Origin of the sequence: Paraburkholderia sp. JHI869 (assembly GCF_038900775.1) — a bacterium.
Classification (GTDB): Bacteria; Pseudomonadota; Gammaproteobacteria; order Burkholderiales; family Burkholderiaceae; genus Paraburkholderia.
Window position 1 is genome coordinate 57190 of the sequence record NZ_JAYMSC010000007.1, and the last position, 57671, is coordinate 114860.

Consider the following 57671-nt stretch of genomic DNA (forward strand, 5'->3'; position numbering starts at 1 on the left):
TTACAGGTAATCCGTTCATGTCTACACAAACCGTTCAACCGAACGCCACGCCCGTCGTGACCGAGCTGCGCGTCGTGCCCGTGGCGGGCCGCGACAGCATGCTGCTGAACCTCTCCGGCGCGCACGGTCCGTTCTTCACGCGCAATATCGTGCTGCTGCGCGACAGCGCGGGCCACACCGGCATCGGCGAAGTGCCGGGCGGCGAGGCGATCCGCAAGACGCTCGAAGATGCGCGCGCGTTCGTGGTCGGCCAGTCCATCGGCAATATGCAGTCGGTGCTCAACACCGTGCGCAAGCAGTTCGCCGACCGCGACTCGGGCGGCCGCGGCCTGCAAACGTTCGACCTGCGCACGACGATTCATGCGGTCACGGCGCTCGAAGCCGCACTGCTCGACCTGCTCGGCCAGCATCTGAACGTGCCCGTCGCTGCGCTTCTGGGCGAAGGCCAGCAGCGCAGCGAAGTGGAGATGCTCGGCTATCTGTTCTTCATTGGCGACCGCAACAAGACCGATCTCGCGTACGCGAGCGGCGCCGATGGCCGCGACGACTGGGAACGCCTGCGCAGCGAAGAGGCGATGACGCCGGAGGCGGTCGTGCGTCTGGCCGAAGCCGCCAAAGCGCGCTACGGCTTCAACGACTTCAAGCTCAAGGGCGGCGTGCTGGCGGGCGACGCGGAAATGGAAGCCGTCACGGCGCTGGCCGAGCGCTTCCCGGAAGCACGCGTGACGCTCGACCCGAACGGCGCGTGGTCGCTCGCAGAAGCCATCCGCCTGTGCCGCGACAAGCACGACGTGCTCGCCTACGCGGAAGACCCGTGCGGCGCGGAAAACGGCTACTCGGGCCGCGAAGTGATGGCGGAATTCCGCCGCGCCACGGGCCTGCCCACGGCCACCAACATGATCGCAACCGACTGGCGCCAGATGGGCCACGCCATTCAGCTGCAATCGGTGGACATTCCGCTTGCCGACCCGCACTTCTGGACCATGCAGGGCTCGGTGCGCGTGGCGCAGATGTGCAACGACTGGGGCCTCACGTGGGGCTCGCACTCGAACAACCACTTCGACATTTCGCTCGCGATGTTCACGCACGCGGCCGCCGCAGCGCCCGGCAAGATCACCGCTATCGACACGCACTGGATCTGGCAGGACGGCCAGCGCCTCACGCGCGACCCGCTGCAGATCGTCGGTGGCAAGGTGCAGGTGCCGCAGAAACCCGGCCTCGGCATCGAGATCGATATGGACGAGCTGGAAAAGGCCCACGCGCTCTACCAGGAGCACGGCCTCGGCGCGCGCGACGACGCAATCGCCATGCAATACCTCATTCCCAACTGGAAATTCGACAACAAGCGTCCGTGCCTCGTGCGCTGATCGCCGTCTTCGACTGAACACCTTTACTGACTTCGCAACAGGATCAAGACCATGACCACGCCGCAAGAACTCAAGCAAATCGTCTCCGAAGGCCTGCTTTCGTTCCCCGTCACCGACTTCGACGCGCAAGGCAACTTCCGCGCGAGCACCTACGCCGAGCGCCTCGAATGGCTGGCCCCGTATGGCGCGAGCGCGCTGTTCGCGGCGGGCGGCACGGGCGAATTCTTCTCGCTCACGAAGAGCGAATACTCGCAGGTCATCAAGACCGCCACCGAAACCTGCAAGGGCAAGGTGCCGATTCTCGCGGGCGCGGGCGGCGCCACGCGCGTGGCCATCGAGTACGCACAGGAGGCCGAGCGCAACGGCGCGCAGGGCATTCTGCTGATGCCGCACTACCTCACGGAAGCGTCACAGGAAGGCATTGCGGCGCACGTGGAGCAGGTTTGCAAGGCCGTGCCGAAGATGGGCGTGATCGTCTATAACCGTGCGAATTCGAAGCTCAACGCCGACATGCTCGAGCAACTCGCGGACCGTTGCGAGAACCTCATCGGCTTCAAGGACGGCGTGGGCGAGATCGAGGCGATGGTGACGATTCGCCGCCGTCTGGGCGACCGCTTCTCGTACCTGGGCGGCCTGCCCACGGCCGAAGTCTACGCAGCCGCGTACAAGGCGCTGGGCGTGCCGGTGTATTCGTCGGCGGTATTCAACTTCATCCCGAAGACGGCCATGCAGTTCTACCGCGCGATTGCCGCCGACGATCACGCCACCGTTGGCAAGCTCATCGACGAATTCTTCCTGCCGTACCTCGCCATCCGCAACCGCCGTGCGGGCTACGCGGTGAGCATCGTGAAGGCGGGCGCGAAACTCGTGGGCCGCGACGCGGGCCCGGTGCGCGCGCCGCTCACCGACCTCACGGAAGAGGAAGTCGCACAACTCGACGTGCTGATCAAGAAGCTCGGCGCGCAGTAACGCTTCAGGTGTTCACGCCATGCCCGCGCGAGCCTGCGCGCGGCGAGGCTTGCGACAGGGCCCTTGCGGCCCTGTTTGCTTTTGATGGGCGCGAGCCGTTGGTCAGGCGTTGTCGCCGAACAAGTCCAGATTGGAACGTTCGCGCTTTTTGCCTTCGTTGCCTTCGGTCGTGCGTGCGCGGCGCGCGGCCTTCTCGCGGCGCGGCTTGCCGAACACCTCGTCGGGTGTGAAGCCGAATTCGGCGATTGCCGCGCGCACGCTGGCCAGCGCCTCGTGCGCCGCTTCGGCGCGCGCCGCTTCGATGCGCTCATCGAGCTCGCGTTTTTGGGCGAGCAATTCGCGGTAGGTAGCCATCGATAATTCTTGTCGAGTGAAAACGAGCCGCTGATTCTACGCGCTGTGCGGGCTTCGCGTGGGGTTTACACCGCACAAGCGGCGTCAAAGATAGGCCGCGAGAAGCGCGACCACGACGGCCGATAGCCCCATCAGCAACGCCGCGAGCCACAGCGACCCGCGCGCGGGCGCGCGCACCGAGGCGGGCAGGCGCTTTTTGCCGCTCAGCATCGGGCCGACGAGATTGTGGCCTTTCACGAGCGCATAGACGGCAATCGCGCACACGTGCAGCACGACCGCCGCCGCGAGCAGATCCCAGCCCCACGCGTGCAGTCCGGCTATCGCATTGGCGATTTTTGCGGGCACGATTTCGCTGAGCGGGCCTTCGTCGGCGATGTCGTTATAGTCGTAGAGGCCGGTGAGCGTTTCGATCAGCAGCAGTGCGAGCAGCAGCAGAACCATCCAGCCGCCCGCTGCGTTGTGGCCCACCTGCACGTCGGGCTCGCGCCGCAACAGGTGGCGCAGATGCTCGATCGCCTTGCGCGGCGAGGCGACAAAGCGCGAGAAGCGCGCGGTCTCACTGCCGAAGCAGCCCCACAGGATGCGAAACAGCACGAGCGCGAGCAGCGTCTCGCCGAGGCGCACGTGCATCTGCATCCAGTTCATGCGCTGCGTGACGTAAGCGGCCGCCACGAGCACAACGGTCAGCCAGTGGAACAGGCGCGTCGGCAGGTCCCAGACGGGCACGCGCCGCTCAGGGTGCTTCGTGCGGTCGCGAGTTGCGGGTGTCGTCGAGTTCATGTGGCGGGGCAGGCGGGCGTGGCGCTCAAGGGCATCATAGGTCAGGATCGCTCGCGCGCCATGTGTCGCTCCGCACATGCCGCCGAGGCTACGTGGCATCGCGCGCCGACTTCGGCCATACTTGCCGCTGCCTTACATCCCTTGCAAGCCGATCCCCCAGATGGAAAAGAACCGACTCGAAGCATTCAGCGATGGCGTGCTCGCCATCATCATCACCATCATGGTGCTGGAACTTAAGGTGCCGCACGGCGAAGATCTCGCCGCGCTCGCGCCGCTCTGGCCGGTTTATCTGAGCTATGTCCTGAGTTTCATCTACGTGGGTATCTACTGGAACAACCATCACCACATGCTGCAAGTGGCGCGCCGCGTGAACGGCTCGGTGCTGTGGGCGAACCTGCATTTGCTGTTCTGGCTTTCGCTGCTGCCGTTCACCACGGGCTGGATGGGCGAGAACGAATTCGGCCGCTGGCCGACCGCGCTTTACGGCGTCAACCTGCTGCTCTGCGCGCTCGCCTACGTCGTGCTGCAATTCACGCTCGTGCGCTATCACGGCACGCAGAGTCCGCTTGCCGTTGCGCTGGGCAACAACGTAAAGGGCAAGATTTCGCCGACGCTCTATTTCGCGGGGTTTGCGCTCGCGGCGCTCGACTATCCGCGCATTGGCGCGTTCTTCTACTTCATCGTCGCGCTGCTGTGGCTCGTGCCCGATCAACGCATGGAACGGCTCGCCCAGGCCGCGGGCGAAAAGAAAGAAGAGTAAACAGCACAGGGGCCGGCGCGCGCGCGGCCGGCCCCGTTGTCCATCACATCGTCATCAGCCTGCCAGGTGCTTGCGCTTGGCGAGTTCCTGAGCCTTGGCGTAGTCGGCCTGGATCACGGGCAGACCTTCCGTAGCGGCCTTCTTGAGCCCCGCATTGCGGCCCGAGGCGATTTCCGCCTGGAACGCCGAGAGCGTTTTCTGCTGGCCAGCCAGCGCGACTTGCTCGATATACGTCTTGTCGAAATCCGCGCCGCGCAGATTGTTGATGCTGCTGAGCACCGCCGCGTCGGGATCGTTGCGCGGCACATCCACGCCACGCGGGCTCGCCGCGCGCATCGAATCGGAAAGCTTCGAATAGTCGGCCACCAGTTTTTCCGCGAAGGCCTTCACTTCGCGGTCGGTCGAGCGCGAGTCGGCAATACGCGCGGCATCGCGCTGCGTGGCGACGGTTTGCGTGCCGTCCTTGATGAAGGCCTGGTCGGCTTCGTGAAGCCGGCCGGGTTCGGCCGAAGTCGAGGCAGAAGCCGCGGCCGTCGTGGCGGGCGCGGGGGTCTGCGCATGGGCGCTCAGCGTAACGGCGCAAAGGCTGGCGGCCGAAGCCGCGATGAGCGAGGCAAGCGAGAGGCGAGTCATGTGAACTCCTATCTGCGTAGTTGGTATCGATAAGCGCGCAAGGCCGTGCGTGGTTTGCGTGCAGCGTTGCGCGCGACCGTCGTGGCGTGGAGAGCCTTGCTGCTCAACGGTCTGAAGGATTCTATGAACTCGATCGCCGTTCAGGTGAAACGATTGCTTCGCTTGTGTAACGGTTGGTAAGAGAGCATGCGAGAGCCATAACGATCCGCGTATTCACATCGACGTCATGCGTTTATGCCAATACGGCGTTTTCCATTCGCGCCAACCGGCGCACAATGTCCCTCGCGCGCTCGTTGCTTCCACAGCGAAAAGTCCCACGATCTGGGCACGAACGCGCTTTGAGTCCCACGAGCGAACGCACAAGCGCACGCAAAAAAAACGTAGGCCAACGAGGAGGAGACAGGATGGACGACAAACTGGTTGCAACCGCATCCACCACGACATCTACCGCCGCAACGACCGCCGCGAATTTTCGCTGGCGCGTGCTGATCTGGCTGCTGTTCGGCGGCATCATCAACTACCTCGATCGCGCGAATCTCGCGATCGCCGCGCCCGGCATGATTCACGACCTCGGCCTCACGCGCACGCAAATCGGCCTGCTTGGCACCGTGTTCGCCTGGACCTACGCCGTGATGCAGTTGCCCGCGGGCTGGATCATCGACCGCTTCGGCGCGAAGCGCGCCTATGCAGTGGGCATGATCTGGTGGAGCGTGGCGACGTGGCTCACCGGCGTAGTCGGCTCGATCTCGGGCCTCATCGTCATGCGCGTGCTGCTCGCCGTGGGCGAGGCGCCGTGCTGGCCCACCTCCGCGAAGATCACGGCGGCGTGGTTTCCCGCCAAGGAACGCGGCTTCGCCACCGGCATCTGGGATTCGTCGTCGAAGTGGGGGCCCGCGCTCGCGCCCGCCGTGCTGGTCGCGTTGATGATCGCGTTCGGCTGGCGCTCGCTCTTTCACGTGACGGGCGCCATCGGCATCGTCTTTGCCGTGCTGTTCCTCTTTCTCTATCGCAACCCCGCGCAGAGCAAGCGGCTCACGCGCGAGGAGTTCGCCTATATCGAAGCGGGCGGCGGCGGCCACGAGCGTTCGCTCACCACCGCGCCCATTCGCTGGCGCGCGCTGTTCGCCGAGCGCAGCGTGTGGGGCATGATCTTCGGCTACTTTTGCGCGATCTGGCTGTGGAATATCTTCCTTGTGTTCCTGCCGCTCTATCTGCTCGACCGGTTTCATATTTCGTTCGCACAACTGGGCATATACGCGAGCATTCCGTGGTTCGGCGGCGCGGCGGGCGAGATCGCCGCTGGCTGGATCGCGAAGAAGCTCGTGGATCGTCATGTGGCTTCACCCATGGTGGCCAAGCGCATGCTGATCGTGGTGGGCGCGATTGGCGCGGGCGTGTGCGCGGCGGCGCTGCCGTTCGCGGGCACGATAGGCGCGAGCGTTACGCTGATGACGCTGGGGCTGGCATTCATCGCCGCCACCATCGGCAACGCATGGGCGCTCGCCGCCGACATTGCCCCGTCTTCGATGGTCGCTTCCGTGAGCGCGATCCAGAATTTCGGCGGCTATTTCGGCGGGGCGTTCTCGCCGGTCGTGGCGGGTTTTATCGTCGACCGCACGGGATCGTATTCGCTGGCGTTCATCATGGGCGGTGCGATTGCGGGTTGCGCAGCGCTGTTCTACTGGTTCATGGTGCGCAGTACGGTGGGCCAGCCTGCGGATGTAGCTTGAGGAGACGAACGTGAACGCCTACGAAAGTTTCCCCTGGCGCGCGCTATACGACACCGGCGTCGAAGCGAATCCTCAGCAAGACTATACGAACGGACTCGACATGTTTGCCGCGGCGCTCGCCCACGCGCCGCACGAAAGCGCGCTGCTTTACTTCGACGGCAGGCTCGACTGGCAGGCGCTCGACGCATGGAGCGACCGCATCGCCTGCGTCCTGCTGGACGAAGGCGTGCAATGCGGCGACCGTGTGGCGCTTTATCTGCAGAACGTGCCGCAGTTCGTGATGGCATTGCTCGGCATATGGAAGGCGGGCGCCGTGATGGTGCCGGTCAATCCCATGAACCGGGCGCGCGAACTCAAACTGCTGCTCGACGATTCGCAAACGCGCGTGCTGATTTGCGACGCCACGCTCGAAAGTCAAGTCGTTCGCGAAGTGATGGCGAGCATCGAAGCCGAGGGCAAAACCGCACCGCGCGTACTCACTACCCACGCGCGTGCGCTCCAGACACGCGACGATCCGCGCGTATTCGGCACACAGCGCGAGGAAAACCGTGCAGGCGAGGGCGCCCGCGATCTGTTGCACGCAGCGCAGGCGGTGCAGCAAGGGCGCAAGCCGCCGCCGATCGCGCTGGCGGCGAATGATCCCGCCATGCTCGTCTATACCTCGGGCACGAGCGGCCGCCCGAAAGGCGCGATCTGCACGCACGGCAATTTCGCGTTCAACTCGCAAACGTACCGCGATTTCTGCGGCCTGCGCGAAGGCGGCCCGATACTCGGTGTGGCGCCGCTCTTTCACATTACCGGCCTGGTTGGCCATATCGGCGCGGCGTGGATTGCGCGCGCGCCGCTCATCCTCACGCACCGCTTCGATCCGGCCGCGACGCTCGACGCCATCGAGGAACACCGCGCGGAGTTCACGATAGGCGCGATCACAGTGTTCATCGCGCTGCTCCATCACGCCGATGCGACCCGCGAGAAATTCGCGACGCTCACGAAGATCTATTCGGGCGGCGCGCCGATTGCGCCCAGCGTGGTGGAGGCGTTTCGCGCGAAGTTCGGTCATGTGATCCACGGCGCGTATGGGCTTACCGAAACGAACTCGCCCACGCATATGGTGCCGCTCGCCAGGATGGCGCCCGTCGATCCGAACAGTGGCGCGCTGGCCATGGGCGTGCCGGTTCCAGGCGCCGAAGCGGCGATCGTCGACGATGACGGGCACATGCTCGCTGCCGGTGAAACGGGCGAGATCGTCTGCCGCGGGCCGATGGTCGTGCCCGGCTACTGGAACAATCCCGCAGAGACGGCCAACGCGTTTCGCGGCGGCTGGTTCCATACCGGCGACGTCGGCTTCATGGACGAAGCGGGCTGGTTCTATCTCGTCGATCGCAAGAAGGACATGATCAACGCGGCCGGCTACAAGGTCTGGCCTCGCGAGGTGGAAGACGTGCTTTACGGGCATCCCGCCGTGCGCGAAGCGGCCGTGGTGGGCGTGCCCGATGCGTATCGCGGCGAGACCGTGAAAGCCGTAGTGAGCCTGCGTGCGGGGGCAGTGACCGACGCAGCGGAACTGATCGCGTTCTGCAAGGCGCGCATGGCGGCGTACAAATACCCGCGCATCGTCGAGTTCCGCGACGAATTGCCGAAGACAGCGACGGGGAAGATATTGCGGCGGGAATTAAGGTAACAGTCGCACCAATGGTTGTGCGCGCAACATGCGCCCCGAGCCTCGGGGCGCATGTAACGGCTTGGGCCTTATAGCACCTGTGCGCGCAGCGCCTTCGCGGCGGCGACCATGTTGGTCAGTGCCGGAATCACCTCGGCCCACTGACGCGTCTTCAGACCGCAATCAGGGTTGACCCACAAACGCTCGGCCGGAACACGCTCGGCGGCCTTCTGCATCAGTTGCACAATATGCGCTTCGGTCGGGATGTTCGGCGAGTGAATGTCGTACACGCCCGGCCCGATTTCGTTCGGATACTTGAAGTTGTCGAACGCGTCGAGCAGCTCCATGTCCGAGCGAGACGTTTCGATCGTAATCACATCCGCATCCATATCGGCGATCGACGCGATGATGTCGTTGAACTCCGAATAGCACATGTGCGTGTGAATTTGCGTGTCGTCTTCCACGCCGTTCGCCGTGATGCGGAACGACTCCACCGCCCAGCGCAGGTATTCGCCCCACTGCGCGCGGCGCAGCGGCAGACCTTCGCGCAGCGCAGCCTCGTCGATCTGGATCACGCCCACGCCGGCCTTCTCCAGGTCGAGCACTTCTTGGCGGATGGCGAGCGCAAGCTGGTAGCAGGAGACCGAACGCGGCTGGTCGTCACGCACGAAAGACCAGTTGAGGATCGTCACCGGGCCCGTGAGCATGCCCTTCATGGGCTTGATCGTGAGCGACTGCGCGTAGGTGGTCCACTCGACCGTCATCGCCTTCGGGCGGCTGATGTCGCCGAACAGGATGGGCGGCTTGACGCAGCGCGAGCCGTACGACTGCACCCAGCCGAACTGGCTGAACGCGTAGCCGTCGAGGTGTTCGCCGAAGTATTCGACCATGTCGTTGCGCTCCGCTTCGCCGTGCACGAGCACGTCGAGGCCCAGTTGCTCCTGCTCGCGCACGCTGCGCTCGATCTCGGCGCGCATGGCGGCCCGGTAACTCGCGGTGTCGAGCGCACCGCTCTTGAACTGGCTGCGCGCCTGGCGGATCTCCGCCGTTTGCGGGAACGAGCCGATCGTGGTGGTCGGGAACGCGGGCAACTTCAGGCGCTCAGCCTGCTTCGCGGCGCGCTCGGCGTAAGCGTGCTGGCGATTGCCAAGCTGCGCGTCGATGCGAGCGATTGCGGCCTTCACCAGCGGGTCGTTCACACGCGGCGACTGACGTCGCGCTTGAACGGCTGCCGCGTTCGCGGCGAGTTCGCCGGGGACCTTGTCACGGCCAGCGTTCAGGGCCGTGGCGAGCACCTTCACTTCGTCGAGCTTTTGCAGCGCGAATGCGAGCCACGAACGGATTTCCGGGTCGAGCTTCGCTTCGCTCGCGAGATCCACCGGCACGTGCAGCAGCGAGCACGAAGGCGCGATCCAGAGGCGTTCGCCCAGTTGCTTCGCGAGCGGCTCGAGCCATTCGAGCGCCGCGTTCAGGTCCGTCTTCCAGATGTTGCGGCCGTTGATCGCGCCAACCGAAAGCACGCTATGCGCAGGCATTTTATGTGCGGCCAGTGCGACCTCCGCACGGGCGTTGATCGCATCGAGATGCAGACCGTCGACGGGCAGCGAACACGCGAGGTCGAGATTATCCTGTAGTTCTCCGAAGTAGGTGGCCAGCAGCAGCTTGACGCTGCGCAGCTCGAAGCCTTCATATGCCGTCGAGAACGCGGCGCGCCATGCGGGATCGAGTTCGGTCACGAGAATCGGCTCGTCGATCTGCACCCACTCGACGTCCATCACGCGGAAGTAGTCGAGCAGCGCGCGGTACACGGGCATGATGCGCGGCAGCAGCGCGAGCTTGTCCGAGTTGTCCTTGGCCTTGCCGAGCCACAGGTACGTGAGCGGCCCGATGATCACCGGCTTGGCCTTCACGCCCAGTTCGCGCGCTTCACGCAGCTGTTCGGAAAGGCGCGACGTGTCGAGGTTGAACTGCGTATCGGCGGTGAATTCGGGGACGATGTAGTGATAGTTCGTGTCGAACCACTTCGTCATTTCGCCGGCCGCGACGCCGCCGCAGCAAGCGGCGTGTTCTTCGGCGCCTGCGGTCGAGCGGCCACGCGCCACGCGGAAGTAGTTGTCGAGCTTGTCGCCGTGGAAGCCCTGCACGCGCTCGGGCAGGTTGCCGAGCGTGAAGCTCATGTCGAGCACCTGGTCGTAGAACGCGAAGTCGCCGGCGGGCACAAGGTCGAGACCCCGCTGGTTCTCCCAGTGGCGTGCGCGCAGTTGCACGCCGAGCGCCTTCAGTTCGTCGCGTGAGGATTCGCCCTTCCAGTAGCGTTCCAGGCCGAATTTGAGTTCACGCTTCGCGCCGATGCGCGGAAAGCCGAGGTTGTGCGTGGTGACCATGTGCGTTTGCCGTCCGAAATGAAAATGCTGAAAACGATCCAGAGTGGCAGCGATGATAGAGGTATCGGACGATGAAAAAAAATGGCATTATTTCATCCATCCATTAGTTTTCTTCATCTGTCGCCAGATCGGCGCGGGATGCTCCGGTTTTTCCTTTCTTATGCTCGAACGCGTTCATCTTGTCATCGTCCGCGAAGTCGCCCGCCAGGGCTCGCTTACCGCAGCGGCGGAGTCGCTTTTCCTCACGCAATCGGCGTTGAGCCATACGGTCAAGAAAATCGAACAGCAACTCGGCACCCAGATCTGGGACCGCGAGGGCCGCAGCTTGCGTCTCACGCAGGCCGGGCAGTACCTGCTTTCTTTGGCTGAACGGCTCTTGCCCCAGTTCGAACTCGCGGAAGAGCGCATGAAGCAATATGCGGCTGGCGAGCGCGGCACGCTGCGCATCGGTATGGAATGCGCACCGTGCTATCAGTGGCTGCTCAAGGTGGTGTCGCCGTATCTGGCGCGCTGGCCCGACGTCGACGTGGACGTGAAGCAGCGCTTTCAGTTTGGCGGTATCGGCGCGTTGATCGGCTATGACATCGACGTGCTGGTGACGCCCGATCCGCTCATCCGGCCCGGACTGCGTTTCGATCCGGTGTTCGACTACGAACAGGTGCTGGTGGTTGCGGAAGACCATCGGCTTGCGAACGTGCGCTATGTGAAGCCTGAGCAGCTCATCGACGAAACGCTCATCACGTATCCCGTGGATACCGACCGGCTCGATATCTACAACCAGTTTCTGCGGCCCGCGAACATCACGCCGCGCCGCCACAAGACGATCGAGACGACGGACATCATGCTGCAGATGGTCGCGAGCCATCGCGGAGTGGCCGCGTTGCCGCGATGGCTCGCGGAAGAATACGCAGACCGCATGCCACTCGCGATCGTGAAGCTCGGCAAGCAGGGCATAGCGAAGCAAATTTTTCTCGGCACACGGGAAGGCGACGCCGTGGTCGATTACCTGAAATCCTTCGTTGAGTTCGCGCGCGACCCTGCGTGGCAAACGCCGCGCGTACGAGGCTGAGGCGGCGCGGCATGGATTACATTTAGAAAATGAAAGGAACGCGGACGAAGTTCGTATATTGATCGTTCAATTAACTTAAAGCCGCTGTGCATCGGCCATCGCTGGAATCGCTTGTCGCTTCTGCGCAATTGCTCGTCGCAATTGCTACGTTAGTCCGCTTTTTGCCGGACAACTATGTGTCATGAGACTTCATGACCCCGCGACGCAGTTCGATTCCTGAGGAGATGACGATGTGCCGATTCCCCCTGCTTAAGACCGGCGCGCTCGCGTGCGCTGCGATTCTCTGTGCCAACGCCTATGCGGCCGATCCCGCCACGTGCAAGGACGTGCGCTTCGCCGACGTGGGCTGGACCGATATCGCGGCGACCACGGGTGTCGCATCGACGATCCTCGGCGCCCTCGGCTACACGCCGACGAAAACGATCGCCTCGGTGCCGATCACGTTCGCAGGGCTCAAGAGCAAGCAGATCGACGTGTTCCTCGGCTACTGGTCGCCGACCATGGACCCGATCATCGAACCTTTCACGAAGTCGGGCTCGATCAAGGTCCTTTCGACGCCGAATCTCACCGGCGCGAAATACACGCTCGCCGTTCCCGATTACGTCTACCAGGGCGGCCTGAAATCGTTCCAGGACATTGCGAAATTCGCGGACAAGCTGCAAGGGCGCATTTACGGCATCGAACCCGGCAATGATGGCAACGCGCTGATCCAGAAGATGATCGGCGCGAACCAGTACGGCCTCGGCAAATTCAAGCTCGTCGAATCGAGCGAGGCGGGGATGCTCGTGCAGGTCAACCGCGCCGTGCGCGAAAAGCAATGGATCGTGTTCCTCGGTTGGGAGCCGCATCCGATGAACGTGCAGATGAAGATCGACTACCTCTCAGGCGGCGACGCGGTGTTCGGACCCGACTACGGCGCGGCACGCGTGCTGACCGCGGAACCGCCGGACTATGCGGCGCGCTGCCCGAACGTGGCGAAGTTCGTCTCCAACCTGCAGTTCACGACCGCCATCGAGAACCATTTGATGGTGCCGATCGCCAACAAGGAAGACCCCAACAAGGCCGCCGCCGACTGGCTGCGCGGCAACCCGCAGGTGCTCGACAACTGGCTCGCGGGCGTGACCACGCTGGACGGCAAGCCGGGCCTGCCAGCCGTGCGCGCGTCGCTTGGCGTGCACTGACGCGCCTCTCGTCCGCGGTGAAAGCCGCGGACATCCCTGCGGTACATCCCTATTTGCGCGGCAATTTTGGTCGATTAGCGTTCAAAAGAGGAGGAGGCAGATGGAGCAAGCGGGAATCGGTACACGCGGCGTAGAGGAGAGCGCCGCGCGAGACAGTCATGGCCATGCGCTGCAACGTGGCCTCACATGGAAAGATGCGTTCTGGGTGACGAGCGGCGTGCCCGCGGGCGTGCTGTTCACGATCGGCGGCGTTTGCGCGACCATCGGCCAGCCGGCGTGGGCCATCTGGATCGCGTCGATCACGATGGGCCTCGTGCAAAGCGCCACATACGCCGAGATTTCAGGGCTCTTTCCGCACAAGTCGGGCGGTGCTTCGGTGTACGGAGCAATTGGCTGGGTGCGCTACAGCAAGATGATCGCGCCGGTTTCCGTGTGGTGTAACTGGCTCGCCTGGTCGCCCATGCTGGCGCTGGGTTGCGGACTTGCAGCGAATTACGCGCTAGCCACGCTGTTTGCGCCGGACGCGGCCATCCTTCAGTGGCACTGGACGCTCGCCAACCTGGACTTCATCAAGCCGGGCCTCACGCTGCGCATCAACGCCACGTTCCTGATTGCAGCAGCCTTTCTGCTCATCACATTCCGGCTTCAGCATAGCGGCGCTTCGAAGGCCGCGAAGACGCAGAAGATTCTCGGCATCGCGTCACTCACGCCGCTTTTGATCGTCGGGCTCGTGCCGTTCGTTACCGGCGATGTTCCCGCGAAGCATCTTTTTCCGCTGCTGCCTCTAGGGCATGACGCGCACGGCAATCTCACTGCGGCGGTCTTCGGCTCATGGAATGGGCAGGGCGTGGTCATGGCGCTGGGCGCGATGTTCATGGCCGGATGGGCTTCGTACGGCTTCGAAACGGCGGTCTGCTATACGCGCGAGTTTCGCGACCCACGGCGCGATACGGCGAGGGCGATATTCTGGTCGGGCGCGCTTTGTCTCGTCGTGATGACGCTCGTTCCGCTCGCGTTTCAGGGCACGCTCGGCACGGCGATGATGCTCGATCCGCGCATTGGCGACGGCACGGGCGTCGGCACCGCGATGGCCGCGATGGTGGGCGGCGGCGCGTGGGTGGGCAACGCCGTGGTGGTGATGCTGATGCTCTCCATTCTGCTCATCGTGATGACGTCGATGATGGGCTCGTCGCGTACGCTCTATCAGGCTTCGGTGGACGGTTGGCTGCCGCGCTACCTCTCACGCGTGAACGAGCATGGCGCGCCAACGGCGGCGATGTGGACCGATCTCGGCTTCAACCTCGTGCTGCTCGCGATGTCGGACTATATGACGGTGCTGTCGATTTCGAACGTCTGTTATATGTTGTTCGTTTTCCTTAACTTACAGTCGGGGTGGATTCATCGGATGGACCGTGGCGCGTGGGCGCGTCCTTTCCGGTGCCCGACATGGCTGCTCGCGCTGGGTGCGCTGTGCGGCTATGCGAACCTGGTGTTCGTGGGCGCTGGCGCGAATCTGCAAGGCGAGGGCACGCTACGCGATGGCCTTATTGCCATGCTGCTGATCGTGCCGGTGTTTGCTTTCCGCCATTATTGGCAGGATCGCGGGCGGTTTCCGGCGGGCAGTGCGCTCGATATGGAAGTGAGCGTGCCCGTGCGCAGCCGGTGGTTGAGTCTCGCGCCTTATGGTGCGCTCGTGGTTGCAGCGCTGACGATCGCGGTTTCGCATTGGCTGGCTGCTTCGGTCTGAGTTGGCTTCAGTGTTGGCGGCATCATGCGGCTTGGCCGCTTGATGCCGTTTTTTTTTGCGGCCTTGAGCGCGCCCAAAGAAAAAAGCCGGAGTCGGCGCGCTGTCCTCGCGCGCCGACTCCGGCCATTGAGCGCTTCTTAAAGCGTCACGCTGTGCGAGCGTTCCTTCTCCGCACGTGATGCGGCATCCGCCACAGAGAACCCCGCCCCCCTCGCCGGCGCCCCGTTCGCCACAAAATACGGCGCATTCGATCGCGCCAGCGCCTCACGCCCGCGAATCCGGTCCGCGATCTTCTCCGCCATCATGATCGTCGGTGCATTGAGGTTGCCGGTGGTGATGAGCGGCATGATCGACGCATCCACCACGCGCAGCCCGTCGAGTCCGTGCACGCGACCTTCGCCATCCACCACGGCCATGTCGTCGTAACCCATCGCACACGAACACGACGGGTGGTAGGCGGTTTCCGCGCGGTTGCGCACGAAATCATCGATCTCCGAATCGCTCTTTAGTGCCGCACCGGGGTTCAACTCGCGTCCGCGAAACCGATCGAGCGCGGGCTGCGCAATGATTTCGCGCGTAATGCGAATCGCGTCACGGAACTCGCGCCAGTCGAGCGCTTCGGCCATATAGTTGAAGAGAATCGACGGATGCTGGCGCGGATCGCGCGAGCGCAGTTTCACGCGCCCGCGGCTCGGCGAGCGCATCGAGCCTACGTGTGCCTGGAAGCCGTGCATCTTGATCGCATTGCTGCCGTTGTAATTGATCGCAACGGGCAGAAAGTGATACTGAAGGTTCGGCCAAGGATCGTCGTCGCGCGTGCGGATGAAGCCGCCCGCCTCGAAATGATTGCTCGCGCCAATGCCGGTGCCGCGCAGCATCCATTCAACGCCAATAGCAGGTTGGTTACGCATGAGGAGCGCAGGGTAGAGCGAAACCGGTTCCGTGCACTCATACTGCATGTACATTTCCAGGTGGTCCTGAAGATTTTGCCCCACGCCGGGCAGATCGAACACAACAGGAATGTCCAGCTCACGCAGCCATGCACCGGGGCCAACGCCCGAGCGCTGCAGAATCTGCGGCGAGGCGATCGCGCCCGCGCACAGCAGCACTTCGCGGCGCGCGTAACGTGTCACGCGCGCGGGCCCATCGAGAAAGACAACACCGCACGCGCGCTTGCCGCTGAACAGAATGCGGTCGGTCACGGCGTGCGTGACGATATCGATGTTCGGCCGATGCTTTGCCTGATCCAGATAGCCACGCGCGGTGCTCGCGCGCCGGCCTTTGGCGGTCACGGTGCGGTCCATCGGCCCGAAGCCTTCCTGGCGGTAGCCGTTGAGGTCGTCGGTGCGCGGGTAGCCTGCCTGCACGCCCGCCTCGATCATCGCCTCGAAGAGCGGATTCACACCCGGCTTGCTCGTCGTCACGTGCACGGGACCTTCGCCGCCGTGATAGTCGTTCGCGCCGATATCGCGCGTTTCGGCCTTGCGGAAATAGGGCAGGCAGTCCAGATAGCTCCAGTTTTCCAGCCCTTTGCGTTCGGCCCAGCCGTCGTAATCGAGCGCATTGCCACGGATATAGCACATGCCGTTGATGAGCGACGATCCGCCCAGCCCCTTGCCGCGCCCGCACTCCATGCGCCGGTTGTTCATATGCGGCTCGGGATCGGTTTCGTAGGCCCAGTTGTAGCGGCGGCCCTGCAACGGATAAGCGAGCGCCGCCGGCATCTGCGTGCGGAAATCGAAACGGTAGTCGGGGCCGCCGGCTTCGAGCAGCAGCACTGTTGCGTCCCGATCTTCGGTGAGACGCGTGGCAAGCACGTTGCCCGCCGATCCTGCGCCGATGATGATGTAGTCGTACTCTTGCGCTGCCATGCAGGACTCCCTCAGAAAACGGGCTGATACGGTCCCAGTTCCACCTGGACGGATTTGATGCGCGTGTAGTGCTCGAGCGTGGTGATGCCGTTTTCGCGGCCCACGCCCGATTGCTTGTAGCCGCCCACGGGCATTTCGGCGGGCGACTCGCCCCACGTGTTGATCCAGCAGATACCGGCCTCGAGCCGATGAATCACGCGGTGCGCACGCGAGAGGCTTTCGGTCACGACACCGGCGGCCAGGCCGTAAAGCGATTCGTTGGCACGTGCGATGACTTCGGTTTCGTTGGCGAAGGCGAGAATGCTCATCACCGGCCCGAAGATTTCTTCCTGCACGATGCGCATGTCGTCGCGGCAACCGGAGAACACCGTCGGCTCCACGTACTGGCCGCGCGCGAAATCGCCTTGCGTGAGGCGTGCTCCGCCCGCGATCAGCCGCGCGCCTTCGCGCTTGCCGCTCTCGATATAGCCGAGCACCTTGTCGAGTTGCGCGGCGCTCGCAAGCGGTCCGAAGTTGGTGGCGGGGTCGGCGGGATTACCCACGCGGATGCGCTTCACGCGTTCGAGCACGCGCGCTTCGAATGCGGCAATCACCGATTGATGGACAAATACGCGCGTGGCGTTGGTGCACACCTGGCCCGCGCTGAAGAAGTTGGCGGTCACGGCGATATCGGCGGCGCGATCGAGGTCGGCGTCTTCGAAGACGATGAGCGGCGACTTGCCGCCCAGTTCCATCGTGACTTCCTTGAGCGTGGAGCCGCCCGCGGCCGCCATGACCTTCTTGCCGGTTTCGACGCCGCCCGTAAACGAAATCTTCTCGATGCCCGGATGCACGCTCAGCATCGCGCCAACACGTCCGTCGCCGTGCACCACGTTGAATACGCCGGGCGGCACGCCGGCCTCGATATAGATCTCAGCGAGTTTCGAGGCGGATAGCGGGGTAATTTCGCTCGGCTTGAAGATCATCGCGTTGCCGGCGGCAAGCGCGGGCGCCGACTTCCAGCAGGCAATCTGCAGCGGGTAGTTCCATGCACCAATGCCCGCCGTCACACCCAGCGGTTCGCGCCGCGTGTAGACGAACGAGCTCTCGCGCAGCGGAATCTGCTGGCCTTCGAGTGCGGGCGCGAGGCCCGCGTAGTACTCGATCACGTCGGCGCCGGTGACGACGTCCACGCTGCGCGTTTCGGCGATGGGCTTGCCTGTGTCGCGGGTTTCGAGGGCCGCGAGTTCGTCGTTGCGCTCGCGCAGCAGTTCGACCGCGCGCCGCAACACACGCGAGCGCTGCATGGCCGTCATGGCCGCCCAGACGCGTTGGCCCGCTCGCGCCGATTGCACGGCGCGGTCGATATCGGCGGCGCTCGCGTGCTGCACGGTGGCGAGCCGCGTGCAGGTGGCGGGATCGTAGGTGTCGAACGTCTCGCCGCTGGTGGCGTCGCTGTAGGCGCCGTCGATGAAGAGGCGTTGCAGGGGAAAGAGGGACATCGATTGGCTCCGAACCGGGTTATTTGGCCGACTTGCCGGAGCGCGGCTTGGCGCGCGCTTCGAGCAGCAGGTCGATGTAGTCGTTGGCCACGCGCAGCGCGGCCTTCGTGTCGAATGGTTCGCCCGTGAGCGCGCCGCGCAGCCAGAGGCCGTCGATCAATGCGGCGAGTCCGCTTGCGGCGCGCCGGGCGGTTGCGCCCGGCAACACCTTTTCGAATTCCGCGCAAAGGTTCGAATGGAGCCGCCGCGTGTTGACGCGCTGCAGCCGGCGCAGCGCGGGCTGATGCATGCTCTCGGTCCAAAACGCGAGCCACGTCTTCATGACGGGCGAGTTCACCTGCGAAACGTCGAAATTTGCCGCGACGATGGCGCGCAACCGCGCGCGCGGATCGTCTTTCGCTGCGAGACGACGCCGCACCGTGGCTTCCCAGAGGTCGTGCAGCACGTGGCGCATGGTGGCTTCGAGCAGGCCGTCCTTGCCGCCGAAATAGTGACTGACGATGCCAGTGGAGATCTTCGCGTGCTGCGCGACGGTGGCGAGCGTCGTGCCCGAGAGCCCCGACTGGTCGATCGATTGCAGGGTGGCGTCGATGAGTTGCGCGCGACGCACGTCGCGCATTCCGATCTTGGGCATGGCAATTCCGGGCGATTCGGGGAGGTTTCCACTCTAGGTATTTTTTATTGAATGTTCAATCAATAAAAACGTAGAAATGGCGGGATCGGCGCATTTTACAAAGTCCGCGTCGGATTACCGATGATCGCGCTTCCGGAACCGCTCGCGAGGCCCGCCAGATAACGGTTTGCGCCTGTTTTGCAGGGGTTTTCCTGCTGCTGGCGTGTCGCGTTAGCGCCAGCGCGTGTCGTGTCTGCGCAAGTCGGCTGAGATTTGGACTTGTACGTTTTGATCCACCGCGCAAGGTGCAATGCCTTTGCGGCGCGGCCCGACAACCTGTATCGCCAGACAAGAGAGACCCGACATCATGAGAAAACTGAAAGCGGTGGCACTGAGCGGCATCGCGGTGGCAGTGAGCGCTGTCTCGAACGCAAGCCATGCCCAAAGCAGCGTCACGTTGTACGGGATCATCGACGCGGGCGTGACGTACGTGAGCAATGCGGGCGGCTCGCATCAAACGAAATTCGACGACGGCATTGCGCAGGCGAACCGCTGGGGCCTCAAGGGCACGGAGGATCTCGGCGGCGGGTTGAAGGCCGTGTTTCAACTGGAAAGCGGCTTTCACCTGGGCAACGGACAGATCGCCAACGGCGGCTCGCTTTTCGGCCGTGTCGCTTATGTCGGACTCCAGAACGATTGGGGAGCGCTCACGTTCGGCAATCAGGCCGACATGACACAGGAGTTCGTCTACCTCTACAACGTCACGGCGTGGGCGAGCGGCTACGCGATCAACCAGGGCGACTTCGACCGCATGAACGGCGACCATCTGCCGAACTCCGTGAAGTTCATGTCGAACACGTTCGGCGGATTCCAGTTCGGCGGCATGTACTCGTTCAGCAACACGCCGGGCGACTTTCACACCGGCAGCGCCTGGAGCGTGGGCGCGCAGTACCAGAACGGCCCGTTCGCGATGGGCACTGCCTATACCCAGCTAAACAACCCTTCGGGCATCTACGCCTTCGACCCGTACAACATGATCGGCGTGCGCACGTTCTTCGGCAGACCAACCGTAAGCGTCGATCCGGCCACCGGCGCGGTCAGCTCGCTCTACTCGGAAACACCGTTCCCCGTGGACAAGCAGGCCACCTTCGGCGCCGGCGCGAGCTACGCCATCGGCAACGTCACGCTCATGGGCGCTTTCACGTACACGCAGATCAAGGCATTCGGCGCAAGCGAGCACATGCAGGTGGGCGAAGGCGGCGCGAACTGGCAGGTCACCCCTGCGCTCAGCGTGGCGGGCGGTTACCAGTACACCCACTTCGACGGCCATCACTGGAATCAGCTTTCGGCGGGGATGCATTACCTGCTTTCGAAGCGCACGGACGTGTACATCTCGGGCGACTGGCTCAAAGCCTCGCAGGGTGTGGACGCCGTGATCGGCTATAGCTTCACGCCGTCTTCCACCACCACCCAGGCAGACGTGCGCATTGGCTTGCGTCATCAGTTTTAAGCGGTCATGCGGGTGTTTCTTCGCCGCAAAACATCGGGAAAACCCGCAGTAAAACCCAGGCGTTACGTCCGCGCGAGTCGCCGGAAGCCCCGGCTGGCGAGGCCGTCCAACAGCGATGGCGTTTTTATTCTATCGGCTGCCACGGCCTCTTTGGTCTACTTGCATCCAAGCTCATCCATGCGCTGAAGCGCGAAGGGAAGTCAGATGAACGTCAGCGTTTTCGACCTGTTCAAGATCGGAATCGGTCCGTCCAGCTCGCATACGGTCGGCCCGATGGTCGCCGCGTGCCGCTTCGCGTCCCATATCGAGGACGCCAATCTGCTGGCCTTTGTGCGTCGCGTCAAAGTCGAGCTGTACGGCTCGCTCGGCGCGACGGGCAAGGGCCACGGTACCGACAAGGCCGTGCTGCTCGGCCTCGAAGGCAACTTGCCCGACTCGGTCGATCCCGACGAGATCGAGCCGCGCCTCGCCGCCATTCGCCGCGAAAAGACGCTCGTGCTGCTCGGCAAGCAGTCGGTCCGCTTCGACGAAAAGGAATGCATCGGCTTCTTCCGCAAGACGATGGGCGGCGCGAACACGCTGCACTCGAACGGCATGCGTTTTCAGGCTTTCGATGAAAACGGGCAGTTGCTCGTTGAGAAAGAGTACTACTCGGTGGGCGGCGGTTTTGTCGTGAACCGCGACGGCGACCGTGTGAATGGCGTGCGCAGCGGGCGCGAGGTGCCGTATCCGTTCCGCACCGGCGACGACCTGCTGCGCGTGTGCAAGGAAAGCGGGCTCTCGATCGCCGAAGTCACGCTTGCGAACGAATGCGCGGCGCGTGCTCCCGAAGACGTGCGCGAAGGGCTGCTCGTGATCTGGCGCGCGATGGCCGCCTGCGTGGAGCGCGGCTGCAAGATGCACGGCGAATTGCCCGGCCCCATGCAGGTGAAGCGCCGCGCCGCCGATCTCTCGGTGCATCTGCGTTCGCGCTCGGAAGAGTCGCTGCGCGATCCGCTTTCCATGCTCGACTGGGTCAATCTCTACGCGATGGCCGTGAACGAGGAGAACGCAGCGGGCGGCCGCGTCGTCACGGCGCCCACGAATGGCGCGGCGGGCGTGATTCCCGCCGTGCTGCACTACTACGTGAAATTCGTTGCGGGCGCAAACGAAGACGGCATCGCCAACTTCCTGCTCACGGCGGCGGCCATCGGCATCATCTACAAGGAAACGGCGTCGATTTCGGGCGCAGAAGTGGGCTGCCAGGGCGAAGTGGGCGTGGCCTGCTCGATGGCCGCTGCGGCACTTGCGGCCGTGATGGGCGGCACGCCGGGCCAGGTCGAGAACGCCGCCGAAATCGGCATGGAGCACAACCTCGGCATGACCTGCGACCCCGTGGGCGGCCTCGTGCAGATTCCGTGCATCGAGCGCAACGCCATGGGCGCGATCAAGGCGATCAACGCCGCGCGCATGGCGCTCAAAGGCAACGGCGAACATTACGTCACGCTCGACAACGTCATCAAGACGATGCGCGAAACGGGCGCCGACATGAAGACGAAATACAAGGAGACGTCGCGCGGTGGTCTCGCCGTGAACGTCATCGAGTGCTAACGGAAGTTAATGGTAACGCGCAACAAGGGGTCTGCGAGATGAGCCGCTATTCGATATTCAGTCTGTTCCGCAACGGGTTGTCGTATCACGAGAACTGGGAGCGGCAGTGGAGAAGCCCGGAGCCGAAGAAGGAGTACGACGTCGTGATCGTCGGCGGCGGCGGACATGGTCTCGCAACGGCCTATTACCTCGCGAAAGAGCACGGCGTGAAGAACGTCGCGATTCTGGAGAAGGGGTGGATCGGCGGCGGCAATACGGCGCGCAACACGACTATCGTGCGCTCGAACTATCTGTGGGACGAGTCGGCGGCGCTCTATGAAAAGGCGATGAAGCTCTGGGAAGGGCTCTCGCAGGACCTCAACTACAACGTGATGTTCAGCCAGCGCGGCGTGCTGAATCTCGCGCACACGCTGCAGGACGTGCGCGACACCGAGCGCCGCGTGAACGCGAACCGTCTGAACGGCGTGGACGCCGAATTCCTCACGCCCGAGCAGATCAAGGAAATCGAGCCGACCATCAATCTGAACAGCCGTTACCCGGTGCTGGGCGCGTCGATCCAGCGCCGCGCCGGTGTGGCGCGCCACGACGCCGTGGCTTGGGGCTTCGCGCGCGGCGCGGACCAGCACGGCGTGGACATCATTCAGAACTGCCAGGTGACGGGCATTCGCCGCGACGGCGCGCGCGTGACGGGCGTGGATACGTCGAAGGGTTTCATCAAGGCGAAGAAGGTTGCCGTGGTGGCGGCGGGCAACACCACGACGCTCGCGGACATGGCCGGCGTGCGTCTCCCGCTGGAAAGCCACCCGCTGCAAGCGCTGGTGTCGGAGCCGATCAAACCGGTGGTGAACACCGTCATCATGTCGAATGCAGTGCACGCCTATATCAGCCAGTCCGACAAGGGCGATCTCGTGATCGGCGCGGGCGTGGACCAGTACACGGGTTTTGGCCAGCGCGGCAGCTTCCACATCATCGAGGGCACGTTGCAGGCCATCGTCGAAATGTTCCCGGTGTTCTCGCGCGTGCGCATGAACCGCCAGTGGGGCGGCATTGTCGATGTGTCGCCCGACGCATGCCCGATCATCAGCAAGACCGACGTGAAGGGTCTCTATTTCAACTGCGGCTGGGGCACCGGCGGTTTCAAGGCGACGCCGGGCTCGGGCTGGGTGTTCGCGCACACCATTGCGAAGGACGAACCGCATCCGCTGAATGCGCCGTTCTCGCTGGACCGCTTCTATACCGGCCATCTGATCGACGAACACGGCGCAGCCGCCGTGGCGCACTAAAGGAGACCACATCATGTTGCTGATCGAATGCCCGTGGTGCGGCCCCCGCGCCGAAGTCGAGTTCACGTGCGGCGGCGAAGCCGAGATCGCGCGTCCGCTTGACACCGACAAGCTCACCGACAAGGAATGGGGCGACTACCTCTTCATGCGCCACAACCCGCGCGGCGTGCACAAGGAGCAGTGGCTGCACGCGCAGGGCTGCCGCCGCTGGTTCATGGCGACGCGCGACACCGTCACCTACGAGATTCAAAGTTACGAGACCTTCGGCGCGGCAAATGATGCGCAAGGCAACAAGCAAGGGAGCACGCAGCGATGAGCCAGAAGAACCGCCTCGGCGCCGGTGGGCGCGTGAACCGCGCGATTCCGCTGAACTTCACGTTCAACGGCCGCACGTATCAAGGTTTTCAGGGCGACACGCTCGCCTCCGCGCTGCTCGCCAACGACGTGCATTTCGTCGCGCGCAGCTTCAAGTACCATCGCCCGCGCGGCATCATGACGGCGGACGTGGCCGAGCCGAACGCGATCGTGCAACTGGAGCGCGGCGCCTACACGGTGCCTAATGCACGCGCGACCGAAGTCGAGCTGTATCAGGGTCTCATCGCGACGAGCGTGAACGCTGAGCCTAGCCTCGAAAACGATCGCATGGCGATCAACCAGAAGTTCTCGCGCTTTCTGCCCGCGGGCTTCTATTACAAGACCTTCATGTGGCCGCGCAAATGGTGGCCGAAATACGAGGAGAAGATTCGCGACGCCGCGGGTCTCGGCAAAGCACCCGAAGTGCGCGACGCCGACCGCTACGACAAGTGCTTCGCGCATTGCGACGTGCTCGTGATCGGCGGCGGCCCCGCCGGTCTCGCCGCCGCGCATACGGCGGGCGCAACCGGCGCACGCGTGATTCTCGTGGACGACCAGCGCGAGCTGGGCGGCAGCCTGTTGTCGTGCAAGGCCGATATCGACGGTCGTCCCGCAGTCCACTGGGTCGAGAAGGTCGAAGCCGAACTCAAGCAAATGCCCGACGTGAAAATCCTGTCACGCAGCACGGCGTTCGGCTATCAAGATCACAATCTCGTGACCGTCACGCAGCGTTTGACCGAGCATCTGCCGGTTTCCACGCGTCAGGGCACGCGCGAACTGCTGTGGAAAATCCGCGCCAAGCGCGTGATTCTCGCAACGGGTGCGCACGAGCGTCCCATCGTGTTCGGCAATAACGATCTGCCGGGCATCATGATGGCCTCGGCGGTATCGACGTATATCCATCGCTATGGCGTGCTGCCGGGCCGCAATGCTGTCGTCTTCACGAACAACGACGCGGGCTACCGTTGCGCGCTCGACCTCAAGGCATGCGGCGCGACCGTGACGGTCGTCGATTCGCGCGCGCAGGGCAACGGCGCTTTGCAGGCCGCCGCGCGCCGCCAGGGCGTGAAGGTGATGTACAACGCGGCCATCAACTGCGCACACGGCAAGCAGCGCGTGAGTTCGGTCGATGTGGTGGGCTACACGAACGGGCAAGCCGGCGCGCAGCAGGGCACGCTCCCGTGCGATCTCGTTGCAGTGTCGGGCGGCTTCAGCCCTGTACTGCATCTTTTTGCGCAGTCGGGCGGCAAGGCGCACTGGAGCGACGCGAAGGCGTGCTTCATGCCGGGCAAGCGCGTGCAGGAAGAAGTGAGCGTTGGCGCGGCAGTGGGCGAGTTCGGCCTTGCACGCGCGCTCACGCAAGGCGTGGACGGCGGCATCGACGCGGCAAAGTCGCTTGGCTTCGAGACCAGGCGGCCCGCGTTGCCGAAGGCCGCTGAGGTCGAAGAAACGCCGCTGCAGGCGTTGTGGCTCGTGGGCAGCCGCAAGGACGCGGCACGCGGGCCGAAGCAGTTCGTCGACTTCCAGAACGACGTTTCCGCGGCGGACATTCTGCTGGCCGCGCGCGAAGGCTTCGAGTCGGTCGAGCACGTGAAGCGCTATACGGCCATGGGCTTCGGCACCGACCAGGGCAAGCTCGGCAATATCAACGGCATGGCGATTCTCGCCAGCGCGCTCGGCAAGACGATTCCCGAGACCGGCACGACGACGTTCCGCCCGAACTACACGCCCGTCACGTTCGGCACGTTCGCGGGGCGTGAACTCGGCGACATGCTCGACCCGATCCGCAAGACCTGCATTCACGAGTGGCACGTGCAGCATGGCGCGGAGTTCGAGGATGTGGGCAACTGGAAGCGTCCGTGGTACTACCCGAAGAGCGGCGAGAATCTGCACGCGGCCGTGAAGCGCGAGTGTCTTGCAGTGCGTAACAGCGTTGGCATTCTCGATGCGTCCACACTCGGCAAGATCGACATTCAGGGCCCCGACGCGGCGAAGCTGCTCAACTGGGTCTACACGAATCCGTGGCTCAAGCTCGAAGTGGGCAAGTGCCGCTATGGCCTCATGCTCGACGAAAACGGCATGGTGTTCGACGACGGCGTGACGGTGCGCCTCGGCCAGCAGCACTACATGATGACGACGACCACGGGCGGCGCGGCGCGCGTGCTCACGTGGCTCGAACGCTGGCTGCAGACCGAATGGCCCGATATGAAGGTGCGGCTCGCGTCCGTCACCGACCATTGGGCGACGTTCGCGGTGGTCGGCCCGAAGAGCCGCAAGGTGCTCCAGAAGGTGTGCAAGGACATCGACTTCGACAATGCCGCCTTCCCGTTCATGTCGTATCGCAACGGCACGGTCGCGGGCGTGAAGTCGCGTGTCATGCGCATCAGCTTCTCGGGCGAACTGGCCTACGAAGTGAACGTGCCGGCCAACGCAGGCCGCGCCGTGTGGGAAGCGTTGATGGAAGCGGGCGCCGAATTCGACATCACGCCGTACGGCACCGAAACGATGCACGTGCTGCGCGCGGAGAAGGGCTACATCATCGTGGGCCAGGACACGGACGGCTCGGTCACGCCGTTCGACCTCGGCATGGGCGGCCTCGTCTCGCAGACCAAGGACTTCCTTGGCCGCCGCTCGCTCAAGCGTTCGGATACCGCGAAGGAAAACCGCAAGCAGTTCGTCGGACTGCTAACCGATGACGCACAGTACGTGCTGCCCGAAGGCGGTCAGATTATCGCGCCGGATGCGCAAGCGCGGGCCGATGGCACCACGCCGATGATCGGCCACGTGACGTCGAGCTATTACAGCCCGATCCTCAAGCGTTCGATCGCGCTCGCGGTGGTGAAAGGCGGTTTGAACAAGATGGGCGAACACGTGGTGATTCCCATGGCCGATGGCCGGCGTGTGAAAGCGCAGATCGCGAGCCCGATTTTCTACGACACGGAAGGAGTGCGTCAGCATGTTGAATGATACGAAAGACCCCTTGCCGGTCGCAGAGCGCATCGTCGGCGTGCGCCTCGAGTCGCCGCTCGTTGGCGCAGCGGATCTGATCAAGGCGCAGGAGGGGCGTGCCTCGAAGGCGTTCGCCATGCGCGAACAGCCGTTCCGTGACCTCGTGAACGTGCGCGGCGAATTGAGCGACCCGGCGTTCGTCGCGGCGTTCGCGAGCATCGTGGGCTGCGAGCCGCCCGCCGCGCCGAACACGGTCGCACGCAGCGACCATTACGACGTGCTCTGGCTCGGCCCCGACGAATGGCTCGTGCGCTCGCTCGCACCCGTGCAGACGGGCATGCTCGAAGCGAAGCTCACCGCCGTGCTCGGCGACGCCTATGCGGCGGCCGTGGACATCGGCAGCGGCAACACGGTCGTCGAGATCGAAGGCACGCGAGCGCGAGACGTGCTCTCGCGCGGTTGTCCGCTCGATCTGCATCCGCGCCTGTTCAAGCCGGGTCAGTGTGCGCAGAGCGTCTATTTCAAGGCATCGATCGTGTTGATTCCCACGGGCGACGAGCGCTTCGAAATCGTCGTGCGCCGCAGTTTCGCCGATTACTTCTGCCGCATGATGGTCGACGCCGCGGCGTCGGTCGCGCCATGAAGATCGTCGATGCGGCGTTCGAACCGGCGCTCGGCGCGCTGGGCGCAATCGGTGCGCTCAGCGCCCACGACGCGCCGCGCGGGCGCGGCTGGAGCGTATTCGTCGAAGCGTTGAGCGTGCCGGCGCGCATCGGCATCTATCCGCACGAGCACGGCTCGCCGCAGCCGCTCGTGATCGACGCGCAACTCGGCTATCGCTGCATGCCGCGAGAAAAGAGCGCGGCGGGTGAAGCGGGCGACTGGATCGACTACGACGGCTATTGCACGCGCCTTGCCGACTTTCTCGGGCGCAAGCCGCACACGCGGCTGCTCGAAACGCTGGTGGCGGACATTGCTGCGTTTTCGTTTCGCGAATGGCCCGCGCTGGAAACGCTCAGGCTCGCGGTGCACAAGCCGAAGATCCGGCCGGGCACGCGGCGCGTGGGCGTGGCGCTCGACTGGACGCGCGCCGACTATCGGCAATGGATTCGGGCTGATGGTGGCGCACAGCCATAGCAGGCAAGACGCGTAGCCCGATGTCGGCGCAAAGCAGGGGCGCGTCGTTTTTTGCACATCGTTGCATGCGGCGGGCAGGCTACGCTCGAAGCATCGTTGCCTCGCGCAGTTCGCGCGCTTGAGTGAGGCAACGCCATCTAGTGAGCAGCGTTGCGAGCTGCATCGAACAGGAGACAGCGAGATGAGCGGTAATCGAGGCGTCGTGTATCAAGGGCCGGGCAAGGTCGAGGTGCAGAACATCGCGTATCCGAAGATGGTCGATCCGAGCGGGCGCTCGATCGGCCATGGCGTCATTCTCAAGGTGGTCAGCACGAATATCTGCGGCTCGGACCAGCACATGGTGCGTGGGCGTACGACGGCACCCGTCGGTCTCGTGCTCGGCCACGAAATCACCGGCGAAGTGGTGGAGGTGGGCAACGACGTCGAAACGCTGAAGATCGGCGACCTCGTTTCCGTGCCGTTCAACGTGGCGTGCGGACGCTGCGCGATGTGCCGCGAAACGCACACGGGCGTTTGCCTGAATGTCAATCCGTCGCGCGCGGGCGGTGCTTATGGCTATGTCGACATGGGCGGCTGGATTGGCGGCCAGGCCGAATACGTGCTCGTGCCGTATGCCGATTTCAACTTGCTGAAGTTTCCGGACCGCGACCAGGCGATGTCGAAGATCCGCGACCTCACGTGTCTCTCCGATATTCTGCCGACGGGCTATCACGGCGCGGTGACGGCGGGCGTGAAGCCGGGCTCGACCGTTTATATCGCGGGCGCAGGGCCGGTGGGGATGGCGGCTGCGGCTTCGGCGCGCTTGCTTGGCGCGGCGTGCACGATCGTCGGCGATATCAATGCTGAGCGCCTGGCGCATGCCAGGGCGATGGGCTTCGAAGTGGTCGATCTTTCGAAGGACGCGACGCTGGGCGAGCAGATCGAACAGATTCTTGGCAAGCCGGAGATCGATTGCGCCGTGGATTGCGTAGGCTTCGAGGCGCACGGGCACGGGGCTTCCGGGCATTCGGAAGAGGCGCCGGCCACGGTGCTCAACTCGCTGATGGAAATTACGCGGCCCGCGGGCATGATTGGTATTCCGGGGCTTTACGTGACCGACGATCCGGGCGCTCGCGACGTGGCCGCGCAGCATGGCAGCCTGAGCATTCGCTTTGGCCTTGGCTGGGCGAAGTCGCATACGTTCCATACGGGGCAGACGCCCGTGCTCAAGTACAACCGTAATCTCATGCAGGCGATTTTGTTCGATCGTTTGCCGATTGCGAAGATCGTTAATGTGTCGGTTATTTCGCTGGATGAGGCGCCGGAGGGCTATAAGAAGTTCGATGGCGGTGCGCCGCGGAAGTTTGTGATTGATCCGCATGGGTTGCTGGCCGCTTAGTTTTGGTTTGGCTTTCTGCCGCTTTGGGGCTTGCTTGTAATCGCGTCGGTATGCAAGCGTTGCCCCTGTGCGGGGAATTTGCATAGTCTTTCCCGGTGTACTAGAGTTCATCTTCGTCAGAAATTCTCAAAAGAATCAAGGCCTTAAGTTCACCCCGGTATTCCGGGGTTTATCAGGGTTCACGGCGCGGGCTGTCCTCGAATAGTCCTCGCGCCGTAAACCGGCCACTTGAGGACAAAAAATGGCGAAGGAACGTATCAACCGTGAACTGATCCGGCGGCTCGAAGGCGAGCGCATGGCGGCGCTGGCCCGGGGCGACGTGCCGAAGCTGCGCGACGTGTATGACGACACCCTGACCGGCTTCGGGCTGCGCATGCGGCGTAACGGCTCGGTGTCGTTCGTGTACCGCTGGAGCGCACCCGAGGGCCAGCAGAAGAGGAGCGTCGGCCGCTGGCCCGCGATGACCGTCGAGAAAGCACGTGCGGCAGCGAAGGCCTTTATCGGCCGCACCGACCACAAGGCCGACACGATGCCCACGCGCATCGCGAAGCACGAGCGGCGCATGGCCGATGCGAAGCACTGCGCGATGCCAACCGTGGGCGGCTATCTCGACTGCGACTATGCTACGTACTGGCGTGGCACAACCAGAAGCGAGACGCCCGAACAAAATTTAAAAAATATTCGTCGCGACTTCGAGCATCTGATGGACGTGCGGCTCGATGAAGTGACGCGACCGATGATGAAGAAGTGGATCGAGCAGCGCGTCGCGGCGGGTCACAAGCCAACGGGCATCAACCGCACGCTCGGCTCGATTGGCGGCCTGTTCTCGCACGCCGTCGAGCACGAGATCATCAGCAGCAATCCGTGCGCGCGGCTGCGCTGCAGGACCGATCCCGAAGAGGAAGCGGAGCATGGCCGGGAACTGACGCCTGCCGAAGAAGAACGGCTGCGTGCCGCGCTCGACTCACGCGAAGCGCGTATCCGCGAAGAAGCGGCGGCGCGTCCTGACGGGCGCAAACTCGCCGGTGTACCGGGCGAGCATCACGTGTTTGTCGACCATGTGAAGCCAGCGGTCCTGCTGGCGCTCAATACGGGGATGCGCCGCTCGGAACTGATGCGCGCCCGCTGGACGGCTGTGGACTGGAAGGCGAAGACGATCACGGTTGAGGCGTGGACCTCGAAGGTCAAGCGCTCGCGCGTGATACCGCTGAATGCCGAAGCGCTCGCGGTCCTGAAGGCGTGGCGGCGTCAGACGCGGTTCGAGTTCATCTTCACGAACGAGATGGGCGAGCGTCTGCGCGCGGTGCGTGACTGGGACGGCATCAAACGGGCGGCGCAGGTCACGGACTTCCGGTTCATGGACACGAGACACCACGTGGCCACGCGCATGATCAACGAAGGCGCAACGCAGTTTCACGTGCAACGGCTGCTCGGACACAAGGACGCGCGCATGTCACAGCGCTACATGAAAGCGCGCGAGACGAAACTGGCCGAAGCGCTCGCGCTGCTGGACAGGCCACGCACGCCCGACGTACCAGACGTCGAGGAGATCGCAGCGTAGGAAGCCACCCGACTGATGGTGAAAGCCCGCTCGCTGGCGGGCTTTTTTGCGTCTGTGAGGGTCGTACGGTCGTGTGGCCGCCCGGGGATGGTCGATGCGCCGGGGTGTACACGTGTTACGCTCGGTTCACCAGAAGTTTGGGAGGAACCGATGAACACCGACGAATCCGCCTATCAACGCTACAGCGTCGAGCTTGCCGAAAAGCTCGCCATGCGTGATCACTTCCGTAGCGTTATGGAAGGCGCGGCGCAAGCCGGCTGGACGCTACCCGTCAGCCTGAAGGAAGCCTCGGAATTCCTCGCGGCACTCGATGGTGACGTGTGCATCCTGTCCATGTGGATATTCGCCCACGACGCGCAGGCCGCCATGCGTGCAGCCGATGCACCGACGCTCGCGCAGCGCGCCGCCGCAGAGATCGCGCGCCGCCTGTCGACGCCGCCGCAGGAAGGCGACGACCTGAAAAACTGGCGCGTGTCGTTTCCCTGCCTGCATGAGCGCCAGGCCCCACCGCTCACGCGCAGACAGGAGCGTGATATCGAGATCTGCAACGCCGTATGTGAGTCTATCGAACGCAGGGCGGCACGCGGCGAAAAGGACGGGCTTCGCAAGGCGGCCGTCGACGAAGTCGCCCCACGCTTCCATCTCGAAAAACGCTCGATCGAGAAGGCTTACGACGAAAACCGGCAGCGCGTCGAACTGATGCGGCAACTGGCTCGCGCCGTCCGAAGCCAGGAATAACCTTACGCAAAAACCGGGCACGCAAAGTTTGCGTGCCTCTCGTGTTCGTTTTCACGCCACGCGCTGCGGCCTAGATTCCTTCTCAATCGCGGTTCATTGTGGACTGCGCAATTACCGGGAGGGACGCCATGGAAGCGGAAAAGAGTCTTTCCGTTGCTGAGTTCTGCGCACTGGAGGGCATCAGCAAGGGCGGATATTACGCGATGAAACGTCGCAACCAAGCACCCGCCGAAACGCACATTGGTCGCCGCCGCGTCATCTCGGCGCAGTCGCACCGCGAGTGGCGTGAGCGCAGCACGCCGAAGCGCAGCACCGAAGCCGAAGCGACTGCCTGAGCGGAGGCCGTCATGAACGACCTCTGCAAGCTCTCGCTGTGGCTGCGCGACGGCGGGCCACTCGACGGTGACGACGCCGAGCGCATGGCTGACGTACTGGCGCTGCGCATCGACGCCGCCCGTCACGCCGTGCACGACCTCGATTGCGTACTCAACGATCCCGGTAGCTCACTCGCGCCCGAATCGCGCACTCGGCTTGAAGGATTGCAGGCTGCGCTCGCAGGCCCACGGGGAGACACGCCATGACCGAGACCGAACGGGCACGCGATGCGCTGCACGCGCTCGATCCCGGCGTGGGGCGTGACGCGTGGATCCACGTTTGCAATGCGGCGCAAGCTGCAGGCCTGTCATACGAAACCGTTCTCGAATGGTCCAGCAGCGCGGCAAACTTCACCAGTGCCGCCGACGTTCGACGCGTCTGGAATTCCTTCGATCAGTGCAAGGGATTAACCGAACGGACGCTCTTCAAACTCGCGCGTGACGAAGGTTGGCGCGACCCGCAGCCGCGAGCCGCGAGGCCAACGCGTGGCCCGTACTTCAACGGCAGCAAGGCTAACGGCAAGGCACCGGCAGCGTCCGACACGGCGACGCTGTGGGCAGGCGGCACGCCAGTGGGCACGCACCCTTATCTGCAATCGCGTCACATGACGGGCGCAGGCCTCCGGCTAGTGTCGGGCAAGCTCGCCGTGCCGTTCTCGACTCTCGACGGCACACTCGCAACGCTGCAACTGATCGACGACAGCGGCCGCAAGCTCAACCTGAAGGGCGCGGAGTTCGGTGAGTCGATGCACGTCATCGGCGAGCCGCCGGGCGATGGCGGACACTGGCTCGTATGCGAGGGCATCGGCACCGGGCATGCGCTCGCGCGGGCCGACTTCAATGCATGCGTGGCTGTCACGGCAGGCGCTGCGCGTTTTCTAACGGTGGCGAGAGCGCTGCGCGCGAAGTGGCCTGACGCAGCAATCACGGTCGTGGGCGATGTCGGCACGGACGAGACAGTGACCAAAGCGGCGAAAGCTGCGCGCGCAAACTTTCTGCGCTGGCCGGAAGGCCTGGCGAAAAATTTCGATGCGCTCGACTACGAGCAGGAGCACGGCAGCGAAGCGCTCGCCGATCTGCTGCGTTCGAACACCGCAGCACCGGCGCTGCGCTATCGAAGCGAGTCGCTGGCCGAGGTCGTGGCCGAGGTCAGTGCAGAGCGCTTTCTGGTGGACGGACTGCTGACTGCTGGCGGCTTCATGGCCGTGTTCGGCCCGAGCGGAAGCGGCAAGTCCTTCCTCGTGTTCGACCTCGGCGCGGCGCTCGCGCAGGGCACGGGCGAATGGTTCGGGCATGCGGTCCGCGAAGCCGCCCGCGTGCTGTTTGTCGTGCTCGAAGGCGAGAACGGACAGCGGCGGCGCATCCTTGCGTGGCACCAGCACACCGGGCGCGACCTGCCCGAAGGCATGCGCATGCTCAGGCGCCAGCCCGTGAGCATCATGAGTCCGGCAGACACCGAAGACCTGTGCGCGCTGGCGCAGGCCGACCACGCCGACGTGGTCGTGATCGACACGCTGAACAGGGCGCTCAATGGCGCGAACGAGAACGACAGCGCGGACGTGGGCCATGCCATCACGTCATGCGACGAGATACGGCGGCGCTCCGGTTGTGCGGTGCTGCTGGTCGCGCATAGCGGCAAGGAGGTCAACCGGGGACTGCGTGGCCACAGCAGCCTGTATGCGGCACTCGACACGGCGATTGAGACGACCGGCACCGAGAACCCGCATGCGTGGTCACTGGTGAAGTCGAAGGACGGCGAGAGCGGCGGGTCGCACACGTATCGCGTGAAGGCGGTGCCGCTCGCCGAAGGGCGCGACGGCGGGGTGATCGAGCCGGACGCGGACGACGCAACGCCGCGCGATGTGATCCGGGCGCCGACCCGTCCGATACAGAAGCTCGCCTACGAGGTCACGGGCGCTCTGCTGCGCGAGTCACACGCCTACGGCAAGGCCGAGCACTGCCCGCCGACCCATCCCTGCGTGACGATCGAGGCGGCAGCGGCAGCCCTCACACCGAGGCTGATCCAGTACGCGCCGAACAAACGCCTGTGGGCGGCTCGCCGGGTGCTCTCCGCGATGCAGCCGCAGTGGTATGTCACAGACGGCAAGTGGCTGTGGCATCGATAGGACAAGGGGATTCACAAGAGTCACAAACAGTCACAAGCGTTTTTGTGACCGCAGGTGTCCGGTCAGTCACAAAGTCACAAAGTCACACACCTCTTTAAGAGGTGTGACTTTTGTGACTGTGACCGGCACCCGCCTTTTCGAATCGAAGGAGGCAACCGTGATCGAAATGAGCAACACCGCCGACCAGATCGAAACCGCGTTGCGCCGGTGGTGTCGCGAGAACGGGCACCCCGTGTCGCCGCTCGACGAGGTGAGTGAGCCGATCGCGGCGAAGCTGCTCAACGTGAGCCCGAGTTGTCTGCGTCGCCAGTTCGACGAGGGCCGGTCGATGGTGCCCGTTGCCCGCCTCGTGCTAGACCGGCGCATGTATGCCATCAGCGCGCTCGCTGCGTACCTTGCGCACGGCGCGCACCGCGCGTTAGACCTGTGACGCGCAACGCGCGATGCTTCAGGCGAGATCGGGAGGAGGCAACCATGTACGAATTGACGCGCGCGGCACGCGCGATTGCGCTGACAGGTGATTTGCAGAACGCGCGTGGCTTCGCGGTCCGCAACTACGGCATCGATGCACCGTGCGTGGACTGGCTGCGGCGCGCCGGGGAAATTCTCACCACGCAGGACATCGCCACCGTTGACGGCGAACCGATCCCGTTCGGCAACGCGGGCGACTTCGTCGGCCTGGTCAACCGCCGCAGCCTCATTGCCCGCATGTCCGATTCAATCGGCGGCGGGTTCAGGGCCGTGCTGCCGTTCAGGCCGCTGCTATTGCAGGACGAAGGCTCGACCGCTTACTGGGTCGGCGAAGGCAAGCTGAAAATCGTTTCGTCCGATGCAGCATTCCGCGCCGATTTCATCCCGGTTCGCAAATGCACCGGGCTCGTGGTGGCGAGCGCCGAATTCGTGCGGAAGATCGACGAGAAGTCCGACGCGATTTTGCAGCGCGACCTCGCGCGCGCCGTGGCCGACCGCGTGTCCGCGACATTCGCGAGCAATGCCGCGCCCGATGACGATCAACCCGGCGGCATTTTCAGCGGCATCGAGCCACTGGCGTCGAGCGGCGATCTTGAAACCGACATCTGCACGCTGCTCGATGGCTTCGAAGGCGACCTGGGCACTAGCTGTCTCATCACCACGCCCGCGATTGCCGCACGGATCAACCTGCTCGGCCACGATCAGGTCGGCGCGATGGGCGGCTTCGTGGCAGGCGTTGCGTGCGCAACGAGTGACGCGGTTGCGGACGGCGTGCTCGGCCTCGTGGACTGCGCGCGCGTGTTGCTGTTCGACGGACCTGTAGTGCCCGCGACGAGCCAGCAGGCCACGATCAGCGCCGAGGACGGCGACGGCAACACGATCCTCGTGAGCTTGTGGCAAATGAATCTGTCGAGCGTCAGGGTTGAGAAGTATTGCTACTGGCGGCTCGCGGACCCGCGTTACGCACGCTGGATCGGCGATGCCGCGTCAGTCAGTGCGACCGACGCACCGCTGGCGAAGGCCGCGCGCGGCGCGAAGTGAGGCGATCATGTGCGCTAACACCTACGACGAAACCTGCACCTGCTACCCGTCGCGAGCCGCGTTTGACGCGGACATGGCACTGATCGCGCGTCAATCTGCAACTGAGCATGCAGTGTTCGACCTGTTGCGCGACGCTGCCGCTCCCGCTGACCTGCTCGCGCGCCGCTTTGCCGGGGCAATCCTCGAGGACGCGCGCTCGCGCAACGGCGCGAATGTGAGCGACGTTTTCGTTTGCGGCGAGCGCGCCGTCGTCTGGTGGGCGCTTGATGATGGCTCGGAACACCACGCGCGGCTCGCACGGCCTTCACTCGTTCGGGCGGCGGCATGAACGGCGAACGGATCGCGCCGAGCATTCACGCCATCGCCGCGCCGCCTGACGTGATGGCGCAGTTGATTGAGCAGTACGTGCAGGGTCGCCCCGACCTCGCGCGCCACGCGCCCGCGTTTGACGATCACGACTTGGCTTTCCTTGGCGGGCAGATGGTGGGCTCGTTTATCGAGCAGCACCGCACACACGCTGCCACGCTGACGGGCGCGTGGTTGCTGGTGGATGGGGACGGCAACCGGCTCGGCTGGTTGTGGCTCAGGTCTGATGGGTTGGCCTTTGTGCAGCGGCAGTGATATGCGCCACGAGCGCGGTCTCGCGGCGCGGGCACGCTCGGCGGGGGGAGGCTTTCAGGTTTCGGTCGGACTCGCGGGAACCCCGCGCGAAACTTTTCTCGCATGAGCGCACTTTTCGGCGCGGGGGTCGGAACACTGCGCGAGCGTGCTCACACATTCGGGGCACACCCACGGCGCTTGCGCCGATGACCGCAGCAACAAGTCCGGCGCGTGGCGGACGCAAATATCCACGCGCTCCTAGGTGTAATTGTGTAGCCGTGGGCGATCTCCCCGCTCACGGTTTCTTCTTGGTTCTTCGCGGATATTCGGGGATTCGACGACGCTTGCCGACCCGTGGCGGTCAATGCACGAGATGTTTCTAACGTCCGCTACCTATACGTCAGCGGACGGACGCGTCAGGGGGGATCGCCAACAAGCCAGGCGCCACTCATCGTGTCTCACTGGCTGTGCGCCGGTGCGAAAGCGAATGCCCCTTGGGGATACGACTCCAATGGAGTGTCGTCCGCGCAGTACGAGAACTCGCGATTCACACGCTCGCTGTCGCCATAGATTTTGGACATAACTTCGCACATCCTCTTCGGATGAAGACTAACCACTCCGAACGGCGGCGCAGCACTTTGCACGTGCCTTCCCATAAGCCTGATAACCGGTGCTTCGTGGTCTTTTGCAGATTCACCTGAAAAAGCGATTGCCCAAGACAGCTCATACAGTCGGTCGCGAGTCGCTAATGGTATCGGTTTGTCGTCCGGGGCCGTGGCAAGAAGTTCATTCATGAGAGACTCAATCCGCGAGAGTGTGCCTGGCTGTCCACCGGCCGCTGCGACTTGCGCCGCGCCAGTTCCAAGCGAGTTCTCGCTAGAAATCTGCCCAAATGCTTCGGCTGCATATCGTGCCGATTCGTGTCCAAAGCCAGCCAAAACGGTCATTGCGTATGGCCGAATATCGCCGTCGATTTGTCCACCGCTATCGTCGTCGATTACCGGCCGTGGAAAAAACGCCACTCGCGCGACGGCATCGACGACATTAGCGGGCGGAGGTTGGAAATAGGAGACGAGCCTTAGTTCATGGCGGTCAAACCTGCCCTTGTTGAGAGCGCTTCCCGCGAACGCCGCGGCAACACGGCCATAAATCGCTGCTGGAGTACACACCCTCGTCCCAAGCTTCCCCGGACTCCCACGATACAGGTCCTCACTCAGCGAGCGTTCAGCTCCAATGGCGAGCCAGTCGGGCGAGTAAGGCGCTACATGCTCCAGAGTTGAAGCGGCAATTTCAAGGTGCTCGTTTTCTTTGATATTCGCTGAAACACATTGGGGATTTTTCCAGATTGGCATGGCAGGCATCGCCGGTAGCGTTCTCGACACCGTCTCCCGAGCGACCGTCCGATGGTGTCCAATCCCGAAGCCTGCAAGAAACGTCAATACGAATCCAGCCAGAACATATTTGCGGTCCATTTCCCCTTTCCCCGAATTTGGCTAATTTTTCGCAATTGGAGTTCAGCCCAGCGCAACTTAAAGATCTTAGGTGCGGAAATCGAGCGACTGATTCTGGCTGATGCCGTCAATATGCCAAATGTGTGGGAACACGAATGTTCGCTTCGATACCGATTTCGGTCCTTCGGCGCGACAATGCCACCGTCTCTTCCTGGCCGAAATCGGCGACCTCCGCCTCGTTTCCGGGGAGTCCGCGATGAGCTTTTTTGCGACGCCGGCTTCGCCGGCCTGCGCGGCACGGCGCTACCAGATCACCCAGGGTTTACGGCATGGTTGACGCCACGATATTCGAGGTGAATCATAACCCTCGTGTTCCGCCCGCTCTGGTGCAGCATCAGGCCAGTCGGTCGCGGTGAGGTACATGGCAACTGGCCGGTCCACGCGACCGGTCTAGGTGACGAGAGTGCGTGGGCAGCGGAACATACCGCACGCGTCGCCTGTTCTCCCAGCATCGTCTGGGTAATCGTCATTTTTTTTGACTGGAACAGGAGATTGCCATGCAATCGAAAGCGATTCCTTTATCCCGCCGTATTGCGCTGCTCACACCGGAGCAGCGGTCCAAGTTTGCTCGGCTGTGTCGCGAAGCCGAGCTAGCCGGTGAAGCCGAGTACGAGCGCGAAGTGCACGAGAAGTTTTTCGCCATCGGACAGCACGCAGCCATCGCGCTCATGCGCCCGCATGACGCCCGTGAGCTAGCGAAGATCGACCGGCACTACATCGACAACTGGCACCCGGTGCCTGCCTATGGCTGGGGCTTTCCGCTGTACGCATCCACGCACAATGTGACGGACCCCGGTGACGTATGCAGGGCCGATGTGGAATGTTTCGTCGAGAAACTGCTCGGCAGTCCCTACCCCGAGCCCGCCGAGGTATGCGCGTTTATCGAAGGCGTCGCTGATGTGGTTGGCCTGTAGGCACGTCACTTCGCTGTAGGCATCTAGGGCGGCCTTGCGGTCGCCCACGCATGTGTTCGACGATCACGACGAACACATGCGGCTCGAAGCAGGCGCAACGGGGGCGACGAAGGGGCGCATTGGGCTTGAAATCCGGCCCGCAGTGGCGATGGCGAGGCGCGGAGCGCGAGCTATTGCAGGGTTGGGCCTTCGAGGCCACCAGAAGGCCGCGAAACGCCCGTCCAGCAAGGGAAAGCGGCGAGTCCGGCTGTCACGCGGAAAGTGCGCGACGCTAGTCCCCATGTAGTCCTCGCGTCGCAATTTTGCCTCCCGCGAGCGCGCTATAATTCGCGCCAAGGTCTTGATGGATAAGGCTTCTGACGAGTTGAACGTGAGGATCGACGTTTTCCCTGTGCGGGGCGGCACCTACTTTTCTTTGCAGCGGCAAAGAAAAGTAGGCAAAAGAAAGCCGCTCACACCGCTAATGCCTGCCACCGTTCGCCTCGCGCCATACCAGGTTAATGGCTCCGGAGCGTCTGTCGCCTCGCACCATTCTCGTTAGTGACAAGGCCGTCATACATCCCGCTGCTCGCTGCGCGCGCTGCGGTTGGGTCTGCATGGCAAACCGGTCTGTTTGCGAGGGCATTCGACTTTCGGTTATGCCCTTCGGGGCGCGTAGCGCCGACGGACGTATGACTGCCTTGTCACTCCGCCTGGGGGCGAGAGGTGACAGACGCTCCGGAGCCATTAACCTGGTATGGCGCGAGGTGAACCGTGGCTGGCGCTGGCGGTTTGAGCGGCTTTCTTTTGCCTACTTTTCTTTGCCGCTGCAAAGAAAAGTAGGTGCCGCCCCGCACAGGGGCAACCCAGGCAGACCGACGCGAAAACAGGTTTTATACGTGCACCGTTGCAGGCACACCAGCAGCAACCGAAGCAGGCGTATCCGCACCAGAAAGCGGCGCGATCCGCTTACGCCGTTCACCGGTAGGCGCACTACCAAACGCATCGCGATAGCTCTTGCTGAAGTGACAAGCGGACTGAAACCCGCAAGCCATCGTAATCTGCATGATCGACATATCGGTTTGCAGAAGCAGCTCACGCGCGCGCCGCAGGCGTAAAGTCAAATAGTAATGCGTAGGCGTCATGCCAAGATGCTCATGAAATAGCCGCTGCAACTGCCGTTGCGACATATTCGCTAGCCGCGCCAACTCCTCGCGCGAAAGCGGCTCCTCGATATTGTTCTCCATGAGCGAGATCACTTCGAAAAGCGACTTGTTCGCGGACCCGAGCCGCGCAACCAGCGGCATGCGCTGCTGCGCAGAGGTATCGCGCACATGCTCGACCACGAATTGCTCGGCGATCTGCGTAACCCGTGCAGTGCCCACGCGCGCTGTGATGAGGTGCAGCATCATGTCGAGCGGCGCGACGCCGCCTGTGCAGGTCACACGGTCGCGGTCGATGACGAAGAGTTCCTTGAGAAAACGCGTGGACGGAAACTCCTCCTTCAGCGCCGACATGTTCTCCCAGTGAATCGCGCAGGCATACCCAGCCAGCAGCCCGGACTTCGCAAGCGCATAGGTCCCCGTGCAAAGGCTGCCCAGCGCAACACCCATGCGCGCAAAGCGGCGCAGCGCAGCGAGATGGGCGGGCGTCGTGGCGCGCTGCACGTCGATGCCGCCGCAGACGAACACGATATCGGGCTGTCCCACGCATTCGGCCGGGCCGGTGTCGATGGAAAGCCCGTTGCTGGACGTGACCGGGCCGCCCTCCGGGGTGATGATCGACCACCTGTAAAGCGGCTGCCCGCTCAGGTAGTTAGCCATACGAAGGACTTCGATGGCGTTCGTGAACGCGATCATCGTGAAGTCGGGCAGCGGCATGAACGCGAAGTGCGCAAACGACGCTGTGCGATCCGGCAGCATGGGGGACGATTCCTTGTGATCGGTAGCCTGGTGCCCAGTGGAGGCCCGGTGAGGCCGGGGGGCCGGCTACGCTACCGCAATTTTCGAATTTGGCGGGTCCAGTGTGCCATGCGGCAAAACCCTGAGTCATCTGGACAATAAAGCCCGGCGCGGAAAAAGGACGAGAGTGCGGGATTGGTGCACTGCGATGCCCGATAAATCATTCGGATCGGGAAACATGGGGCACGGCGCACCGTTAGCGGGCGCAGGCGGAAGAGCCACTTGTGAAAAATGGACGCGGATGGCGGAAAAGGAAAAGAACGCGTCTGAATTTCGACGTTGAGCGCCAATTCGAACGACAAGAATAGAACCGTCGGTCCCCAGCCGGTCAAGCGGTTTCAAAGCCGCTCCAAAGCCAGCCGCGACGGGGCCTCTAGCAACGCAGGAAGTCCTTCATTCATCGTCACGGAAGCCCTATGTCGAACACTCAACCTTTCTTTTCGCAGACGCTGGCGCAGCGCGATTCGGCGGTTCGCGGCAGCATCCTGAAAGAACTCGAGCGTCAGCAGTCGCAGGTCGAAATGATCGCGTCGGAAAACATCGTGTCGCGCGCCGTGCTCGAGGCGCAAGGCTCAGTGCTGACCAACAAGTACGCGGAAGGTTATCCGGGCAAGCGCTATTACGGCGGTTGCGAATTCGCCGACGAGGTGGAAGCGCTCGCCATCAGCCGCATCAAGCAGCTTTTCAACGCCGGTTTCGCCAACGTGCAGCCGCACTCGGGCGCGCAGGCCAACGGTTCGGTCATGCTCGCGCTCGCCAAGCCCGGCGACACGGTGCTCGGCATGTCGCTCGACGCGGGCGGCCACCTCACGCACGGCGCGAAGCCGGCGCTCTCGGGCAAGTGGTTCAACGCCGTGCAGTACGGCGTGAATCGCGAAACCATGCTGATTGATTACGACCAGGTCGAAGAGCTTGCGCAGCAGCACAAGCCGAGCCTCATCATCGCGGGCTTTTCCGCCTATCCGCGCGCACTCGACTTTGCACGTTTTCGCGCCATCGCCGACTCGGTCGGCGCGAAGCTGATGGTCGACATGGCGCATATCGCGGGCATCATCGCTGCCGGCCGTCACCAGAACCCGGTCGAGCACGCGCACGTCGTTACCTCCACCACGCATAAGACGCTGCGCGGTCCGCGCGGCGGCTTCGTGCTGACCAACGACGAGGAGATCGCAAAGAAGATCAACTCGGCCGTGTTCCCCGGCCTGCAGGGCGGCCCGCTCATGCACGTGATCGCGGGCAAGGCGGTGGCGTTCGGCGAAGCGCTCGATGCGAGTTTCAAGACCTACATCGACAGCGTGCTCGCCAACGCGAAGGCGCTGGGCGAAGTGCTGAAGGCGGGCGGCGTGGATCTCGTGACGGGCGGCACCGACAACCACCTGCTGCTCGTCGATCTGCGGCCCAAGGGCCTCAAGGGCAATCAGGTCGAGCAGGCACTGGAGCGCGCCGGCATCACCTGCAACAAGAACGGCATTCCGTTCGACGCCGAAAAGCCCACGGTCACCTCGGGCATTCGCCTGGGCACGCCAGCGGGCACGACGCGCGGCTTCGGCGTGGAGGAATTCCGCGAGATCGGGGGCCTGATTCTCGAAGTGTTCGACGCTCTGCGCACGCATCCCGAAGGCGACGCCGCCACCGAGCAGCGCGTGCGCCGCGAGATCTTCGCACTGTGCGAGCGCTTCCCGATCTATACGCAAGCCTGATTCTTCACACCACCGCCTTTCAATTTAAATACGCGAGTTCCGGAGCGGCTAATGAGCACTCTGCACGACAACAGCATCATCATCGACGGCCTGAACATTTCGAAGTTCGAGCGCTCGGTGTTCGAAGACATGCGCAAGGGCGGCGTCACCGCCGTCAACTGCACGGTTTCCGTCTGGGAAGACTTTCAGAAGACCGTGGACAACATTGCGCAGATGAAGCAGCAGATTCGCGAGTACAGCGAGATTCTCACGCTCGTGCGCACGACCGACGACATTCTGCGCGCGAAGAAGGAGAACAAGACCGGCATTATCTTCGGCTTCCAGAACTCGTATGCCTTCGAGGACAACCTCGGCTACATCGAGGTGTTCAAGGAACTCGGCGTGAATGTCGTGCAGCTTTGCTACAACACACAAAACCTCGTCGGCACCGGCTGTTATGAGCCGGACGGCGGCCTCTCCGGCTACGGGCGCGAAGTGATCCAGGAAATGAACCGCGTGGGCATCCTGGTCGATCTTTCGCACGTGGGCGGAAAAACTTCGTCGGATGCGATTGCCTGCTCGAAGAAGCCGGTGACGTATTCGCACTGCTGTCCGTCGGGCCTCAAGGAGCACCCGCGCAACAAGACCGACGAGCAGTTGAAAGAAATTGCCGACGCCAACGGCTTCGTGGGCGTGACCATGTTCGCGCCGTTTCTCAAGAAAGGCGCGGATTCGACGGTCGAGGATTATCTCGAGGCGATCGAATACGTGGTCGATCTGATCGGCGAAGACCGCGTGGGCATTGGCACGGACTTCACGCAAGGCTACAGCACGGAGTTCTTCGACTGGATCACGCACGACAAGGGCCGTTATCGCCGCCTCACGAATTTCGGCAAGGTCGTGAACCCGGAAGGCATTCGTACGATCGGCGAATTTCCGAACCTCACCGCCGCCATGCAAAAGGCAGGCTGGAGCGAGTCGCGCATCAAGAAGGTGATGGGCGAGAACTGGATGCGCGTGTTCGGCGAAGTCTGGGGCGGTTGACCGCCGGCCGGTCGAAGCAATTTGGACAGGCCATCGATACTAATTAGAAACCCTAACTAACTACGCTCACTGAATCACTGGAGCCCCACGAAATGCAACCGCAACTGCCGATCGATGTCGATCCCGCCACCGGCGTCTGGACCACGGACGCGCTGCCCATGCTGTATGTGCCGCGTCACTTCTTCACCAACAATCACACCGCCGTGGAAGAGGCGCTGGGCCTCGACACGTACGCCGAAATTCTCTACAAGGCCGGCTACAAGTCCGCCTACCACTGGTGCGCGAAGGAAGCCGAAAAGCACGGCATCGCCGGCATGGCCGTATTCGAGCATTACCTGAAGCGTCTTTCGCAGCGCGGCTGGGGGCTCTTCACCATCCGTGAGGCCGATCCGGCCACGGCGCGCGCGAAGATCGAACTGCGCCATTCGTCGTTCGTGCTTGCGCAGCCGGGCAAGGAAGGCAAGCTTTGCTACATGTTCGCCGGCTGGTTCGCGGGCGCGATGGACTGGGTGAACGACACCACGGAAGGCGGAAAAAACGCGCCGCGCTCGCAGTCGAAGGAAGTGCAGTGCGCCGCCGAAGGCCACACGCACTGCGTATTCGAAGTCTCGCCGATCGCCGCCTGAACGGCCGCGCGCCCCGTAATACAGGTCATACCGAAAGACACGAACGCCAGAGGTCGTCTGCGATGCGCTACCCCAATCTGTTCAAACCCTTGACGCTCAATCAGCTCACGCTGCGCAACCGCATCGTCAGCACGGCCCACGCCGAGGTCTACGCGGAGCCGGGCGGCTTGCCGGGCGACCGCTATATCCGCTACTACGAGGAGAAGGCGAAGGGCGGTGTGGGCCTCGCCGTCTGCGGCGGGTCGAGCCCGGTGTCGATCGACAGTCCCCAGAGCTGGTGGAAGTCGGTGAATCTCGCCACCGACAAGATCATCGATCCGCTCGCGCGTCTGGCCGAAGCCATGCACCGCCACGGCGCGAAGATCATGATCCAGGCCACGCACATGGGCCGCCGCTCGGCGTTTCACGGCGAGCACTGGCCGCATTTGATGTCGCCTTCGGGCGTGCGCGAACCCGTGCATCGCGGCAACGCGAAGATCATCGAGGTGGAGGAGATCCGCCGCATCATCGGCGACTTTGCGACGGCTGCAAAGCGCGTGAAGGATGCGGGCATGGACGGCATCGAGATTTCCGCTGCGCACCAGCATCTGATCGACCAGTTCTGGAGCCCGCGCACGAACTTCCGCACCGACGAATGGGGCGGCTCGCTCGAAAACCGTCTGCGTTTTGGCGTGGAAGTGCTCAAGGCCGTGCGCGAAGCGGTGGGCAAGGACTTTTGCGTCGGCCTGCGCATGTGCGGCGACGAATTCCACGAAGACGGCCTCGATCACGAGCAGCTAAAGGAAATCGCGCAGGCGATGTCGGAAACGGGTCTCATCGATTATCTCGGCGTGATCGGCTCCGGCGCGGATACGCACAACACACTCGCGAACTGCATGCCGCCCATGGCGCTGCCGCCCGAGCCGTTCGTGCATCTCGCCGCGGGTATCAAGTCGGTAGTCAAGCTTCCGATCATGCATGCACAGAGCATTCGCGACGCGGGCCAGGCCGAGCGCCTGCTCGCGAGCGGCATGGTCGACCTCGTGGGCATGACGCGCGCGCAGATCGCCGACCCGCATATGGTCATCAAGATTCGTGACGGCCGCGAAGACGAAATCAAGCAGTGCGTGGGCGCGAACTATTGCATCGACCGCCAGTACAACGGGCTCGACGTGCTGTGCGTGCAGAACGCGGCAACGTCGCGCGAAGCGACGATGCCGCATGTCATCGAAAAGTCGCGCGGCCCGAAGCGCAAGGTGGTGGTGGTCGGCGCGGGCCCGGCGGGTCTGGAGGCCGCTCGCGTGGCTCGGCTGCGCGGCCATGACGTCGTGCTGTTCGAGAAGAACGATGCCGTGGGCGGCCAGATTCTGCTCGCCGCAAAAGCACCGCAGCGCGAGCAGATGGCGGGCATCGTGCGCTGGTTCGACATGGAGACGAAGCGTCTTGGCGTCGATCGTCGCCTTGGCGTGATCGCCGACGAGAAAACGATCCTCGCGGAGAAGCCGGACATCATCGTGCTCGCGACGGGCGGGTCGAGCTTCACGCAGCAGGTTCCGGCGTGGGGCGTCGAAGAAGGTCTCGCCGTGAGCTCGTGGGACATCCTGAGCGGCAAGGTCGAGCCGAAGCAGAACGTGCTCGTCTACGACGGCGTAAGCACGCATGCGGGCGCGGGCGTTGCCGACTTCATCTCGAGCCGTGGATCGAAGGTCGAGATCGTCACGCCCGACGTGAAGGTCGCCGACGACGTGGGCGGCACCACGTTCCCGATTTTCTATCGCCGGCTCTATGCGCAAGGCGTGATTCACTCGCCGAATTACTGGCTCGACCGCGTGTACGAGGAAGACGGCAAGAAGATCGCCGTGCTGCGCAACGAGTACACGGAGGAACAGGAAGAGCGCGCGGTCGATCAGGTGGTGATCGAAAACGGCAGCACGCCGAACGACGGCTTGTACTGGAAGCTCAAGCCCGAATCGGTCAATCGCGGCCAGGTGGACGTGCACAAGCTCTTCGCGGCAGAGGCGCAGCCGTGCCTTTCCGAAGAACTCGGCAATGGCCGTTTCGTGCTCTTCCGCGTGGGCGACTGCATTTCCTTGCACAACATTCACGGCGCGATTTACGACGCGCTGCGGCTCGCCAAGGACTTCTGAACCATGAATCCGACCTGGCTCATTACCGCGCTGCTGTGGATGTCGATGGCGGGACTCGCGTTCGCGGTCGCGAAGCGCGCCGCGTTCTGGCGGGTGGGGCGCGCCGCCGCGCCCAGCTCTGTCGGCGTCGGCAAGCTGTTCAGTATCCCGAAGCGTTATTTCGTGGATCTGCACCACGTCGTGGCGCGCGACCCGTATATCGCCAAGACGCACGTCGCCACGGCAGGCGGCGCCATTGCTGCGCTCGCGCTCGTGTTCATCAACTACGGCTTCGCGATCTATTCGCCGTGGCTCGACAAGCTGATCTTTCTCGCGGCGCTCGCCATGCTGATCGGCGCGGTGTTCGTCTGGCGCCGCCGTCACGCGAAAAATGTGCCGGCGCGCCTCTCGCGCGGGCCGTGGAATACGCTGCCGTGGCTGCTGGGTTCGTTCGCGCTGGGTGTGGCGCTCTTTGTGGTCGTGCCCGCAGGCGCGATGTCGGGCGGCTTCGCGGTGCTTTGCGCCGTGCTGATCGGCGTGGGCGCGTTTGCGATGACGTTTGGCGCCGCGAAGGGCGGCCCGATGAAGCACGCGATTGCGGGCCTGCTGCACCTGGCGTTTCACCCGCGTCAGGAACGCTTTTCGGCAACGCGCGAAGGCTGGACCGGCAACGGCACGGCCACGCCGCCCACGGCGCTGAAGCTCCCCGACATCGAAGAGAAGCAGGAATTTGGCGTGGCGAAGCCCGTGGAGTTTCGCTGGAACCAGTTGCTGAGCTTCGACGCCTGCGTGCAGTGCGGCAAATGCGAAGCCGCGTGTCCCGCTTTCGCCTCGGGCCAGCCGCTCAACCCCAAGAAGCTGATTCAGGATCTCGTGGTGGGCATGGCGGGCGGCACCGATGCGGCGTATGCCGGCAGCCCCACGCCCGGCATCAAGGTCGGCCAGCATAGCGGCGCGCCGAACGGTCCGATCGTTTCCGGCCTGATCGAAGCGCAAACGCTGTGGTCGTGCACAACCTGCCGCGCCTGCGTGCAAGAGTGCCCCATGCTGATCGAGCACGTGGATGCCATTGTCGACATGCGCCGCAACCAGACGCTCGTGCATGGCGAGGTGCCGGGCAAAGGTCCCGAAGTGCTCGCCAATCTGCGCGAAACGGGCACGGCAGGCGGCTACGACAAAGCCGCGCGCTACGACTGGTCGGTCGATCTCAACGCGCCCGTGGCGCAGCCTGGCAAGCGCGTGGACATACTCGTGGTGGCGGGCGAGGGCGCATTCGACATGCGCTATCAGCGCACGCTGCGCGCGCTCGTGACGGTGCTCAACAAGGCAGGCGTGAACTACGCGGTGCTCGGCGCGCGCGAAACCGACACCGGCGACGTGGCACGCCGACTGGGCGACGAAGCGACGTTCCAGCAAATGGCGAAGCAGATGATGACGACGCTCGCCACGCTGAACTTCGCGCGCATCGTCACCGCCGATCCGCATGTCATGCACAGCCTGCGCAACGAGTATCGCGCGCTCGGCGGCCGCTACGAAGTGCTGCATCACACGACCTTCCTTGCGGAACTGGCCGCGACCGGCCGCATCGCGCCGAAGGCCGTGCAGGCGCTCGCTGAAAAGCGCACGACGTATCACGATCCCTGCTATCTGGGCCGCTACAACGGCGAAACCGAAGCGCCGCGCAAGCTGCTCAAGACCATCGGCATCCAGGTCGTGGAGATGGAGCGCAGCGGCATGCGTGCACGCTGCTGCGGCGGTGGCGGCGGAGCGCCGCTCACCGACATTCCCGGCAAGCAGCGCATTCCCGACATCCGCATGGCCGACGCGCGCGCGGTCAACGCCGACGTAGTAGCGGTGGGCTGCCCGCAGTGCACGGCGATGCTCGAAGGCGTGGTGGGCCCGCGCCCCGACGTGCTCGACGTGGCCGAACTCGTCGCCGCTTCGCTGGAGTGAATCGATGAATACAATCAAACGAATCGATCCGCGCCGTCCCTTCGTCGTGACGGCGGCGGGCCTCAAGCGCATCACGCTGGGCGAGACCGGCAGCGCAGACGCGAGCGACGCGCAATGGCTCGCGCAGCACGGGCACGAAAGCGCTGCGAAGCCACGCCGTGTCGTTAGCAGCCCGAATCATGTGATGCTCGTAGCCGCACACAGCGAGCGTGGCGCGCTCGACGATCACGCGTGTCAGGCCGTTGCCGCCGCCGCGTTACTGGCCGATGCGCAAACCGAAGTCGTGCTGCTCGTGTTCGGCGAACTCAAGGACGATGCCGGAGCGCTCGGCGTGGACAAGCTGATCGAGCTGCCTGGTTTCGAGCGCCGCACGTTCGCGCCAGAAACCGAGTTGCGAGCGCTGCAGGCCTGCGCGGCAGCGCTCGCACCGAAGCACGTGTTCATCCCCGACAACGCGTATGGCGACGGCGACCTAGGCCGGCGCTACGCGGCCGCCGCTGGCGCGAACGTGGCGACACATGTCGTCGAAATCGATGCGAAACACGTGGGCGTGTATGAGCAGGCAAAGCGCGCGTGGGCGGCTCGCGCGCTGCCGGACGTGATCCTGCTCGCGCCAAACGCCGTCGAGGCGAAGCTGCCGTTCGTCGGCGCGGGCGAACGACTTGCGGGCGATTTCATCCGGCCTGCTAACGATTTCGTCTCGCCATATAAGGACCTCGGTCTCGAATCCATCGACGCCGCCCAGGTCGCGCTCGAAGAAGCCGATTTCATCGTCTCGGCGGGCAACGGCGTGACCGACATCGCGGCGTTCGGGCAACTCGCGGGCGCATTCGGCGCGGCAATCGGCGCGAGCCGCGTGGCCGTGGACAACGGCCACTTCACGCGCGACAAGCAAGTAGGCGCCACGGGCAAGACGGTCGAGGCGAGCGTGTATATCGCGTTCGGCATTTCGGGGGCCGTGCAGCATTTGCAGGGCATCAAGGACTGCCGCCATGTGATTGCCGTGAATCTCGACGGCAGCGCGCCGATCGCGAAGCGCGCCAATCTGACCGTGGTCGGCGACGCGCAAGGCACCATCGCCGCGCTGATCGAACAGGTGCAAGCCGCACGCGCAGAGCGTGGCGGGGCGAGCGCCGCACATGACGAAACGCATTCCGCAGGAGTCGCCGCATGAACGCCCGCCATGATCCTCAACGCGGAATCGAGCGCATTGCAGTGCTCGTTTCGGTGGGTCGCCACCCAGTGAGCGGCGCGCCGCGCTACAGCCGCAACGATGCGCTCGCGCTCGACCTCGCGCGCTCGCTGGCCGAGCGGCATCGGGCGCGTCTAGACGTGCTGCACGCAGGCGACGCAGCCGATCCCGCGCTTGCCGAATACCTGGCTCTAGGCGCGCACGAAGTCGAGGTGCTGGCCTGTACGCCGACCGGCGACGCGGCGCGCCTGCTGGCAGAACGCGTGCGCGGTTACGACCTCATCCTGACCGGCACACGCGCCGAAGGGGCGCACGACAGCGGCATGCTGCCGTACGGCGTAGCAGCGGTGCTGGGCGTGCCGATGGTCGGGAGTGCCGTGGACATTGACGTCGATAGCGCCACGCGCACCGCCGTAGTGCGCCAGTTCCTGCCGAAAGGCCTGCGCCGGCGCGTGCAGACCGCGCTGCCCGCCGTGATCGCTGTGCATCCGCTCGCGAATGCACAGCCCCGTTACGCCTATGCGCGCCTGCGCGCGGGCACGGTGCGGCCCGAACCCACAACGCGCGCGAGCGCTGCCGAAGCGCCTGAATCGCAAGCATGGACCGTGGGCCCAATCGAGCGTAAACCCGTGCGGCTGGCCGCGGCGGAAAAGCGCTCCGGCCACGCGCGCATGCTTTCGGCGACCACAACTGAAAGCCGGGGCGGCAACGTCGTAATTGAAGGGAGTTCGGTCGAAAAAGCACAAGTGATCCTCGCGTATTTGCGGGAGCATCAACTCATCGATTACTGATTTTTGCTGGCCTGTCGGCAACGAACTGGGATGAAAAATCCGGAGCACACATGAAAGTAACGGCAGAGATTCGCGCGCTGATCGAGCGCCGCCAAGCGGGTTACAGCCTGGAGGCGCCTTTCTACCTGAGCGAGGAGATTTTCGCGCTCGATATGGAGACGATTTTCCGGCAGCACTGGATCGAGGTCGCCACAGAGGCGGAAATTCCGGAACCTGGCGACTACGTGACCGTCGATCTGGCGGGCGACTCGATCCTGATCGTGCGCGACGACGACATGCAGGTGCGTGCGTTCCACAACGTCTGCCGCCACCGCGGCGCGCGTCTGTGCAACGAAGAGAAGGGGTCGGTGGGCAATATCGTTTGCCCGTATCACAGCTGGACCTACAACCTTACCGGTGCACTGATGTTCGCCGAGCATATGGGCGAGCAGTTCGACCGCTGCAAGCACAGCCTCAAGAACGTGCACGTGGAAAATCTCGCGGGCCTGATCTTCGTGTGCCTGGCCGAAGAACCGCCCGCCGATTTCGCGGACATGCGCGCAGAGATGGAGCCGTACCTGCTGCCTCACGATCTCGCAGGATGCAAGGTCGCCGCGCAGGTCGACATCATCGAAAAAGGCAACTGGAAGCTCGTGATGGAAAACAATCGCGAGTGCTATCACTGCGTGGCGAACCACCCTGAGCTGACAATTTCGCTCTACGAATACGGCTTCGGCTACGCACGCACGGAGGCCAACGCAGAAGGCATGGACGCGTTCGAGCGCACCTGCAACGAGCGCGCGCAGCAGTGGGAAGCGATGGACCTGCCTTCGGTCGAAATCGAAAAACTGCTGGACGTCACGGGTTTTCGCACGCAGCGCCTGCCGCTCGACCGCTGCGGCGAGTCGCAAACGCTGGACGCGAAGGTCGCCTCGAAGAAACTGCTTGGCGAATTTCGTACGGCCGACCTCGGCGGCCTCTCGTTCTGGACGCAGCCGAATTCGTGGCATCACTTCATGAGCGACCACATCGTGTCGTTCTCCGTGATTCCGCTTTCCGCTGGCGAAACGCTCGTGCGCACGCGCTGGCTCGTTCACAAGGACGCACGCGAAGGCATCGACTACGACGTCGAGAACCTCACCGCTGTGTGGAATGCGACCAACAACCAGGACCGCACACTCGTGGAGTATTCACAGCGCGGCGCGTCTAGCAGCGCGTATGAGCCGGGCCCGTATTCGCCGTACACGGAAGGGCTCGTCGAAAAGTTCTCGGCCTGGTATATCGGCCGCCTCGCGAAGCAGATTGGCGTGTGACGCACACGTGTAAAGCAAAGAGAGCGGAGTTTGACATGATGCGAGACGCGGCCCAATTCAATCCACTCGATCCCAGCGACAGCCGGGTGACGCGCCCGGCGTTCTGGGGCGCGCTGCCCGAGCGGTGGACGAGCGAGGTCGAGGAGACCCTCGTGTGCTGCCACGTATGGCAGGAAACGCACGACGTGAAGAGCTTTTTCCTGCGCTCGCCGCAGGGCCGCACGTTCTCGTTCGAGCCGGGGCAGTTCCTCACGCTCGAACTCGAGATCGACGGTGAAGCCATCAACCGGTGCTATACGATCTCCTCGTCGCCCGCGCGGCCTCATACCATTTCCATTACGGTCAAGCGCGTGCCGGGCGGCAAGGTGTCGAACTGGTTGCACGACAATCTGCGCCCGGGCGTTTCAGTGCGCGTGCTCGGGCCGGCCGGCGAATTCACCTGCGCGCGTCACCCCGCGCCGAAGTATCTGTTTCTTTCCGCAGGTTCGGGCGTCACGCCGCTCATGTCGATGAGCCGTGCGCATCACGATCTCGCCGAGGACCGCGACATCGTTTTCGTGCACAGCGCCCGCACGCCCGACGACATCATCTTCGCGCGCGAGCTGGAACTGATCGCATCGAGCCGCGCGAATTTCCGCACCTCGTTCGTCTGTGAAAGGGTGGGCGCGCGTACCGATTGGTCGGGCGTGACGGGCTTTCTCTCGCTGCCGCTATTGAAGCTCATCGCTCCGGATTTCATGGAGCGCGAGATCTTCACGTGTGGGCCAGCGCCCTACATGAAAGCCGTGCGCGATCTGCTCGACGAGGCGGGCTTTGCGCGCGAACGCTATCACGAAGAGAGTTTTTCATTCGAAACGCTTACGGCGGATACCGAAGCGCCGGTGGAACAGCCTCCGGCGGAATCGGAATCGTCTGTCGATACGTCCAGTTACACGATTACGTTTGCGAAGAGCCGCCGCGAGATTCAATGCGGTGCACAACAGACCGTGCTCGATGCAGCGCGTCAGGCGGGCGTGCGCCTCGCTTCGTCGTGCAGCCAGGGCATGTGCGGAACCTGCAAGGTCAAGCTCGTTTCCGGTCAGGTGGAGATGAAGCATAGCGGCGGCATTCGCCAGCGTGAAATCGATCAAGGCATGGCGCTGCTGTGCTGCTCGAAGCCGCTGTCCGACCTCGTCGTCGACAAATAGCGCGCGCGTCGCGCAACGACAAGAACACGTCGTAAATCGACGTTAGCGGCAGATTGTGGCGGGCGAATCTGCATATGCACGGGGCGCTTGCCCATATCACAGGAGATCGACCATGAAGCTGTCTGGAAAACTTTTTTGGACCGGTGTGTTATCGGCGATGGTGAGCTTGAGCGCCCCGGCGTTTGCCGACGGCAAGCCGACCTTGAAGATCGGTTATGTCGAAGGCTGGGACGACAGCGTCGCAACGTCAAACGTGGCCGCGCGCATCATCGAGAAACGCTATGGCTATCCGGTGCAGCTCGTGCCCGTGGCTGCCGGCATCATGTGGCAGGGCGTGGCGCGCGGCGATCTCGACGCGACGCTTTCGGCCTGGCTGCCTGTGACGCAGGGCGCGTACTGGGCGCAATTCAAGGACAAGGTGGTCGATCTCGGCACGAACTTCAACGGCGCGAAAATCGGCCTCGTGGTGCCTGACTACGTGAGCGCGAAGAGCATCGCGGATCTCAACGCGGACAAGTCGGCATTCGGCGGGCGCATCGTCGGCATCGACGCGGGCGCGGGCGTGATGCGCAAGACCGACGAGGCCGTCAAGCAATATGACCTGAACTACAGCGTGATGCCGAGTTCAGGCAGTGCGATGACGGCCGAACTGGCGCGCGACGTGGGATCGAAGAAGCCCGTAATCGTCACGGGCTGGACGCCGCACTGGATGTTCGCGAAGTACAAGCTGCGCTTCCTGGACGACCCGAAGAACGTGTACGGCGCGGCCGAGCACGTGGACAACGTGGCCAACCCCGAGCTGGAAAAGAAGGCGCCGCAGGTGGTGGCGTTCCTGAAGAACTTCCAGTGGAAGCCGGGTGAGATCGACAGCGTGATGCTCGCGATCCAGAACGGCGAGAAGCCCGACGCCGCCGCCGACACGTGGATCGCCGCACACGGCGAGCGCGTGAACGCCTGGGCCGGCACGCAGTAATCGCAGGCAATAAAACGGCATTGGGGCCCGCTGTGGCCCCGCCGGATCAGCCCATTACGGGCCATGCGCGGTGCGATTGTGCACACGCAGCAAGTCATTATCCTGAAGCGGCGCCGTGTCGCTTTTGCGTAAGCGTCTGTCGCAATTCGCCATCCCGGCAGGGTTTTTTCTGGCAACCATGTAGATACACCGTGCGGGCCGGTGCCTGCCGTTCGAGGAGACGGAGTCGATGAAATCCCCCAAGATCGTGGTCGATGGATTATGCAAGGTGTTCGGGCCCAACCCGAAGCTTGCACGTGAGCTGCTCGCGAAGGGCGCGACGAAAGACGAGCTGTTCGCGAAGACCGGCTACGTACTCGGCGTGAACAATGCCTCATTCGAGGTGCACGAGGGCGAGATTTTCGTGCTGATGGGTCTTTCCGGCTCGGGCAAATCCACGCTGATCCGGCTCATCAACCGGCTCGTGGAACCCACCGCCGGCAAGGTCGTCATCGACGGGCGCGATATCGCGGCCGTGCGGCGCTCGGAGCTGGTTGCGCTGCGCCGAACCGACATGAGCATGGTGTTCCAGTCGTTCGCGCTCATGCCGCAGCGCAGCGTCCTCGCGAACGCCGCGTTCGGCCTGGAAGTGGCGGGCGTGGGCCGCAAGGAGCGCGAGCGGCGCGCACTGACCGTGCTGGAGCAGGTCGGCCTTGCCGCGTTCGCGCAGAAGCTGCCGGCCGAGCTTTCGGGCGGCATGCAGCAGCGCGTGGGTCTCGCCCGCGCGCTCGCGGTGAACCCCTCGCTCATGATCATGGACGAAGCGTTCTCCGCGCTCGACCCGCTCAAGCGCAAGGAAATGCAGAACGTGCTGCTGCAACTGCAAAAGGAGCAGCGCCGCACGATCATGTTCGTCTCGCACGACCTCGAAGAGGCGCTGCGCATCGGCAGCCGAATCGCCATCATGGAAGGCGGGCGCATCGTGCAGATTGGCACGCCGCAGGAAATCATCAGTAATCCTGCCGATGACTATGTGCGCGCGTTCTTCGACGGTGTGGACACGAGCCGCTATCTCACCGCAGGCGACCTCATGCAGCGCGAAGCCGTGCCGCTCATCCGCTCGCTCGACGCGAAGAGCGTGGCCTCGTCGCTGAACGGCAGCGCCGAATACGCGTTCGTTCTGGATGCACAACGGCGCATCAGCGGTTTCGTCACGCGCGACGCGATCGGCGCCGCGCAGCCGTCGCTGAAGAAGGTCGAATGCATCACGCTGGGCACGCCGCTGGAGCAAGTCGTCACGCGCGTGTGCGCGAATACGACGGCGCTGCCCGTGGTCGACGACGAAGGCCGCTATTGCGGCTCCATCGATCAGGCCGCCGTTCTGAAGGTCATTACGCGTAATCGAGGTGCCCATGTCTGAGATCATTCCCGTCGGCCAGTGGGTCGATCAGTCGGTTCACTATTTGCTCGACCACGACGCCAACGGTTTCGACGCCGTCGGCAAGGCGATCGAGAGCTTCGCCGCGCTCGTCGAGCACGGCTTGCAGGCCATCCCCATGTGGGCGCTGATGGCGTTCTTTATCGCAATCGGCTTGTGGCGCGTGGGCTGGCGATTCGCGATCTTCGCCACCTGTTCGTTATTGCTGATCTACGCGACAGGTTTCTGGGATCAGACCGTCGTCACGCTCGGCCTCACGCTTTCCTCGACGGTCATCAGCCTCGTGATCGGCATACCGCTTGGCATCTGGACGGCAAAGAGCAAAGTCGTGCATACCATCGTGCGGCCCATACTCGACCTGATGCAGACCATGCCGGCTTTCGTCTATCTGATTCCCGCCGCGATGCTCTTCGGCCTCGGCCGCGTGCCTGGCATTCTTTCGACCGTGATCTTCGCCATGCCGCCTGCGGTTCGCCTCACGAGCCTCGGCATCAAGCACGTGAACCGCGAGATTGTCGAAGCAGGGCAGGCGTTCGGCTGCACGCCCTGGCAGTTGCTGTACAAGGTTCAGTTTCCGAACGCATTGCCGTCCATCATGCAGGGCGTGAACCAGACCATCATGATGGCGCTTTCCATGGTCATCATCGCTTCGATGGTCGGCGCGGGCGGTCTCGGCAACGACGTGCTTGCGAGCATTCAGCGGCTGGATATCGGCCTTGGATTCGAAAGCGGACTCTCCGTCGTGCTGCTCGCCATCATTCTCGACCGCATTACCGAAAGCTTTGGCCGTGCGCCGGGCGCGGTGAAAGCACCGTTGTTCTCGGGGCTCAAGCATCTGATGCGGGTGCGTCCCGCCGTCGTAGAGGCGTAACAAGCGGACTAGCACTCTCAACCGCCGTTCCCGAGGAGCGCAATGTGACGACCGACATCGCCGTGATCGAGCCCGAAACGCGCACGGCATCGTCTCTGAGACATTTCGGTTTCCTGACGTTGCAGAATTTTTCGATGATCGCGTTTTCGAGCGCGGTCGAGGTTCTGCGCATGGCGAACTACGTGGGACGCGCGGACCATTACCGCTGGTCGATCTACTCGCTGGACGGCGCACCGGCCCGCGCAAGCAACGGCATCACGGTGCGCCCCGCGCAGGCGCTCGACCCGGCATGCCTGCCGGACGTGCTGATCGTGTGCGGCGGCATTCGCATTCGCGAGATCATGAGTGAAGACGTGCGCGCCACGCTTGCCATGGTGGCGCAGCAGGGCGTTCCGCTTGGCGGCATTTGCACCGGCGCTTACGCGCTGATGGCAAGCGGCCTGCTGGACGGTTACCGCTGCGCCGTGCATTGGGAGGATCTCACGGTCCTGCACGAAGAGTTTCCGCACGTGCGCTTTGCCGACGAACTGTTCGTCGTCGATCGAAATCGCCTGACCTGCACGGGCGGCACCGCGCCGCTCGATTTGATGCTCGAACTCGTGGGCGCGCGCCTTGGGCAAGGTCTTGCTGCCAAGGTGTCCGAACAGTTCATTCTCGAACGGATTCGCGGCTCGACCGACCTGCAGCCTATACCCGTGGATGCGCGTGTGGGCTTCTCGCGTGCGGAGTTGGTGGAAGTCGTGCGGCTGATGGAGGCGAATATCAAGGAGCCGCTCTCGCTGGAGGAACTGGCGCGGCTCGTGCGCCTTTCGCAACGGCATTTGCAGCGGATGTTCAAGGCGTATTTGAACGTATCGCCGACGCATTACTACCTCACGTTGCGCTTGAAGCGCGCGCGTGAACTGTTGCGTACGACCGATACCTCTATTTCGCGCGTGACGGCGATTTGCGGGTTCAATTCACCGTGCCATTTCAGCAAGGCGTATCGTGTGCAGTTTGGGCATGCGCCAAGTCATGAGAGGCGCGGGGTGGAGTAGAGGCTTGATTGCGCTTTCGCGTTTCCTTGCACACCGACGCGAATTCAAGGAAGCGCGACAGCAGCAAGGCGACACGACGCATCAATGCAGCGAACCGCAAACAGCGCCTCCCTCAACCTCCGACCCAGCAAGCGCAGCGTCATTGCGCAACAGCGCATCAAGATCCGCCAACTGCGCAGCATCCTGCCCACTGCGTTGCGCGCGAAACATGACAGGCGGCACGCCAAACTGTTTGCGAAACTCGCGCCCAAGATGCGAAGCATCGGAAAACCCGCAACTCGAAGCGATATCGGCAACGGTGCGATCCGAACTCGTGAGCAGCCACGCAGCAGTGCGCAACCGGAGGACATTGGCGAACGCGCGCGGGCTCTTGCCCGTTTCCGCCTTGAAGAGGCGCTCGAGCTGCCGCGGCGAGAGATTCAGCTTGCAGGCCAGTTCCTCCAGCGGCACGTTGCGGCCAACCTGCTGCTCCATCAACAGCACGGCGCGCTTGACCTTCGGGTGCGTAGCGGGTTCGAGTCCAGGCGGGTGAGGTTGGGGCGCGTTGCCCTTTTGCATTTCGCCGACCAGCAGAATGCGCAGTGCTTTCTGCACGGTCGCGTGATCGAAGTGACGCAGCAAGATGGCCGCGGCGACGTCGATCGACGCACGTCCGCCCGAGCACGTAATGCGGCGCCGGTCGATTGCGAAGAGGCGGTCGGCGACGATCGCGTCGGCATTGACGTTGGGGAAGCGCTCGATGAAGTCCCAATAGTGGAACCAGCTCACGCAAATGCGATGGCCGTCGAGTACGCCCGCGCGCATGAGCGCGAAAACGCCCGTGCAGATGCCGACCACCGTCGTCTCGCCGCTGGCCGCGCGGCGGATGTACTGCAGCGTGGCCTCGCTCGCGTGCGGGCCGGAGTGAAGCAGTCCGCCCACGACCACGAGATAGTCGACTGGCTCGGCGTCGGCAAAGGTTTCCCACGGCGCGACCTGAATGCCGCAGCTCGCCCGCACAGGTGCGAGCGTTTCGCCGATCACGCGCCACGAGCAGCGCACCGGCTTGCTGTAGTCGCCTTCGTCTGCGGACAGACGCAGCATGTCGACGAAACCTGAGAACGCGGTCAGCGTGAAGTTGGGCAGCAGCACGATGCCGAAACGAATGCGCTCCTTGGGAGCGGCGTCGAAGGAAACGGCGGTGGCGAGTGTGTCGGACATGGGGGCACAGGAGAGCGGCGATGCGGTTTCAGCCAGCTTCCCCGATATGGCCCCGAGGCGCTTGTCGTTTTCCGCCGTCGATCTTCGCAAAAGCGAAATCGGCGGGTTTTCGCGAGGGAATCGGAGCCGTATGGCGGCGCGATTCCGAGGCTCTGGCGCGTTCGTTCTAGCGGCGCCGCCGCCGCTTTGGTCAACTCGCTAGTGGGCCCGACGCCCCATGCCGAATCC

General features: G+C 63.7%; 48 protein-coding genes and 1 pseudogene. 39 read left to right on the plus strand and 10 right to left on the minus strand.

Annotated features, from left to right (window positions below; all coding sequences use genetic code 11):
- The first annotated feature begins 17 nt into the window (after nucleotides 1-17).
- Nucleotides 18-1367, plus strand: coding sequence for a glucarate dehydratase (gudD, locus tag VSR72_RS14515; RefSeq protein ID WP_342953025.1), 1350 nt, complete (start codon nucleotides 18-20; stop codon nucleotides 1365-1367).
- A gap of 51 nt (nucleotides 1368-1418) precedes the next feature.
- The gene (gene kdgD / locus VSR72_RS14520; RefSeq protein WP_342953026.1) at nucleotides 1419-2336 is read left to right on the plus strand and encodes a 5-dehydro-4-deoxyglucarate dehydratase; all 918 of its coding nucleotides are present in this window, start codon (nucleotides 1419-1421) and stop codon (nucleotides 2334-2336) included.
- Between the two features lie 102 nt (nucleotides 2337-2438).
- Here kdgD and VSR72_RS14525 read toward each other — a convergent pair whose 3' ends face one another.
- Both VSR72_RS14525 and VSR72_RS14530 read right to left on the minus strand, forming a co-directional pair.
- Complete coding sequence (locus VSR72_RS14525; RefSeq protein ID WP_342953027.1) at nucleotides 2439-2690, minus strand: H-NS family nucleoid-associated regulatory protein; 252 nt, start codon at nucleotides 2688-2690, stop codon at nucleotides 2439-2441.
- A gap of 84 nt (nucleotides 2691-2774) precedes the next feature.
- Nucleotides 2775-3470 (minus strand): cytochrome b/b6 domain-containing protein, encoded by a 696-nt coding sequence (locus VSR72_RS14530; RefSeq protein WP_342953028.1) that lies wholly within the window; start codon nucleotides 3468-3470, stop codon nucleotides 2775-2777.
- A gap of 160 nt (nucleotides 3471-3630) precedes the next feature.
- On the opposite strand from VSR72_RS14530, the gene VSR72_RS14535 reads away from it, so the two are divergent.
- Nucleotides 3631-4230: a TMEM175 family protein gene (locus tag VSR72_RS14535; protein WP_342953029.1), complete on the plus strand. Its 600-nt coding sequence runs from the start codon at nucleotides 3631-3633 to the stop codon at nucleotides 4228-4230.
- 54 nt (nucleotides 4231-4284) lie between these two features.
- On the opposite strand, the gene VSR72_RS14540 is transcribed toward VSR72_RS14535, so the two are convergent.
- Complete coding sequence (locus VSR72_RS14540) at nucleotides 4285-4863, minus strand: DUF4142 domain-containing protein (protein WP_342953030.1); 579 nt, start codon at nucleotides 4861-4863, stop codon at nucleotides 4285-4287.
- Nucleotides 4864-5267: 404 nt separating this feature from the next.
- On the opposite strand from VSR72_RS14540, the gene VSR72_RS14545 reads away from it, so the two are divergent.
- Both VSR72_RS14545 and VSR72_RS14550 read left to right on the plus strand, forming a co-directional pair.
- Nucleotides 5268-6593, plus strand: coding sequence for an MFS transporter (locus tag VSR72_RS14545; RefSeq protein ID WP_342953031.1), 1326 nt, complete (start codon nucleotides 5268-5270; stop codon nucleotides 6591-6593).
- 10 nt (nucleotides 6594-6603) lie between these two features.
- A complete protein-coding gene (locus VSR72_RS14550) occupies nucleotides 6604-8274 on the plus strand; it encodes an AMP-binding protein (RefSeq protein WP_342953032.1) in 1671 nt (556 codons plus the stop codon).
- Nucleotides 8275-8342: 68 nt separating this feature from the next.
- Here VSR72_RS14550 and metE read toward each other — a convergent pair whose 3' ends face one another.
- Nucleotides 8343-10637: a 5-methyltetrahydropteroyltriglutamate--homocysteine S-methyltransferase gene (metE, locus tag VSR72_RS14555; protein WP_342953033.1), complete on the minus strand. Its 2295-nt coding sequence runs from the start codon at nucleotides 10635-10637 to the stop codon at nucleotides 8343-8345.
- A 160-nt stretch (nucleotides 10638-10797) separates the two neighbouring features.
- Here metE and VSR72_RS14560 point away from each other — a divergent pair, with 160 nt between their 5' ends.
- The 3 genes from VSR72_RS14560 to VSR72_RS14570 all read left to right on the plus strand — a co-directional run bounded on the left by VSR72_RS14560 (nucleotide 10798) and on the right by VSR72_RS14570 (nucleotide 14634).
- Nucleotides 10798-11706, plus strand: a complete 909-nt coding sequence (locus VSR72_RS14560) for a LysR family transcriptional regulator (protein ID WP_342953034.1) — start codon at nucleotides 10798-10800, stop codon at nucleotides 11704-11706.
- Between the two features lie 230 nt (nucleotides 11707-11936).
- Nucleotides 11937-12887: a choline ABC transporter substrate-binding protein gene (locus tag VSR72_RS14565; protein ID WP_342953035.1), complete on the plus strand. Its 951-nt coding sequence runs from the start codon at nucleotides 11937-11939 to the stop codon at nucleotides 12885-12887.
- A 100-nt stretch (nucleotides 12888-12987) separates the two neighbouring features.
- Complete coding sequence (locus VSR72_RS14570; RefSeq protein ID WP_342953036.1) at nucleotides 12988-14634, plus strand: APC family permease; 1647 nt, start codon at nucleotides 12988-12990, stop codon at nucleotides 14632-14634.
- A gap of 137 nt (nucleotides 14635-14771) precedes the next feature.
- Here VSR72_RS14570 and betA read toward each other — a convergent pair whose 3' ends face one another.
- From betA to betI, 3 genes are read right to left on the minus strand one after another with little or no spacing between them, the layout of a single operon-like run.
- The gene (gene betA / locus VSR72_RS14575; protein ID WP_342953037.1) at nucleotides 14772-16505 is read right to left on the minus strand and encodes a choline dehydrogenase; all 1734 of its coding nucleotides are present in this window, start codon (nucleotides 16503-16505) and stop codon (nucleotides 14772-14774) included.
- Nucleotides 16506-16516: 11 nt separating this feature from the next.
- Nucleotides 16517-17986, minus strand: a complete 1470-nt coding sequence (gene betB / locus VSR72_RS14580; protein WP_342953038.1) for a betaine-aldehyde dehydrogenase — start codon at nucleotides 17984-17986, stop codon at nucleotides 16517-16519.
- Nucleotides 17987-18005: 19 nt separating this feature from the next.
- Complete coding sequence (gene betI, locus VSR72_RS14585) at nucleotides 18006-18620, minus strand: transcriptional regulator BetI (protein ID WP_342953039.1); 615 nt, start codon at nucleotides 18618-18620, stop codon at nucleotides 18006-18008.
- A gap of 346 nt (nucleotides 18621-18966) precedes the next feature.
- On the opposite strand from betI, the gene VSR72_RS14590 reads away from it, so the two are divergent.
- The 17 genes from VSR72_RS14590 to VSR72_RS14670 all read left to right on the plus strand — a co-directional run bounded on the left by VSR72_RS14590 (nucleotide 18967) and on the right by VSR72_RS14670 (nucleotide 35732).
- The gene (locus VSR72_RS14590) at nucleotides 18967-20109 is read left to right on the plus strand and encodes a porin (protein ID WP_342953040.1); all 1143 of its coding nucleotides are present in this window, start codon (nucleotides 18967-18969) and stop codon (nucleotides 20107-20109) included.
- Between the two features lie 204 nt (nucleotides 20110-20313).
- A complete protein-coding gene (locus VSR72_RS14595; RefSeq protein WP_342953041.1) occupies nucleotides 20314-21699 on the plus strand; it encodes an L-serine ammonia-lyase in 1386 nt (461 codons plus the stop codon).
- A gap of 38 nt (nucleotides 21700-21737) precedes the next feature.
- Nucleotides 21738-22982, plus strand: coding sequence for a sarcosine oxidase subunit beta family protein (locus VSR72_RS14600; RefSeq protein WP_342953042.1), 1245 nt, complete (start codon nucleotides 21738-21740; stop codon nucleotides 22980-22982).
- A gap of 13 nt (nucleotides 22983-22995) precedes the next feature.
- The gene (locus VSR72_RS14605; RefSeq protein WP_342953043.1) at nucleotides 22996-23298 is read left to right on the plus strand and encodes a sarcosine oxidase subunit delta; all 303 of its coding nucleotides are present in this window, start codon (nucleotides 22996-22998) and stop codon (nucleotides 23296-23298) included.
- Nucleotides 23295-26303, plus strand: a complete 3009-nt coding sequence (locus VSR72_RS14610; protein ID WP_342953044.1) for a sarcosine oxidase subunit alpha family protein — start codon at nucleotides 23295-23297, stop codon at nucleotides 26301-26303. The genes VSR72_RS14605 and VSR72_RS14610 overlap by 4 nt, the downstream gene beginning before the upstream one ends.
- Nucleotides 26293-26928 (plus strand): sarcosine oxidase subunit gamma, encoded by a 636-nt coding sequence (locus tag VSR72_RS14615; protein WP_342953045.1) that lies wholly within the window; start codon nucleotides 26293-26295, stop codon nucleotides 26926-26928. Before VSR72_RS14610 ends, VSR72_RS14615 begins: the two co-directional genes overlap by 11 nt.
- Nucleotides 26925-27422, plus strand: a complete 498-nt coding sequence (locus tag VSR72_RS14620; protein WP_342953046.1) for a dihydroneopterin aldolase — start codon at nucleotides 26925-26927, stop codon at nucleotides 27420-27422. Before VSR72_RS14615 ends, VSR72_RS14620 begins: the two co-directional genes overlap by 4 nt.
- 181 nt (nucleotides 27423-27603) lie before the next feature.
- Nucleotides 27604-28800 (plus strand): formaldehyde dehydrogenase, glutathione-independent, encoded by a 1197-nt coding sequence (gene fdhA, locus VSR72_RS14625; RefSeq protein ID WP_342953047.1) that lies wholly within the window; start codon nucleotides 27604-27606, stop codon nucleotides 28798-28800.
- A gap of 241 nt (nucleotides 28801-29041) precedes the next feature.
- A complete protein-coding gene (locus VSR72_RS14630) occupies nucleotides 29042-30361 on the plus strand; it encodes a site-specific integrase (RefSeq protein WP_342953048.1) in 1320 nt (439 codons plus the stop codon).
- A gap of 15 nt (nucleotides 30362-30376) precedes the next feature.
- On the plus strand, nucleotides 30377-31099 hold the full coding sequence (locus VSR72_RS14635; protein WP_342953049.1) for a hypothetical protein: 723 nt from the start codon (nucleotides 30377-30379) through the stop codon (nucleotides 31097-31099).
- 128 nt (nucleotides 31100-31227) lie between these two features.
- Nucleotides 31228-31434, plus strand: a complete 207-nt coding sequence (locus VSR72_RS14640) for a hypothetical protein (RefSeq protein WP_342953050.1) — start codon at nucleotides 31228-31230, stop codon at nucleotides 31432-31434.
- Nucleotides 31435-31446: 12 nt separating this feature from the next.
- Nucleotides 31447-31680, plus strand: a complete 234-nt coding sequence (locus VSR72_RS14645; RefSeq protein ID WP_342953051.1) for a hypothetical protein — start codon at nucleotides 31447-31449, stop codon at nucleotides 31678-31680.
- Nucleotides 31677-33599: an AAA family ATPase gene (locus VSR72_RS14650; protein ID WP_342953052.1), complete on the plus strand. Its 1923-nt coding sequence runs from the start codon at nucleotides 31677-31679 to the stop codon at nucleotides 33597-33599. Before VSR72_RS14645 ends, VSR72_RS14650 begins: the two co-directional genes overlap by 4 nt.
- 157 nt (nucleotides 33600-33756) lie before the next feature.
- On the plus strand, nucleotides 33757-34029 hold the full coding sequence (locus VSR72_RS14655) for a hypothetical protein (RefSeq protein ID WP_342953053.1): 273 nt from the start codon (nucleotides 33757-33759) through the stop codon (nucleotides 34027-34029).
- 44 nt (nucleotides 34030-34073) lie between these two features.
- Complete coding sequence (locus VSR72_RS14660) at nucleotides 34074-35111, plus strand: phage major capsid protein (RefSeq protein WP_342953054.1); 1038 nt, start codon at nucleotides 34074-34076, stop codon at nucleotides 35109-35111.
- Nucleotides 35112-35118: 7 nt separating this feature from the next.
- The gene (locus VSR72_RS14665) at nucleotides 35119-35439 is read left to right on the plus strand and encodes a hypothetical protein (protein ID WP_342953055.1); all 321 of its coding nucleotides are present in this window, start codon (nucleotides 35119-35121) and stop codon (nucleotides 35437-35439) included.
- Nucleotides 35436-35732 carry a hypothetical protein gene (locus tag VSR72_RS14670; protein WP_342953056.1) on the plus strand — a complete coding sequence of 99 codons (297 nt, stop codon included), beginning with the start codon at nucleotides 35436-35438 and terminating at the stop codon, nucleotides 35730-35732. Before VSR72_RS14665 ends, VSR72_RS14670 begins: the two co-directional genes overlap by 4 nt.
- A gap of 437 nt (nucleotides 35733-36169) precedes the next feature.
- Here VSR72_RS14670 and VSR72_RS14675 read toward each other — a convergent pair whose 3' ends face one another.
- Entirely contained in the window at nucleotides 36170-37183 is a 1014-nt protein-coding gene (locus VSR72_RS14675; protein WP_342953057.1) for a hypothetical protein, read from the minus strand.
- A gap of 536 nt (nucleotides 37184-37719) precedes the next feature.
- On the opposite strand from VSR72_RS14675, the gene VSR72_RS14680 reads away from it, so the two are divergent.
- Entirely contained in the window at nucleotides 37720-38136 is a 417-nt protein-coding gene (locus tag VSR72_RS14680) for a hypothetical protein (RefSeq protein WP_342953058.1), read from the plus strand.
- An 872-nt stretch (nucleotides 38137-39008) separates the two neighbouring features.
- Here the strand turns inward: VSR72_RS14680 and VSR72_RS14685 are convergent.
- Nucleotides 39009-40037: a GlxA family transcriptional regulator gene (locus VSR72_RS14685; protein ID WP_342953059.1), complete on the minus strand. Its 1029-nt coding sequence runs from the start codon at nucleotides 40035-40037 to the stop codon at nucleotides 39009-39011.
- 455 nt (nucleotides 40038-40492) lie between these two features.
- Here VSR72_RS14685 and VSR72_RS14690 point away from each other — a divergent pair, with 455 nt between their 5' ends.
- From VSR72_RS14690 to VSR72_RS14750, 13 genes and pseudogenes are all read left to right on the plus strand, one after another.
- Complete coding sequence (locus tag VSR72_RS14690; protein WP_342953060.1) at nucleotides 40493-41776, plus strand: serine hydroxymethyltransferase; 1284 nt, start codon at nucleotides 40493-40495, stop codon at nucleotides 41774-41776.
- Nucleotides 41777-41827: 51 nt separating this feature from the next.
- The gene (locus VSR72_RS14695; RefSeq protein WP_342953061.1) at nucleotides 41828-42799 is read left to right on the plus strand and encodes a dipeptidase; all 972 of its coding nucleotides are present in this window, start codon (nucleotides 41828-41830) and stop codon (nucleotides 42797-42799) included.
- 92 nt (nucleotides 42800-42891) lie between these two features.
- The gene (locus VSR72_RS14700) at nucleotides 42892-43425 is read left to right on the plus strand and encodes a DUF5943 domain-containing protein (RefSeq protein WP_342953062.1); all 534 of its coding nucleotides are present in this window, start codon (nucleotides 42892-42894) and stop codon (nucleotides 43423-43425) included.
- Nucleotides 43426-43487: 62 nt separating this feature from the next.
- Nucleotides 43488-45551: an NADH:flavin oxidoreductase gene (locus VSR72_RS14705; RefSeq protein WP_342953063.1), complete on the plus strand. Its 2064-nt coding sequence runs from the start codon at nucleotides 43488-43490 to the stop codon at nucleotides 45549-45551.
- Nucleotides 45552-45554: 3 nt separating this feature from the next.
- Nucleotides 45555-47483 (plus strand): (Fe-S)-binding protein, encoded by a 1929-nt coding sequence (locus tag VSR72_RS14710; protein WP_342953064.1) that lies wholly within the window; start codon nucleotides 45555-45557, stop codon nucleotides 47481-47483.
- 4 nt (nucleotides 47484-47487) lie between these two features.
- Nucleotides 47488-48657 carry an electron transfer flavoprotein subunit alpha/FixB family protein gene (locus VSR72_RS14715; RefSeq protein ID WP_342953065.1) on the plus strand — a complete coding sequence of 390 codons (1170 nt, stop codon included), beginning with the start codon at nucleotides 47488-47490 and terminating at the stop codon, nucleotides 48655-48657.
- Nucleotides 48654-49466 (plus strand): electron transfer flavoprotein subunit beta/FixA family protein, encoded by an 813-nt coding sequence (locus VSR72_RS14720; protein ID WP_342953066.1) that lies wholly within the window; start codon nucleotides 48654-48656, stop codon nucleotides 49464-49466. The genes VSR72_RS14715 and VSR72_RS14720 overlap by 4 nt, the downstream gene beginning before the upstream one ends.
- 50 nt (nucleotides 49467-49516) lie before the next feature.
- Entirely contained in the window at nucleotides 49517-50758 is a 1242-nt protein-coding gene (locus VSR72_RS14725) for an aromatic ring-hydroxylating dioxygenase subunit alpha (protein WP_342953067.1), read from the plus strand.
- A gap of 35 nt (nucleotides 50759-50793) precedes the next feature.
- Nucleotides 50794-51945: a hybrid-cluster NAD(P)-dependent oxidoreductase gene (locus VSR72_RS14730; protein ID WP_342953068.1), complete on the plus strand. Its 1152-nt coding sequence runs from the start codon at nucleotides 50794-50796 to the stop codon at nucleotides 51943-51945.
- Nucleotides 51946-52057: 112 nt separating this feature from the next.
- On the plus strand, nucleotides 52058-52918 hold the full coding sequence (locus VSR72_RS14735; RefSeq protein ID WP_342953069.1) for a glycine betaine ABC transporter substrate-binding protein: 861 nt from the start codon (nucleotides 52058-52060) through the stop codon (nucleotides 52916-52918).
- Between the two features lie 116 nt (nucleotides 52919-53034).
- Nucleotides 53035-54317, plus strand: a pseudogene (locus tag VSR72_RS14740) (glycine betaine/L-proline ABC transporter ATP-binding protein); the annotation flags it as partial.
- Nucleotides 54310-55206 (plus strand): choline ABC transporter permease subunit, encoded by an 897-nt coding sequence (gene choW, locus VSR72_RS14745; RefSeq protein WP_342953070.1) that lies wholly within the window; start codon nucleotides 54310-54312, stop codon nucleotides 55204-55206. The pseudogene VSR72_RS14740 and the gene choW, both read left to right, overlap by 8 nt.
- Nucleotides 55207-55250: 44 nt before the next feature.
- Nucleotides 55251-56243 (plus strand): GlxA family transcriptional regulator, encoded by a 993-nt coding sequence (locus VSR72_RS14750; protein WP_342953071.1) that lies wholly within the window; start codon nucleotides 55251-55253, stop codon nucleotides 56241-56243.
- An 81-nt stretch (nucleotides 56244-56324) separates the two neighbouring features.
- Here the strand turns inward: VSR72_RS14750 and VSR72_RS14755 are convergent, their stop codons facing one another.
- On the minus strand, nucleotides 56325-57443 hold the full coding sequence (locus tag VSR72_RS14755; protein ID WP_342953072.1) for a GlxA family transcriptional regulator: 1119 nt from the start codon (nucleotides 57441-57443) through the stop codon (nucleotides 56325-56327).
- Between the last annotated feature and the right edge of the window lie 228 nt (nucleotides 57444-57671).

What these genes read in the sequence shown, in the direction of transcription:
- gudD (WP_342953025.1), top strand. Translation starts at nt 18, where the DNA reads ATGTCTACACAAACCGTTCAACCGAACGCCACGCCCGTCGTGACCGAG.
- kdgD (WP_342953026.1), top strand. Translation starts at nt 1,419, where the DNA reads ATGACCACGCCGCAAGAACTCAAGCAAATCGTCTCCGAAGGCCTGCTT.
- VSR72_RS14525 (WP_342953027.1), bottom strand. Translation starts at nt 2,690, where the DNA reads ATGGCTACCTACCGCGAATTGCTCGCCCAAAAACGCGAGCTCGATGAG.
- VSR72_RS14530 (WP_342953028.1), bottom strand. Translation starts at nt 3,470, where the DNA reads ATGAACTCGACGACACCCGCAACTCGCGACCGCACGAAGCACCCTGAG.
- VSR72_RS14535 (WP_342953029.1), top strand. Translation starts at nt 3,631, where the DNA reads ATGGAAAAGAACCGACTCGAAGCATTCAGCGATGGCGTGCTCGCCATC.
- VSR72_RS14540 (WP_342953030.1), bottom strand. Translation starts at nt 4,863, where the DNA reads ATGACTCGCCTCTCGCTTGCCTCGCTCATCGCGGCTTCGGCCGCCAGC.
- VSR72_RS14545 (WP_342953031.1), top strand. Translation starts at nt 5,268, where the DNA reads ATGGACGACAAACTGGTTGCAACCGCATCCACCACGACATCTACCGCC.
- metE (WP_342953033.1), bottom strand. Translation starts at nt 10,637, where the DNA reads ATGGTCACCACGCACAACCTCGGCTTTCCGCGCATCGGCGCGAAGCGT.
- VSR72_RS14560 (WP_342953034.1), top strand. Translation starts at nt 10,798, where the DNA reads ATGCTCGAACGCGTTCATCTTGTCATCGTCCGCGAAGTCGCCCGCCAG.
- VSR72_RS14565 (WP_342953035.1), top strand. Translation starts at nt 11,937, where the DNA reads ATGTGCCGATTCCCCCTGCTTAAGACCGGCGCGCTCGCGTGCGCTGCG.
- VSR72_RS14570 (WP_342953036.1), top strand. Translation starts at nt 12,988, where the DNA reads ATGGAGCAAGCGGGAATCGGTACACGCGGCGTAGAGGAGAGCGCCGCG.
- betA (WP_342953037.1), bottom strand. Translation starts at nt 16,505, where the DNA reads ATGGCAGCGCAAGAGTACGACTACATCATCATCGGCGCAGGATCGGCG.
- betB (WP_342953038.1), bottom strand. Translation starts at nt 17,986, where the DNA reads ATGTCCCTCTTTCCCCTGCAACGCCTCTTCATCGACGGCGCCTACAGC.
- betI (WP_342953039.1), bottom strand. Translation starts at nt 18,620, where the DNA reads ATGCCCAAGATCGGAATGCGCGACGTGCGTCGCGCGCAACTCATCGAC.
- VSR72_RS14590 (WP_342953040.1), top strand. Translation starts at nt 18,967, where the DNA reads ATGAGAAAACTGAAAGCGGTGGCACTGAGCGGCATCGCGGTGGCAGTG.
- VSR72_RS14595 (WP_342953041.1), top strand. Translation starts at nt 20,314, where the DNA reads ATGAACGTCAGCGTTTTCGACCTGTTCAAGATCGGAATCGGTCCGTCC.
- VSR72_RS14600 (WP_342953042.1), top strand. Translation starts at nt 21,738, where the DNA reads ATGAGCCGCTATTCGATATTCAGTCTGTTCCGCAACGGGTTGTCGTAT.
- VSR72_RS14605 (WP_342953043.1), top strand. Translation starts at nt 22,996, where the DNA reads ATGTTGCTGATCGAATGCCCGTGGTGCGGCCCCCGCGCCGAAGTCGAG.
- VSR72_RS14610 (WP_342953044.1), top strand. Translation starts at nt 23,295, where the DNA reads ATGAGCCAGAAGAACCGCCTCGGCGCCGGTGGGCGCGTGAACCGCGCG.
- VSR72_RS14615 (WP_342953045.1), top strand. Translation starts at nt 26,293, where the DNA reads ATGTTGAATGATACGAAAGACCCCTTGCCGGTCGCAGAGCGCATCGTC.
- VSR72_RS14620 (WP_342953046.1), top strand. Translation starts at nt 26,925, where the DNA reads ATGAAGATCGTCGATGCGGCGTTCGAACCGGCGCTCGGCGCGCTGGGC.
- fdhA (WP_342953047.1), top strand. Translation starts at nt 27,604, where the DNA reads ATGAGCGGTAATCGAGGCGTCGTGTATCAAGGGCCGGGCAAGGTCGAG.
- VSR72_RS14630 (WP_342953048.1), top strand. Translation starts at nt 29,042, where the DNA reads ATGGCGAAGGAACGTATCAACCGTGAACTGATCCGGCGGCTCGAAGGC.
- VSR72_RS14635 (WP_342953049.1), top strand. Translation starts at nt 30,377, where the DNA reads ATGGTGAAAGCCCGCTCGCTGGCGGGCTTTTTTGCGTCTGTGAGGGTC.
- VSR72_RS14640 (WP_342953050.1), top strand. Translation starts at nt 31,228, where the DNA reads ATGGAAGCGGAAAAGAGTCTTTCCGTTGCTGAGTTCTGCGCACTGGAG.
- VSR72_RS14645 (WP_342953051.1), top strand. Translation starts at nt 31,447, where the DNA reads ATGAACGACCTCTGCAAGCTCTCGCTGTGGCTGCGCGACGGCGGGCCA.
- VSR72_RS14650 (WP_342953052.1), top strand. Translation starts at nt 31,677, where the DNA reads ATGACCGAGACCGAACGGGCACGCGATGCGCTGCACGCGCTCGATCCC.
- VSR72_RS14660 (WP_342953054.1), top strand. Translation starts at nt 34,074, where the DNA reads ATGTACGAATTGACGCGCGCGGCACGCGCGATTGCGCTGACAGGTGAT.
- VSR72_RS14665 (WP_342953055.1), top strand. Translation starts at nt 35,119, where the DNA reads ATGTGCGCTAACACCTACGACGAAACCTGCACCTGCTACCCGTCGCGA.
- VSR72_RS14670 (WP_342953056.1), top strand. Translation starts at nt 35,436, where the DNA reads ATGAACGGCGAACGGATCGCGCCGAGCATTCACGCCATCGCCGCGCCG.
- VSR72_RS14675 (WP_342953057.1), bottom strand. Translation starts at nt 37,183, where the DNA reads ATGGACCGCAAATATGTTCTGGCTGGATTCGTATTGACGTTTCTTGCA.
- VSR72_RS14680 (WP_342953058.1), top strand. Translation starts at nt 37,720, where the DNA reads ATGCAATCGAAAGCGATTCCTTTATCCCGCCGTATTGCGCTGCTCACA.
- VSR72_RS14685 (WP_342953059.1), bottom strand. Translation starts at nt 40,037, where the DNA reads ATGCTGCCGGATCGCACAGCGTCGTTTGCGCACTTCGCGTTCATGCCG.
- VSR72_RS14690 (WP_342953060.1), top strand. Translation starts at nt 40,493, where the DNA reads ATGTCGAACACTCAACCTTTCTTTTCGCAGACGCTGGCGCAGCGCGAT.
- VSR72_RS14695 (WP_342953061.1), top strand. Translation starts at nt 41,828, where the DNA reads ATGAGCACTCTGCACGACAACAGCATCATCATCGACGGCCTGAACATT.
- VSR72_RS14700 (WP_342953062.1), top strand. Translation starts at nt 42,892, where the DNA reads ATGCAACCGCAACTGCCGATCGATGTCGATCCCGCCACCGGCGTCTGG.
- VSR72_RS14705 (WP_342953063.1), top strand. Translation starts at nt 43,488, where the DNA reads ATGCGCTACCCCAATCTGTTCAAACCCTTGACGCTCAATCAGCTCACG.
- VSR72_RS14710 (WP_342953064.1), top strand. Translation starts at nt 45,555, where the DNA reads ATGAATCCGACCTGGCTCATTACCGCGCTGCTGTGGATGTCGATGGCG.
- VSR72_RS14715 (WP_342953065.1), top strand. Translation starts at nt 47,488, where the DNA reads ATGAATACAATCAAACGAATCGATCCGCGCCGTCCCTTCGTCGTGACG.
- VSR72_RS14720 (WP_342953066.1), top strand. Translation starts at nt 48,654, where the DNA reads ATGAACGCCCGCCATGATCCTCAACGCGGAATCGAGCGCATTGCAGTG.
- VSR72_RS14725 (WP_342953067.1), top strand. Translation starts at nt 49,517, where the DNA reads ATGAAAGTAACGGCAGAGATTCGCGCGCTGATCGAGCGCCGCCAAGCG.
- VSR72_RS14730 (WP_342953068.1), top strand. Translation starts at nt 50,794, where the DNA reads ATGATGCGAGACGCGGCCCAATTCAATCCACTCGATCCCAGCGACAGC.
- VSR72_RS14735 (WP_342953069.1), top strand. Translation starts at nt 52,058, where the DNA reads ATGAAGCTGTCTGGAAAACTTTTTTGGACCGGTGTGTTATCGGCGATG.
- choW (WP_342953070.1), top strand. Translation starts at nt 54,310, where the DNA reads ATGTCTGAGATCATTCCCGTCGGCCAGTGGGTCGATCAGTCGGTTCAC.
- VSR72_RS14755 (WP_342953072.1), bottom strand. Translation starts at nt 57,443, where the DNA reads ATGTCCGACACACTCGCCACCGCCGTTTCCTTCGACGCCGCTCCCAAG.